Consider the following 56,181-nt stretch of genomic DNA (forward strand, 5'->3'; position numbering starts at 1 on the left):
CGTTCCCATACCGAACACGGAAGTTAAGCTCTCTAGCGCCGATGGTAGTTGGGACCTTGTCCCTGTGAGAGTAGGACGTCGCCAAGCAACTAAACACGAGTCAAATGACTCGTGTTTTTTCGTATTTTCTTTTATAATCCATAGTAATTAAAAAAATGTGCTTAAATAATTACTATTTTGATTAAATGCAGGGGAATGTGGCTAGGATAGTGAATAAGCAAAAGAGTTGCAAATTTTATTAATACGTATATAATTAAAGTCAAAGATAGTCAAAGTCAATAAAGGTGGCGGATAAATGAGAAATATATCTGATATCATTGAGCAATATCTAAAGCAAGTTATTGACTTAAGTAATAATAATGTGATTGAAATCAAAAGAAATGAGATTGCGGATCGCTTCGAGTGCGTACCATCTCAAATCAATTATGTAATCAATACCCGTTTTACATTAGAAAGAGGATTTGTAGTAGAAAGTAAACGTGGTGGAGGAGGTTACATTCGCATTATAAAAGTCAAACTGCATGATGATATAGACATTATTGATCAAATGCTTCATATGATTGATCATAGCGTTGCACAAGGGAATGCAGAGAGTATGATTATACGTTTATTAGAAGAGGGAATTATAACAGGCCGTGAAGCAAAACTAATGTTAAGTGTACTAGATCGTTCTGTATTATCAATGGATATTCCTTCTCGAGATGAACTTAGGGCTCGAATATTATGCGCAATGTTAAGAACACTGAAATATAAATAAATACAGCTTTTGTAAAAGAATGATAATTAAGATAGGGCAGTTAAATATTGTAGAAGTTTTGAAAAAGAGCATGTACTTTTATCTAAATGGATTAAGGAAAGAGGACAATCTAGTAATGTATGAAAAGTATCATGAGGTAGATCGTTCCTGTTGTAAAGGTGGGGATATTGATGACTTGTCAAAACTGTAATATAAGACCAGCAACTTTACATTATACAAAAGTAATCAACGAGAAGAAGGCGGAAGTTCATCTTTGTGAGCAATGTGCAGAGCAAAGTGGCTATACGTCTTTCTTTCAATCATCACAGTCTAACTTTTCATTTCATGATGTATTTGCTGGTTTATTACACGGTGAATCAACAATGTTTGGAGAAGGAAAAAACGGGTTTTCAAATACAAATACAGTAAGATGTCCAGGTTGTAAGATGACATATGAACATTTTACAAAGGTGGGACGCTTTGGTTGTGCTTCTTGTTACGATACATTTAAAGGACACTTAAACCCATTGTTAAAGCGACTTCATGGTGGACATACAGAACATTGTGGAAAAATTCCGGAACGAATGGAAGGAAATATCCACTTAAAGAAAGAATTAGATGAACTAAAACTTATTCTGAAACAATATGTACAGAATGAGGAGTTTGAGAAAGCTGCTGAGGTAAGAGATGAAATTCGAGGGCTTGAAACTCAGCTTAGTGAGCATAGAGAGGGGGAGTAGTTCTATGTCACTGGACAAAATTATGAATGAAGCGATTAGTCCATGGATGAAGGGGGATGGCCCTGATTCTGATATTGTTTTAAGTAGTCGAATTCGTTTGGCTCGTAATTTTAAGCAATATCAATTTTCTACTATGCAAAACGAAGAGGAAGCTCAAAAGGTTCAAGAATTATTTAAAAAGAAATTTATAAATAAAGCGGTAGAGCCCTTTGGGAAGTTTGGACTATTAAAAATGAATGAATTAACTCCTCTTCAAAGGAGAGTTTTAGTTGAAAAGCATTTAATTAGTCCAAATCTAGCAGGGACTGAATATGGAGCATGTCTGTTATCAGAAAGCGAACACATTAGTGTGATGCTTAATGAGGAAGACCACATTAGGATTCAGTGCCTATTTCCAGGACTACAGTTATCAAAGGCGCTTCAAAGCGCCAATCAAATAGATAATTGGATTGAAAAAGAGGTTGAATATGCTTTTGATGAATCACTTGGATATATTACGAGTTGTCCTACTAACGTTGGTACAGGATTAAGAGCTTCTGTAATGATTCATTTACCAGGGCTGGTTTTAACAAAAAGAATTAGCCGTATTATACAAGTAATTCAAAAATTAGGTTTAGTAGTAAGAGGAATATACGGTGAAGGTAGCGAAGCGTTAGGTAATATATTTCAAGTATCAAATCAAATGACGCTAGGGAAATCCGAAGAAGATATTATTGCAGATTTAAAGAGTGTCATGCAGCAAATCATACAACAAGAAAAATTGGCCAGAGAATTAATTGTACAAAATTCGAGTATTGAGCTTGAAGATAAGGTTTATCGTTCTTACGGTATACTAGCAAACAGTCGTTTAATTCAATCTGCAGAAGCGGCAACTTGCTTATCGGATGTACGACTCGGTATTGATCTAGGATATATAAAAGGTATATCGAGAAATATTTTGACTGAGCTAATGGTTCTTACGCAACCTGGTATTTTACAACAATATGCAGGAGGACCTTTAGGACCAGAAGAAAGAGATTATCGAAGAGCAACCTTAATCCGTGAGCGATTACGTATTGAAAAAAACTAAGCGCAAGTAGGAGGCGATTTCTATGATGTTTGGAAGATTTACAGAAAGAGCACAGAAAGTATTAGCTTTATCTCAAGAGGAAGCAATTCGCATTGGGCATAATAACATTGGAACAGAACATATTTTACTTGGGCTTGTACGCGAAGGTGAAGGAATTGCAGCAAAAGCGTTAATTGCTCTTGGATTGAGCCCGGAGAAAGTGCAAAAAGAGGTAGAAGCGTTAATTGGACGTGGAACAGAAGCTTCTCAAACTGTACATTATACACCTCGTGCTAAAAAAGTTATTGAATTGTCTATGGATGAAGCGCGTAAGCTAGGACATTCTTACGTTGGAACAGAACATATTTTACTTGGCTTAATCCGTGAAGGTGAAGGTGTAGCGGCACGTGTATTAAATAATTTAGGTGTAAGCCTCAATAAAGCAAGACAACAAGTGTTACAACTTCTTGGAAGTAACGAAGCAAGTTCAGGTCACCAAGGTGGTTCATCGACAAATGCAAATACACCGACACTAGACAGTTTAGCGCGCGACTTAACAGTTGTTGCACGTGAGAATCGTTTGGATCCTGTTATTGGACGTAGTAAAGAAATTCAACGTGTAATTGAAGTGTTAAGCCGTAGAACAAAAAACAATCCAGTGTTAATTGGAGAGCCTGGTGTAGGTAAAACAGCAATTGCTGAAGGGTTAGCACAGCAAATCGTAAATAATGAAGTTCCTGAAACGTTAAGAGATAAGCGTGTTATGACACTAGATATGGGAACAGTGGTAGCTGGGACGAAATATCGTGGTGAGTTTGAAGATCGTTTAAAGAAAGTAATGGATGAAATACGTCAAGCAGGGAATATTATTCTATTTATTGATGAACTTCATACATTAATCGGTGCAGGTGGAGCAGAAGGTGCAATCGATGCATCAAATATTTTAAAACCATCTTTAGCACGCGGAGAATTACAATGTATTGGTGCGACAACTTTAGATGAGTATCGTAAATATATTGAAAAGGATGCAGCTTTAGAGAGACGTTTCCAGCCAATTCATGTTGATGAGCCGAGTCTAGAAGAATCAACTCAAATCTTGAAAGGTTTACGCGATCGTTATGAGGCCCATCACCGTGTGTCTATTACAGATGATGCAATTGATGCAGCTGTGAAACTTTCCGATCGTTATATTACGGATCGTTTCTTACCAGATAAAGCAATTGATTTAATTGATGAAGCTGCTTCAAAGGTTCGCTTACGTTCTTATACAACACCACCAAACTTAAAAGAGCTTGAAGTGAAGCTTGAGGAAATTCGAAAAGAAAAAGATGCGGCTGTACAAAGTCAAGAGTTTGAAAAGGCTGCTTCCTTACGTGATATGGAACAACGCTTACGTGAGAAATTGGAAGATACAAAGCGTCAGTGGAAAGAACAACAAGGAAAAGAAAATTCAGAGGTTACGGTAGAAGATATTGCAAATGTCGTTTCTACATGGACACGTATCCCTGTTTCTAAACTTGCACAAACAGAGACTGATAAATTATTAAACTTAGAATCCATTCTTCATGATCGTGTCATCGGCCAGGATGAAGCGGTAGTGGCTGTAGCGAAAGCTGTTCGTCGTGCAAGAGCAGGACTGAAAGATCCGAAACGTCCAATTGGTTCATTTATTTTCTTAGGACCAACAGGTGTAGGTAAAACAGAATTAGCAAGAGCATTGGCAGAATCTATGTTCGGTGATGAGGATGCAATGATTCGCATTGATATGTCTGAGTATATGGAGAAACATTCAACTTCTCGCTTAGTTGGTTCTCCTCCAGGATATGTTGGGTATGAAGAAGGCGGACAATTAACAGAGAAGGTTCGTCGTAAGCCGTATTCAGTTGTCCTATTAGATGAAGTAGAGAAGGCGCATCCTGATGTATTTAATATTTTACTACAGGTATTGGAAGATGGTCGTTTAACTGATTCTAAAGGACGTACAGTTGACTTCCGTAATACGATTGTTATTATGACGTCTAACGTTGGTGCTGAGGCGTTAAAACGTAACAAACATCTTGGATTTAACGTACAAGATGAAAGCCGTGATTATTCGGATATGAAAGGTAAAGTAATGGATGAGCTGAAAAAGGCATTTCGTCCAGAATTCTTAAACCGTATTGATGAAATTATCGTATTCCATATGCTTGAGAAAAAACATATTCAAGAAATTGTGACTCTTATGGTAAATCAGTTAGTGAATCGCTTAAAAGAACAAGAAATTGAATTGCAATTAACAGAAGGGGCGATTGCAGCTATTGCTGATAAAGGGTTTGATCGTGAATATGGTGCTCGTCCACTACGTAGAGCAATTCAGAAGCATGTAGAGGATAGACTATCGGAAGAACTTTTAAAAGGTGCTATTGAGAAAGGACAAAAAGTTATCTTTGATGTAGAAGGGGAAACATTTGTCATTCATAGTGCTGAAAAGGTAAAATAAGTATAGACAAACTAAGAGGGCTACGAGATAGCCCTCTTTCTTGTACGAGAAGGTCAAATGTTTATAGATGAAAGCGAAGTGAAATATAAAAAGATATGGCTAAAAAGAAAACAAAATTCACATGTCAAGAGTGTGGTTATCAATCACCAAAATATATGGGTAAATGTCCAGGGTGTGGTCAATGGAATTCGCTTGTTGAAGAGATGGAACCAGTTGTATCATCCAGACGCCTAAATTATGCAAATGCAATTCAAACAGAAGTAACAAAACCAAGACGTCTTACAGAAGTAGAAACAAAGTCTGAGGCACGTATTGAAACAAAATTTCAGGAGTTTAACCGTGTACTAGGTGGCGGAATTGTAGATGGATCTTTAGTACTTATTGGTGGGGACCCTGGGATTGGAAAATCAACGTTATTATTACAGATTTCCTCGCAATTAGCAGATGCTTCATATGATGTATTGTATATATCAGGTGAGGAGTCAGCAAAGCAGATTAAACTTCGTGCAGATCGTTTACATGTAAATGGTAGTAATCTATTTGTTGTATCAGAGACAGATTTACAGCGTATTGCAGCACATATTGAAGAGATGAATCCTGCTTTTGTTGTTATTGATTCTATTCAAACGATACATTTACCTGAGGTGACATCAGCTCCTGGTAGTGTGGCGCAAGTACGTGAATGTACAGCAGAATTAATGAAACTTGCAAAAACAAAGGGAATCCCAATTTTCATCGTAGGGCATGTGACAAAAGAAGGTGCAATTGCGGGACCGCGTATGCTAGAACATATGGTCGATGCAGTTCTTTACTTTGAAGGAGATCGACACCATACATATCGTATTTTACGAGCTGTAAAGAATCGTTTTGGTTCTACGAATGAAATGGGTATCTTTGAAATGAAAGAACTTGGCCTTGCAGAAGTCTTAAATCCTTCTGAGATTTTCCTTGAGGAAAGACCAGTTGGAGTTGCAGGTTCAACAGTAGTTGCCTCAATGGAAGGAACAAGACCAGTTTTAGTAGAAATACAGGCATTAATTTCCCCTACTAGTTTTGGAAACCCTCGAAGAATGGCGACAGGAATTGATCATAATCGTGTCTCGCTTATTATGGCGGTACTAGAGAAAAGAACAGGTTTACTATTACAAAATCAAGATGCGTATTTAAAAGTAGCAGGTGGTTTGAAATTAGACGAACCGGCAATTGATTTAGCTGTTGCCTTAAGTATAGCTTCAAGTTTTAGAGATAAATCTACGGCACCAACTGATGCGGTAATAGGAGAAGTTGGATTAACTGGAGAAATAAGAAGAGTATCAAGAATCGAACAACGTGTACAAGAAGCAGCTAAATTAGGATTTCAACGTGCTATCATTCCTAGAAAAAATTTAGGGGGGTGGACAATTCCAGAGGGGATTGAGGTTGTAGGTGTTTCTAATTTAGGAGAAGCGCTTCGTTTGACATTAGGAGGCTAGGCTATGGAAGAAAACAAGCAACGTGTCAAAAGTATAATTAATATTTTACAGCTCGTGGCCCCGGGAACACCACTGCGCGAAGGGATAGATAATGTACTTCGCGCACAAACAGGGGGACTAATTGTTCTTGGGTATAATGAGCAGATTAAAAGCATTGTTGATGGTGGTTTTCATATTAATTGCGCATTCTCTCCTGCTAGTTTATATGAATTAGCAAAAATGGATGGAGCACTTATTTTAAATGAAACTGGAAGTAAAATTTTAATTGCAAACGCACAGTTAGTTCCGGATTCATCTATTGATTCTATTGAAACAGGTATGCGTCACCGAACAGCAGAGCGTGTAGCAAAGCAGACGGGCAGCCTTGTTGTGGCCATTTCACAAAGACGTAATGTAATTACGCTATATCAAGGGAACTTACGTTATACATTAAAAGATATAGGTGTCATTTTAACAAAAGCAAATCAAGCAATTCAAACGCTAGAAAAATATAAGGCTGTATGGAATGACGGCATTACGAATTTGGGTATTCTAGAATTTGAAGAGGTCGTTACAATGTCCGAGGTGGTTCACGTTTTACATAGTGTTGAAATGGTGCTGCGTATAAAAAATGAAATATTGAGCTATATTCATGAGTTAGGAACAGAAGGTAGGTTAATTCGTTTACAGCTTACAGAATTACTAGCTGATTTAGAGGCAGAGGCAGCATTGTTAATTAAAGATTATCACCAGGAGAAAACACAAGACCATCATCAAATCTTGAAAAAGTTACAAGATCTTGCAAATACACAACTTTTAGAGGATAGTGATTTAGTTAAATTACTTGGCTATCCAGGACAAACAAGTTTAGAAGAAAGTGTGACACCTAGAGGGTATCGAATTACAAGCAAGATTTCTCGTGTTCCGCCACTTATTATAGAGAATTTAATTAATCGATTTAAAACATTGCAAGGTGTTTGCCGAGCAACTATTAATGAATTGGATGATGTGGAAGGAATTGGAGAAGTGAGAGCGAAGAAAATACGAGAAGGTCTAAAAAGAATTCAAGAGCATCTCTATATGAGTAGACACAATTAAGAATATTACATTGATTCTATAATATAACGACACTAGAACATTTTTGGTATATGATATGATATATTGGTAAATAAAACTATTTACAAAAAAACACGTCCGCTTTTGCATTCGGCGTTTTGATTAGCGAAACAATGGTTAATAATGAGTAGGAGGTGGTTGGATGTTAAAACGGATTGTACAGCTCTTCTTTTTAGTAATCGGGGGAGCGTTAGGGATTTACTTAATCCCAAAAATTATTAATGTATTAGATATCGGTGCGGTTCCTTTGTTGGAAGGATCGTATGTTCGTGCAATTATTGGTGCAATTATTTTATTTTTAACAACATTTTGGCTTGTAGATTATATTGTTCAACTTATTAAGCATATTGAAGAGGCTCTTGTAAAGGCGCCTGTAGCAGATGTTTTATTTGGTACATTAGGATTAATCTCTGGTCTTATTGTTGCATATTTAATTTTGATACCAATTCGTGAATTTACAATTCCAGTTATTAGTACGGTGTTGCAAGTGTTCTTCACCCTTTTACTTGGATATTTAGGATTCCAAGTAGGATTTAAAAAGAGGAATGAATTGCTAGGATTATTTACATTACCCCAACGCGGAGGTAAGAAGAAAAACAATAGTGAGAATGAAGAGGTAGAGGTCGAAGCGGAAAAATCTACGACTCATTGGAAAATTCTCGATACGAGTGTAATTATTGACGGACGTATTGCAGATATTTGCCAAACAAAGTTTTTAGAAGGAACAATTGTCATTCCGCAATTCGTATTAGAAGAGCTTCAGCATATTGCCGATTCTTCAGATGCTTTAAAGCGTAATCGTGGCCGCAGAGGACTAGACATTTTAAATCGTATTCAAAAGGAGATGCCAATTCCGGTAGAAATTTATGAAGGCGATTTCGATGATATCCAAGAAGTAGATAGCAAGCTTGTAAAGTTGGCAAAAATCACTGGTGGAACTGTAGTAACAAACGATTTCAATTTAAACAAAGTTTCTGAATTACAAGGGGTTACGGTGTTAAACATTAATGATTTAGCTAATGCGATTAAACCAGTCGTACTCCCTGGTGAAGAATTAAGTGTTTATGTTGTGAAAGATGGTAAAGAACAAAATCAAGGTGTTGCATACTTAGATGATGGTACGATGATTGTAGTAGAAGATGGTAGAGAGTATGTGGGTTCACAACTTGACGTACTTGTTACTAGCGTATTACAAACATCGGCTGGTCGTATGATTTTCGCAAAACGTAAATTGCTAGAAAAAGCATTATAAGTAGAGGATTATTAATATGTATACATTAATTATTCCGGCAGCGGGCCAAGGAAAACGAATGGGTGCTGGTAAAAATAAGTTATTTTTACTTATAGATGAAGTACCAATTATTGTGCACACATTGCGTGCTTTTGAAAAAGATAAAGCGTGCAAAAGTATTATTATGGCAATTAACGAAGAGGAACGCCCGTATTTTGAAGAGTTAATGCAGAAGTACCAGATTGAAAAGCACGTACAATTTATTCAGGGTGGAGCCGAAAGACAAGATAGCGTATATAACGCACTTCAGTATGCGAGTGGTGTCGAATATGTTCTTGTGCATGACGGGGCGCGCCCGTTCGTAACGAATAAAGTGATTCGCGATGTATTAACTGCAGCAGAAAAATATGGAGCTTCCATTTGTGCAGTGCCAGTAAAAGATACTGTTAAGAAAGTAGAGCGGGGTGTTGTTGTAGAAACGGTAGAGCGATCTCAACTTAACGCTGTACAAACACCACAAGGATTCTCTGTTTCTCTTTTGCTAGAAGCTCATAGAAGCGCAAAGCAAAGTTGTTTTCTTGGCACAGATGATGCAAGTCTCGTAGAACGTGTTGGGAAGCAAGTAGGTGTAGTAGAGGGGAGTTACTATAATATTAAAGTGACGACTCCGGAAGATCTATTAATTGCTGAAAGTTTCCTACGTGTTCAGAAGAAATAACGTTGATGATGTGTTAATAAAGAAAAGCTCGGCAACAGCCGGGCTTTTCTTTATAAGGATAGCGATATAATATAGAGTCATAAAGCTCAGTAGTTTAGCTTAAGGAGGAAGTAAGGATGTTTCGAATTGGACAAGGTTTTGATGTACATGAATTTGCGGAAGGGCGCCCGTTGATTATCGGTGGAATTACAATTCCACACGAGAAAGGATTAATCGGTCATTCAGATGCAGATGTATTGTTACATACGATTGCTGATGCATGTTTAGGTGCGATTGCAGCAGGAGATATCGGAAAGCATTTTCCTGATACAGACCCAGCTTTTAAAGATGCAGATTCAGCTGTATTGTTACAAAAAGTTTGGGAATTTGTACGTGAACAAGGTTATGAGTTAGGAAATTTAGATTGTACAATTATTGCTCAAAAACCAAAAATGGCACCACATATTGAGAGCATGCGTAAGCGCATTAGTGAACTGTTAGAAACGTCTATCGATAACATTAATGTAAAGGCAACAACAACAGAAAAATTAGGATTTACAGGTAGAGAAGAAGGGATTGCTTCTCAAGCAGTTGTTTTATTACAGAAAAAATAATGGTTTTTAATTCGTAAGATGGATAATCACATTTTTTTGGTGTACAATTATAGAATGTGTTGACATTAAGAATGGAAGGTGTACCAATTATGGAAAAGCAAGTGAGAGTACGCTACGCGCCAAGTCCAACAGGACACTTACATATCGGAAATGCGCGTACGGCATTATTTAATTATTTATTTGCTCGTCATTTAGATGGCAAGTTTATTATTCGTATTGAAGATACTGATGTAAAACGTAACGTGGCTGGTGGAGAAGAAAGCCAATTAAAATACTTGAAATGGCTCGGTATGGACTGGGATGAAGGTGTTGATGTTGGTGGTGAATTTGGACCATATCGCCAAACAGAGCGTTTAGATATTTATAAAAAATTATATGAAGATTTATTAGAGCGTGGTTTAGCTTATAAATGTTATATGACAGAAGAAGAGCTTGAAGCAGAGCGTGAAGGACAAATCGCTCGCGGTGAAACACCTCGTTACGCAGGTAACCACCGTGAATTAACTGCAGAACAAGTGAAAGAATTTGAAGCTGAGGGACGTATTCCAAGTATTCGCTTCCGTGTACCAGCTGATCGTGACTACACATTCAAAGATATTGTAAAAGATGAAGTTGCGTTCCATTCAAATGATTTCGGTGATTTTGTTATTGTGAAAAAAGATGGAATTCCAACTTATAACTTTGCAGTAGCAGTAGATGATCATCTAATGGAAATTACACATGTACTTCGTGGTGATGATCATATTTCAAATACACCGAAACAAATGATGATTTATGAAGCTTTCGGCTGGGATATTCCACAATTCGGTCATATGACTCTAATTGTTAATGAAAGTCGTAAAAAGTTAAGTAAGCGTGATGAATCTATTATTCAATTTATTGAGCAATATAAAGAGCTTGGGTATCTTCCAGAAGCAATCTTTAACTTTATTGCACTACTAGGTTGGTCTCCGGTAGGAGAAGAAGAAATCTTCTCTAAAGATGAGTTTATCAAAATGTTCGATGCAGCTCGTTTATCAAAATCACCTGCATTATTTGATTCTCAAAAACTAAAATGGATGAACAACCAGTATATGAAAAAGCAAGATTTAGATACGGTTGTAGAGTTAAGCTTACCGCATTTAGTGAAAGCTGGACGTGTGGGAGAAACTTTAAGCGAACAAGACCAAGCTTGGATTCGTGATGTAATTGCTTTATACCATGAACAAATGAGTTTTGGAGCTGAAATTGTAGAGCTTTCTGAAATGTTCTTTAAAGATCATGTTGATTATGAAGAAGAAGGACAAGAAGTATTAAATGGTGAACAAGTACCTGAAGTACTTCGTGCATTTGCTGGTCAAATAGAAGCTCTAGAAGCAATGGAGCCAGCAGCAATTAAGGCAGCGATTAAAGCAGTTCAAAAGGAAACAGGACATAAAGGTAAAAATTTATTTATGCCAATCCGTGTTGCAACTACAGGACAAACGCATGGTCCAGAGCTTCCGAATGCTATTGCACTTCTTGGAAAAGAAAAAGTTTTAAATCGTCTTCAAAAAGTAATTGGTTAACATTTTCTAGATTTAGAAATATAATAAGTATACCTAAAACCTAATAAGGAAAAGCGACGAGAAGGAGAAGTAGAAAATCAGGCTTTTTACAGAGAGAACCACCTTTAGGCTGGGAGTGGTTTATAAGCGGATTTTTGAAATGCCCCTTCGAGTCTTCTGCTGAACAGCGAATTGCTTCGTGGGATGTCTTAGGCCGCAAAGTAAGCAGAAGCGGTGTACACCGTTATCATGGATGAGTTTGAGGCTTTTTTAAGCCTAAACAGAGTGGAACCGCGCTTAAAAGGCGTCTCTGTCAATATGACAGAGACGCCTTTTTTTTATACCGTGTAAATAGGTATGAATATAGAATTTATCTCCTTATATAAAGAATTAGAGGAGAAGTGATGAGTTAGGGGAGTTAGTTCGTTCGACAAAAAAGCAGCCCATAAAGGGGAGGGAACACCGATGTTTAAGAGGCTTCGGGAAGATATTGAAGTCGTTTTTGAACAGGATCCAGCGGCAAGAGGTTATTTCGAAGTCATTTTAACTTACTCTGGATTACATGCAGTTTGGGCCCATCGAATTGCACATGCTTTTTATAAAAGAAATTTTTTCTTTCTTGCACGTTTTGTTTCACAAGTGAGCCGCTTTTTTACTGGCATTGAGATCCATCCAGGAGCAACTATTGGTCGACGCTTTTTCATAGATCATGGAATGGGAGTTGTAATTGGAGAAACTTGTGAAATTGGTGATAATGTAACGATTTATCAAGGGGTTACATTAGGTGGTACAGGAAAAGAAAAAGGGAAGAGGCACCCAACAATTCAGGATAATGTATTAATTGCGACGGGTGCTAAAGTTCTTGGGTCTATTACTGTGGGAGAGAATTCTAAAATCGGAGCAGGGTCTGTCGTATTAAAAGAAGTTCCTGCACATTCTACAGTTGTAGGTATACCTGGCCGTGTCGTTATTCAAAATGGAGTAAAGATTGGTCAAGAATTAAATCACTCTGACCTTCCAGATCCGATTTTTGATAAATTAAAGGCTATGGAAGTAGAAATTGATAAATTGAAGAAACAATTGGAATTAAAGGTAGAAAGGAAGGATAAAAATGACTATTCACATTTATAATACGTTAACACGTCAAAAAGAAGAGTTTATTCCATTAGAAGAAAATAAGGTAAAGATGTATGTATGTGGACCTACAGTTTATAACTACATTCATATTGGGAATGCAAGACCTCCTATGGTATTCGATACAGTGCGTCGTTATTTAGAATACAAAGGATACGATGTGCAATATGTATCTAACTTTACGGATGTAGATGATAAATTAATTAAAGCGGCAAATGAATTAGGTGAAGATGTACCGACAATTGCTGATCGTTTTGTTGAAGCGTACTTTGAAGATGTAACAGCACTAGGTTGCAAACACGCAACAGTTCATCCTCGTGTAACAGAAAATATGGATATCATTATTGAATTTATTCAAGAACTTGTGAATAAAGGGTATGCATATGAATCAGAGGGTGATGTGTACTTTAAGACGAAGGAATTCGAAGGTTACGGTAAATTATCACATCAACCAATCGCAGATTTACGTCACGGTGCTCGTATTGAGGTAGGGGAAAAGAAACAAGACCCTCTTGATTTTGCTTTATGGAAAGCTGCGAAAGAAGGAGAAATCTTCTGGGAAAGCCCTTGGGGGCAAGGACGTCCAGGATGGCATATTGAATGCTCAGCAATGGCGCGTAAGTACTTAGGGGATACAATTGACATTCATGCTGGTGGTCAAGACTTGGCGTTCCCACATCATGAAAATGAAATTGCGCAGTCAGAGGCATTGACTGGAAAAACGTTTGCACGTTACTGGATGCATAATGGATATATTAATATTAACAATGAGAAGATGTCTAAATCGCTTGGTAACTTTATTTTAGTTCACGATATTATTAAGCAATACGACCCGCAGTTAATTAGATTCTTTATGTTATCAGTACACTATCGTCACCCGATTAACTTTAGTGAAGAGTTATTACAAAGTACGAATAATGGACTGGAAAGAATTAAAACAGCTTATGGAAACTTAAAGCATCGTATGGAGAGTAGTACGGATTTAACGGACCATAATGAGAAATGGTTAGCTGAAATAGAGAAATTCCAGACTGCATTTGAAGAGGCAATGAATGATGACTTTAACACTGCAAATGCAATTACCGAATTATACAACGTAGCAAATCATGCAAATCAATATTTACTTGAAGAGCATACATCTAAAGTTGTAATTGAAGCATACGTAAAACAACTGGAAACGTTATTTGATATTTTAGGATTAGAATTATCAAAAGAAGAATTACTGGATGAAGAAATTGAAGAGCTTATCCAAAAGCGCATTGAAGCTCGTAAAAATCGCGATTTCGCATTGTCTGATCAAATTCGTGACGATTTAAAAGAACGTAATATTATTTTAGAAGATACCGCTCAAGGTACAAGATGGAAAAGAGGATAAGGATGATTGATGCAAAGCAATTAAACAGCTTGGCGTTAGCGTATATGGGTGATGCGGTATATGAACAATATATCCGCTATCACCTCCTTCAAAAAGGAAAAGTTCGCCCTAATCAATTACATCGCTTAGGGACGAGCTTTGTTTCAGCAAAAGCACAGGCGAAAGTTGTTTATCATTTATTAGAGACGGCATTTTTGACAGAGGAAGAAGAGGCGGTATTAAGAAGAGGGCGTAATGCAAATTCAGGTACAGTTCCGAAAAATACGGATGTACAAACATATCGACATAGTACAGCCTTTGAAGCACTAATTGGTTATCATCATTTATTAAATAATCGTGAAAGATTAGATGAAATTGTATATAAGGCAATTGCAGTTTTAGAAGAAAAGGAAGGGGGCACATCATCATGACTAGTGAATATATTATCGGACGTAACCCTGTAATTGAAGCGTTAAGATCAGGGAGAGATATTAATAAAATTTGGATCGCAGAAGGTGCTGCCAAAGGACAAGTACAAATTGTACTAGCGTTAGCGAAAGAAAATAAGATTATTTTACAACATGCACCAAAGAAAAAGTTAGATCAATTAGTTGAGGGTAATCATCAAGGTGTAATTGCTCAAGTAGCTGCATATCAGTATGCAGAGTTAGAAGATTTATTCAAAGTGGCAGAAAAACGTAATGAAGATCCATTCTTCTTAATTTTAGATGAGATTGAAGATCCGCATAACCTAGGTTCTATTATGCGTACTGCTGATGCAACAGGAGCTCATGGAATTATTATTCCGAAGAGAAGAGCTGTGGGACTTACAGCATCAGTTGCGAAAGCATCAACAGGAGCGATTGAATACATTCCTGTTGCGCGCGTAACAAACTTATCTCGTACAATTGATGAATTAAAAGAGCGTGGACTTTGGATTGCTGGTACAGATGCCAAAGGGAAAACGGATTACCGTAATTTAGATGGTACAATGCCGATTGGATTAGTAATTGGTAGTGAAGGAAAAGGTATGAGTCGTATTATTGGTGAAAAATGTGATTTCCTAATCACTCTACCGATGGTGGGGAAAGTTACATCCTTAAATGCTTCAGTAGCCGCAAGTTTGTTAATGTATGAGGTATATCGTAAACGTCACGAAATTGGTAAATAAAAAATGAACGATATTTTAATCGTTGACGGTTACAACATTATCGGAGCTTGGGGAGATTTGAAGAAACTGCGGGATGTAGATTTACAATCATCAAGAGATGCGCTTATTGATAAGATGGCGGATTATCAAGGGTATACAGGCACAAAAGTGATGATAGTCTTTGATGCCTATACAGTCCATGGTATTGAAAAAAAGATGAAACAATCTCGTGTAGAAGTCATATTCACACGAAAGAATCAAACTGCAGACGAAAAGATAGAGCAACTTGCAATAGAGCTTAGAAATATAAATACACAAATATATGTTGCGACTTCTGATTATACAGAACAATGGGTTATATTTGGGCAAGGTGCCCTTCGAAAATCTGCGCGTGAATTAGAGTTGGAAGTACAAGCGATGGAACAACAAGTAAGAAGGCGTACAAAAGACACGAAAGAACAGCAGCCCGCCATGCGAAAGATATTTAGTAAAGATATTACAGAAAAATTAGAAAAATTAAGAAGAGGAGAGCGTTGAAGCATTGACGCTCTTTATCTTTTTACTGTATAATATTGCTAAATAAATAGCGGTCGGAGGGATCAAGGTGGAAGCAGGCTTCGTAAGTATAGGCGACGTTACATTTCGTGATTTAGAGGATGAGGCAATCGTTGAGTTAGTTCGAAAAGGTAATACTGACGCTCTAGAATATTTAATTCACAAGTATAAGAACTTTGTTCGTGCGAAATCAAGATCTTACTTTTTAGTGGGTGCCGATCGAGAAGACATTGTTCAAGAAGGTATGATAGGGTTGTTTAAAGCAATTCGTGATTATAAAGAGGACAAGCTGTCTTCATTCAAAGCATTTGCTGAACTATGTATCACTCGACAAATTATTACCGCTATTAAAACGGCAACAAGACAAAAACATATTCCTTTAAATTCGTATGTGTCTTTAGATAAGCCGATTTACGATGAGGAATCTGATCGAACATTATTGGATGTTATTTCTGAAGCAAAGGTGACTGATCCTGAAGAGATGATCATTAGCCAGGAAGAATATACAGACATAGAATCAAAAATATCTGAATTATTAAGCGATTTAGAAAGGAAAGTGCTTTCTTTATATTTAGATGGTCGTTCTTATCAAGAGATTTCAGAACAGTTAAACAGGCATGTGAAATCTATTGATAACGCTTTACAACGAGTAAAGAGGAAATTGGAACGATATATGGAAATGAGAGAAAGTACAACTTTAAATTCATAAGAAGTAACAAGTGCTACAGGTGTAAAATAAATCACCTGTTTTCTTTTGTAGAGAGTACAAATGCATGTCATTGACATTGTCTTTTATTGTATGATACATTTTTAGGGACATAATGTTACAAGGTTGGTGTAACTAATGAGGAAAAAAGTTGTACTCTCATGTGAAGAGTGTAAAAATCGAAACTACTCTACTATGAAAGATACGAGCTCAATAGAGCGACTTGAAATAAAAAAGTTTTGTAAAACATGCAATCAGCATACAGTTCACAAGGAAACAAAATAAATAATTGAAATAATACACTGGAGGTCCCGCAGATGCGTTTAACGAACTTTTTCGGCGATGTAGGTCGCGAAATGAAAAAAGTAAGTTGGCCTAAAAAAGATGAATTACTCCGCTCAACAGCGACTGTTGTTGCTACAGTTGTGTTCTTTGCGATTTTCTTCGCAGTAGTTGATATGGGCATTTCTTCTTTAATTCGGTTAATTCTTGGTTAATTCTTGAATAAGAAGCACTTATCCATGATATAATGTTATTTATAAGAACTGTGTAAAAGCCCGGTGAACGGGTTTTTTCATTTGCGCAAAAAAATGTACGTCAGGGAGGGAAGGACGCTCGTCCTAAATGAATGGAAAAAAGTTGGTATGTTGTCCATACTTATTCTGGATATGAAAATAAAGTAAAAGCAAACCTAGAGAAACGTGTAGAATCAATGGGTATGCAAGATAAAATTTTCCGTGTTGTTGTCCCGGAAGAAGTAGAAGTAGAAATGAAAAACGGAAAAGAAAAATTAATGAAAAGAAAAGTGTTCCCAGGTTATGTATTAGTAGAATTAATCATGACTGATGACTCTTGGTATGTTGTACGTAACACGCCAGGTGTAACTGGGTTCGTTGGTTCTTCTGGTTCTGGATCTAAACCATCACCTCTATTAGAAGAGGAAGTTGTTACCATTATGAAACATATGGGCATGGATAACGAAGTGGTTGATTTCGACTTTGAACTTCATGAGACAGTACGTGTAAATGAGGGGCCATTCGCAGATTATACAGGTGCTATTGAAGAAATTGATGTGGAGAAGAAAAAGGTTAGCGTACTTGTGGACATGTTTGGTCGCGAGACTCCAGTTGAACTTGACTTCCATCAAATTGAAAAATTATAAAATGAAACTTGAAATGAATTGTAAAAAGTGATAATATCTTTTAAGTCAGTACGTCTTCGTTATCGGAGACGTTTTTTGAAAGATTTTATCCTTACAGATAAAATATGACGTGGGAGGGCAAATCACTGTCCAATTGACCACATCACGGACTTAAGGAGGTGTGTCTCGTGGCTAAAAAGGTAATTAAAATGGTAAAGCTTCAAATTCCTGCAGGTAAAGCTAACCCAGCTCCACCAGTTGGTCCAGCATTAGGACAAGCAGGTGTTAACATCATGGGCTTCTGTAAAGAGTTTAACGCTCGTACAGCAGATCAAGCTGGTCTTATCATCCCTGTTGAAATTACGGTATTTGAGGACCGTTCATTCACTTTCATTACTAAAACTCCTCCTGCTGCTGTTCTTCTTAAGAAAGTAGCTGGTATTGAGTCTGGTTCTGGTGAACCAAACCGTAATAAAGTGGCAACTGTTAAGCGTGATAAAGTACGCGAAATCGCTGAAACTAAAATGCCTGACCTAAACGCTGCTAGCGTAGAAGCTGCAATGCGTATGGTTGAAGGTACTGCACGCAGTATGGGCATCGTTATCGAAGACTAATTCGATTTGTTTTTAAAAAAGGTTGCGGGTCTGGAATTCCAATTCGCAACCTTTATTATCGTAAATGATTATCGTTTTTAAATAAATGGATGGCGCTCATCCTCAGGTTATACCTGAAAACAGGCGTAAACGTGGGAGGTTATTCCGCTAAAACCACATTCGAGGAGGAAATAAAAATGGCTAAAAGAGGTAAAAAGTACGTAGAAGCTGCAAAGCTTGTTGATCGTGCAGCTGCTTACTCTGCAACAGAAGCAGTAGAATTAGTAAAGAAAACAAACACAGCTAAATTTGATGCAACTGTAGAAGCTGCATTCCGTTTAGGTGTTGACCCTAAGAAAGCTGACCAACAAATCCGTGGTGCAGTTGTTCTTCCACATGGTACTGGTAAAGTACAACGTGTATTAGTATTTGCTAAAGGTGAAAAAGCTAAAGAAGCTGAAGCTGCTGGAGCTGACTTCGTAGGCGATACTGATTACATCGGTAAAATCCAACAAGGTTGGTTCGATTTCGATGTAGTAGTAGCAACTCCTGACATGATGGGTGAAGTTGGTAAACTTGGTCGCGTATTAGGACCTAAAGGTTTAATGCCAAACCCTAAAACTGGAACAGTTACTTTCGATGTAACTAAAGCTGTTAACGAAATCAAAGCTGGTAAAGTTGAATACCGCGTTGATAAAGCTGGTAACATCCACGTTCCAATCGGTAAAGTATCTTTCGAAGATGCTAAATTAGTAGAAAACTTCAAAACAATTGCTGACACTTTACAAAAAGTTAAGCCAGCTGCTGCAAAAGGTACTTACATGAAGAACGTAACAGTTGCTTCTACAATGGGACCTGGCGTACGTGTGGACGTTTCTACATTAGCGTAAATTTTGGAAGTTGACTTCATAAAGAAGTTTTAATATAATCATTTATGTTGTGAATTTAATTAGTGTACCGTAGACAGTAGGTGTCAATAGACTTAATTTCCTACCTAGGTGTTAATATACGAAGCGGAATCTTTTTTCTGTGACTATATGCCTCCATGTCTACAAGTTGGGCATGGAGGTTTTTAGTGCACTTTCGGTACATCTTCTATATAATCTACAGGAGGTGTAATAACATGAGCAAAGTAATCGAAACTAAACAACAAGTTGTAACTGAAATCGCGGACAAACTTCGCGCTAGTAAATCTACAATCGTTGTTGACTACCGTGGTTTAACAGTTTCTGAAGCAACAGAATTACGTAAGCAATTACGTGAAGCTGGCGTTGAGTTCAAAGTTTACAAAAACTCTCTAACTCGTCGTGCTGCAGAATCTGCTGAAATGGCTGAGTTAAATGAATTCTTAACAGGACCAAACGCAATCGCGTTCAGTAACGAGGATGTAGTTGCTCCTGCGAAAGTATTAAACGACTTCGCTAAAGATCATGAAGCTTTAGAAATTAAAGCGGGCGTAATCGAAGGTAAACTTGTAACACTTGATGAGGTTAAAGCAATCGCTACTCTTCCATCACGTGAAGGCTTACTTTCTATGCTTCTTAGCGTTCTTCAAGCTCCAATCCGTAACCTTGCACTTGCTACTAAAGCAGTTGCAGACCAAAAGGAAGAGCAAGGCGCTTAATTTTTTAAAAGATAATTACGTATTATCGATAAAACAATACAAACCTATTTAAGGGAGGATATTTACAATGACTAAAGAACAAATCATTGAAGCAGTTAAATCTATGACTGTATTAGAACTTAACGACTTAGTAAAAGCTATCGAGGAAGAATTCGGCGTAACTGCTGCTGCTCCTGTAGCTGTTGCTGGTGGCGCTGGAGAAGCTGCTGCTGAGAAAACTGAATTTGATGTGGAACTAACTAGCGCTGGTGCACAAAAAATCAAAGTTATCAAAGTTGTTCGTGAAATCACTGGTCTTGGCTTAAAAGAAGCTAAAGAATTAGTTGACAACACTCCAAAAGTAATCAAAGAAGCTGCTGCTAAAGAAGAAGCTGAAGAAATCAAAGCTAAACTTGAAGAAGTTGGCGCTGCTGTAGAAGTTAAGTAATTAACTTTTGATGCTTTAAAAAAAGCTCGCTCTCATGCGAGCTTTTTTTTTAACTGTAAAGAAAAGAGGTGGCCATATGGCAGACCATTATTTTTCTAACGACCCTTCTAGTAAAAGTGATCGCAAGCGATGGGAGTTTGTCCTTCGTGGATCTCGATTTACTTTCTTATCTGACCATGGGGTGTTCTCGAAAAACGAAGTGGACTTTGGTTCCCGTCTTTTAATTGAAGCGTTTCAAATGCCAGATATTAAAGGTAATATATTAGACGTAGGTTGCGGATACGGTCCTATTGGTTTGTCGTTAGCGAAAGAGTTTCAAGGTCGTGAAGTTCACATGGTGGATGTGAATGAGAGGGCACTTGGGCTTGCGAAAGAAAACGCCGCTAATAACAAAATCGAGAATATACGTATTTTTCAAAGTAGCGTCTATGAAAATGTAGATGGTAAGTATGCTGCTATTCTATCTAACCCTCCGATTCGTGCGGGTAAAGATATCGTACATGAGATTTTAGAAAAAGCTGTGGAGTATTTAGTTCCAGGTGGAGAACTTTGGATTGTTATTCAAAAGAAACAAGGTGCACCGTCTGCGCTAAAAAAACTAGAAGAAGTATTTTCTGAAGTTGAGGTTGTAGAAAAGAAAAAAGGATATTATATCATAAAATCAAAAAAACGTTGACGGTTATTTTTGGCTATGTTAACATTATACAATGCCAATATATGATTTTCTGCGTTGAGAAAGATGTATATTTTTGTTTCTCTTGGAAAAGATAGTAAAATCAGCAGATTATGAAACAGAATGATGGTTTTCTTATAGAAGCCATTTTTCTTTTTTGAGCAGGTAGAAAGACTCAACGTATTTATCTTTAAGAGAAAGAGACTACGCTAATAGCAGTAGTTGTATTTATTTGTGATTTTGCACAAATTTTTTTGTGCATTTATAATACTCATGATTTGAGGGGTGAAGCAGTTGACAGGTCAACTAGTTCAATACGGACGCCACCGCCAACGAAGAAGTTATGCCCGTATTAGTGAAGTATTAGAGTTACCAAATCTTATCGAAATTCAAACCTCTTCTTATCAGTGGTTTCTTGATGAGGGTTTGCGAGAAATGTTCCAAGACATTTCTCCGATTGAAGACTTTACGGGAAATCTATCGCTTGAATTTATCGACTACAGCTTAGGTGAACCTAAATACTCTGTAGACGAATGCAAAGAGCGTGATGTGACGTATGCAGCACCACTTCGTGTAAAAGTGCGTCTAATCAACAAGGAAACTGGTGAAGTAAAAGAACAAGATGTGTTCATGGGAGATTTCCCACTCATGACAGAGACTGGAACATTCGTAATTAACGGTGCAGAACGTGTTATCGTTTCCCAGTTAGTTCGCTCTCCAAGCGTATACTATAGTGGCAAAGTGGATAAAAACGGAAAACGTGGTTTTACTGCTACTGTAATTCCAAACCGCGGAGCTTGGTTAGAGTATGAGACAGATGCTAAGGATGTTGTATATGTGCGTATTGACCGTACGCGTAAACTTCCTGTAACTGTTTTGTTACGCGCATTAGGGTTTGGCTCTGATCAAGAAATCACCGAGCTTTTAGGTGATAACGAATACTTAAGCAACACATTAGAAAAAGACAACACAGATAGCACAGAAAAAGCATTGCTTGAAATTTATGAGCGTCTACGTCCTGGTGAACCACCAACAGTAGAAAATGCTAAGAGCTTACTTGTGTCTCGTTTCTTCGATCCAAAGCGCTACGATTTAGCAAATGTAGGTCGCTATAAGATCAACAAGAAGTTACACATTAAAAACAGATTGTTTAATCAACGTTTAGCTGAAACATTAGTGGATCCAGAAACTGGTGAAATTTTAGCGGCAGAAGGAACAATCTTAGATCGTCGTACACTTGATCGCATTTTACCTTACTTAGAGAAAAACATTGGATTCAAAACAGCGAAACCAATGGGTGGAGTGGTAGAAGGCGATGTTGAGCTGCAATCTATTAAGATTTATGCTCCTGAGTCGGAAGGCGAACGCGTAATTAATGTAATTGGTAATGCAAACATTACTCGTGATGTGAAACACATCACACCAGGTGATATCCTTGCTTCTATCAGTTACTTCTTCAACCTACTATACAAAGTAGGGGATACAGATGATATTGACCATTTAGGAAACCGTCGTCTGCGTTCTGTTGGAGAACTATTACAAAATCAATTCCGTATCGGTCTTTCTCGTATGGAACGTGTTGTTCGTGAGAGAATGTCGATCCAAGATACAAATGCAATTACACCACAGGCACTAATTAATATTCGTCCTGTTATTGCATCTATTAAAGAGTTCTTCGGAAGTTCTCAGTTATCTCAGTTTATGGACCAAACAAACCCATTAGCAGAGTTAACTCACAAACGAAGACTATCTGCATTAGGACCTGGTGGTTTAACACGTGAGCGCGCAGGCTTTGAAGTGCGTGACGTTCATTACTCTCACTACGGTCGTATGTGTCCGATTGAAACACCAGAGGGACCAAACATCGGTTTGATTAACTCGTTATCTTCGTTCGCGAAAGTAAATGAGTTTGGTTTCATTGAAACACCATACCGTCGTGTTGACCCAGAAACTGGTCTTGTAACAGGGCATGTTGATTACTTAACAGCAGATGAAGAAGATAACTATGTTGTAGCCCAAGCGAATATGAAATTATCTGACGAAGGTGAATTCCTAAGTGAAGATATCGTAGCTCGTTTCCGTGGTGAAAACATTGTCACAAATAGAGAACGCATCGACTACATGGATGTATCTCCAAAACAAGTAGTGTCGGCAGCGACAGCTTGTATTCCGTTCTTAGAAAACGATGACTCTAACCGCGCACTTATGGGAGCGAACATGCAACGTCAGGCGGTTCCGTTAATGAATCCGGAATCTCCGATTGTAGGTACAGGTATGGAGTACGTATCAGCAAAAGACTCAGGTGCTGCAGTAATCTGTAAACATCCTGGTGTTGTTGAGCGCGTAGAAGCACGTGAAGTTTGGGTACGTCGCTATGTAGAAGTTGACGGTCAAACAGTAAAAGGCGACTTAGATCGCTATAAAATGCAAAAATTCATTCGTTCTAACCAAGGAACTTGTTACAACCAACGTCCAATCGTAAGTGTTGGAAATGAAGTTGTAAAAGGTGAAATCCTTGCGGATGGTCCTTCTATGGAATTAGGTGAACTAGCACTTGGACGTAACGTGCTTGTTGGCTTCATGACTTGGGACGGTTATAACTACGAGGATGCGATCATCATGAGTGAGCGCCTTGTAAAAGATGATGTGTACACTTCTATTCATATTGAAGAATATGAATCAGAAGCTCGTGATACGAAGCTTGGACCAGAAGAAATTACACGTGACATTCCAAACGTTGGGGAAGACGCATTACGTAACCTTGACGAGCGCGGTATCATTCGCGTTGGTGCTGAAGTAAAAGATGGAGATTTACTTGTTGGTAAAGTAACACCTAAAGGTGTAACAGAATTAACAGCTGAAGAACGTCTATTACATGCTATCTTTGGAGAAAAAGCGCGTGAAGTACGTGATACATCACTACGTGTACCACACGGTGGTGGCGGTATTATCTTAGACGTAAAAGTATTCAACCGTGAAGATGGCGATGAATTGCCACCAGGCGTGAATCAACTTGTACGTGCATATATCGTTCAAAAACGTAAAATTTCTGAAGGTGACAAGATGGCCGGACGTCACGGTAACAAAGGTGTTATTTCTCGTATTTTACCAGAAGAAGATATGCCTTACTTACCAGACGGTACGCCAATCGATATCATGTTAAACCCATTAGGGGTACCATCTCGTATGAATATCGGTCAGGTATTAGAGCTTCATCTTGGTATGGCAGCAAGATACCTTGGCATTCACATTGCAACACCAGTATTCGATGGTGCTCGTGAGGAAGATGTTTGGGGCACAATTGAAGAAGCTGGTATGGCAAATGACGCGAAAACAATCCTGTATGACGGACGTACTGGTGAACCATTCGATAACCGCGTATCTGTTGGTGTCATGTATATGATCAAACTTGCGCACATGGTTGACGATAAACTTCATGCTCGTTCTACTGGACCATACTCACTTGTAACGCAGCAACCTCTTGGAGGTAAAGCTCAGTTCGGTGGACAGCGTTTCGGTGAGATGGAGGTTTGGGCACTTGAAGCGTACGGTGCTGCTTATACTCTTCAAGAAATCTTAACAGTGAAGTCTGATGATGTTGTTGGACGTGTTAAGACTTATGAAGCAATTGTTAAAGGCGAAAATGTTCCAGAACCAGGCGTTCCTGAATCATTCAAAGTATTGATTAAAGAGCTGCAAAGTTTAGGTATGGACGTTAAAATGATGTCTAGCGACGATACAGAAATTGAAATGCGTGATACAGAAGATGACGATGATCATCAATCAGCAGATAAATTGAATGTCGAAGTTGAGACAACTAAGGAATAATTGGGATAACCTGTAGACTAAAAGGGAGGTAGGCCCCTTGATAGATGTAAATAACTTTGAATATATGAAGATTGGACTTGCTTCACCTGACAAGATTCGTTCTTGGTCATACGGTGAAGTTAAGAAACCAGAAACTATTAACTATCGTACGTTAAAGCCTGAAAAAGATGGCTTGTTCTGTGAGCGTATTTTCGGACCACAAAAGGACTGGGAATGTCATTGCGGAAAATACAAACGTGTACGTTATAAAGGTGTAGTTTGTGATCGATGTGGCGTTGAAGTAACGCGTGCAAAAGTACGTCGTGAACGCATGGGTCATATCGAATTAGCTGCTCCTGTATCTCATATTTGGTATTTCAAAGGTATCCCGAGCCGCATGGGACTTGTCTTAGACATGTCCCCTCGCGCGCTTGAAGAAGTAATTTATTTCGCTTCTTATGTTGTAACAGAAAGTGGAGATACACCACTTGATAAGAAGCAATTACTTTCTGAAAAAGAATACCGTGCATATCGTGATCGATATGGTAGCACATTCCAAGCTGCTATGGGTGCAGAAGCGATTAAAAAGCTACTACAAGACATCGATTTAGATAAAGAAGTAGACTTCTTAAAAGAAGAATTAAAAACAGCACAAGGACAACGCCGTACTCGTGCTATTAAACGTCTAGAAGTATTAGAAGCATTCCGTAACTCTGGAAATGAACCATCTTGGATGATCTTAGATGTTCTACCAGTAATCCCACCAGAACTACGCCCAATGGTACAGTTAGATGGTGGACGTTTTGCTACTTCTGACTTAAACGACTTATACCGTCGTGTAATTAACCGTAACAATCGTTTAAAACGTCTATTGGACTTAGGTGCACCAAGCATCATCGTTCAAAACGAAAAACGTATGTTACAAGAAGCTGTAGACGCATTAATCGATAATGGTCGTCGTGGCCGTCCAGTTACTGGACCAGGTAACCGTCCATTAAAATCACTATCTCACATGCTTAAAGGTAAACAAGGACGTTTCCGTCAAAACTTATTAGGTAAACGTGTTGACTACTCTGGTCGTTCTGTAATTGTTGTAGGACCGAACTTAAAGATGTATCAATGTGGATTACCAAAAGAAATGGCGCTTGAACTGTTCAAACCTTTCGTAATGAAAGAGTTAGTTGAAAAAGGATTAGCACATAACATTAAGAGTGCGAAACGTAAAATCGAGCGTGTACAACCTGAAGTTTGGGACGTTTTAGAGTCTGTGATTAAAGAACATCCAGTACTTCTAAACCGCGCACCAACACTTCACCGTCTTGGTATCCAGGCGTTTGAACCTACATTAGTAGAAGGTCGCGCAATCCGTCTTCACCCACTTGTATGTACTGCATACAACGCGGACTTTGACGGTGACCAAATGGCCGTTCACGTACCTTTATCATCAGAAGCTCAAGCTGAAGCTCGTCTTCTTATGTTAGCGGCACAAAACATCTTGAACCCGAAAGACGGTAAACCAGTTGTTACTCCATCTCAGGATATGGTATTAGGTAACTATTACTTAACACTTGAGCGTGAAGGTGCAATCGGTGAAGGTATGGTCTTCAAAGATGCAAACGAAGCATTGCTTGCATATCAAAATGGATATGTTCATCTTCATACACGTGTTGCAGTAGCTGCAAGTGCAGTAAACAACGCAACATTTACTGAAGAGCAAAAGAGTATGCTTCTATTAACAACAGTTGGTAAATTAATATTTAACGAAATCTTACCAGAGTCGTTCCCTTATATTAATGAACCAACAAATTCAAACCTTGAAAAAGAAACACCAGCGAAATACTTCGTTGAAAAAGGTGCGAACATTAAAGAAATTATTGCTAGTCGCGAAGAAGTGGCGCCATTTAGCAAGAAAATCCTTGGTAACATCATTGCGGAAGTGTTCAAACGTTTCCAAATTACAGAAACGTCTCGCATGCTTGATCGTATGAAAAACTTAGGATTCAAGTACTCTACAAAAGCTGGTATTACAGTTGGGGTATCTGACATTCTTGTATTAGGCGAAAAAGATGAAATTCTCCACGAAGCACAAGCAAAAGTAGATAATGTAATTAAACAATTCCGTCGCGGTTTAATCACGGAAGAAGAACGTTACGATCGTGTTATCTCTATTTGGAGTAATGCAAAAGATGTTATCCAAGGAAAACTGATGAAATCCTTGAATAAACGCAACCCAATCTTCATGATGAGTGACTCAGGTGCCCGTGGTAACGCATCTAACTTTACTCAGCTTGCTGGTATGCGTGGTCTTATGGCCAATCCATCTGGTCGTATCATCGAACTTCCAATCAAATCGAGTTTCCGTGAAGGTTTAACAGTACTTGAGTACTTCATCTCTACGCATGGTGCGCGTAAAGGTCTTGCCGATACAGCACTTAAAACTGCCGATTCTGGTTACTTAACACGTCGTCTTGTTGACGTTGCACAAGATGTAATCGTTCGTGAAGATGATTGTGGAACAGATCGCGGTTTATTAATTGGTGCGATTAAAGAGGGTAATGAAGTTATCGAGTCATTATATGATCGTCTTGTTGGACGTTTTGCAAGAAAAACTGTAAAACATCCTGAAACAGGTGAAGTATTAGTTGCTGAAAATCAATTAATTACTGAAGATATCGCTCATATCGTTGAAAATTCGGGTGTTGAAACTGTAAACATTCGTTCAGCGTTTACGTGTAACACTCGCCACGGTGTATGTAAGAAGTGTTACGGTCGTAACTTAGCAACTGGAACAGACGTAGAAGTAGGAGAAGCGGTAGGTATCATCGCAGCTCAATCTATCGGTGAGCCAGGTACACAGTTAACGATGCGTACATTCCATACAGGTGGGGTTGCCGGAGATGATATCACTCAAGGTTTACCTCGTATCCAAGAGATCTTCGAAGCTCGTAATCCGAAAGGTCAGGCAGTTATCAGTGAAATCGACGGTGTTATCGCAGCGATCAACGACGTTAAAGATCGCCAAGAAGTAGTTGTACAGGGTGAAGTTGAAGCTCGTACGTATGCTATTCCTTACGGTGCTCGTCTGAAAGTAACTCCAGGACAGCCAATTAGCCACGGTAAAGAGTTAACAGAAGGTTCTATTGATCCGAAAGAATTACTAAAAGTAACGGACATTACGGCGGTTCAAGAATACTTATTACGTGAAGTTCAAAAAGTATACCGTATGCAAGGGGTAGAAATTGGTGACAAACACGTAGAAGTAATGGTACGTCAAATGTTACGTAAAGTTCGTGTAAGTGATGCAGGTGAAACAGATGTATTACCAGGAACATTACTAGATATCCATCAGTTTACTGATGCGAATGCTAAGGTCTTACTGCAAGGTAAGCAACCAGCAACAGCTAGACCTGTTCTGCTTGGTATTACAAAAGCTTCACTTGAAACAGATTCATTCTTATCTGCAGCATCGTTCCAAGAAACAACTCGTGTCTTAACTGATGCAGCAATTAAGGGTAAACGCGATGAACTTCTAGGATTAAAAGAAAATGTTATTATCGGTAAACTTGTTCCTGCTGGAACAGGTATGAATCGTTATCGCAAAGTGGATCTTGTAAAAACAACACAAGATGACATGAATGTAGAAAACGATGAGGTTTATGTGGAACAGTAAAATTTTCCGGCATAAATTTTGTATAAAAACAATTAATCTTAGTTGACATTGTATGAGTCAAAATGTTACTATAATCAAGGTTGCTCCTGAACGATGCTTTGGAGGATATTTATATGTCTTATCAAAAAGTATCAACTGCTGAAAATGTAGTCGTTGGTCATAAACGCACATTGGAGGCAATCAAAAATGGTACAGTTAAAGAAGTTGTCATCGCAGAGGATGCTGACATGCGGTTAACCCATGCTATCATTCGTGTTGCAATGCAATATAACGTGCCCATAACAAAAGTTGAATCAGTTCGTAAGCTTGGTAAAGCTTCGGGGATTCAAGTGGGAGCTTCAGCAATAGGAATAATAAGTTAAAACTGTTTTTGTGAGGAGAGAGCATTTGCTCTTCCTTGCAAAAACTTTGTTTTCAACTAATAATGAACCACCTGGATATGTGGTCATACAAACATGCGAAGGGAGGATAATCAAATGCCTACTATTAACCAATTAGTGAGAAATGGTCGTACTGATAAAGTATGGAAATCTAAATCACCTGCGTTAAACAAAGGTTTTAACTCTTTAAAGAAAAAATCAACTGATATCTCTGCACCTCAAAAACGTGGTGTATGTACTCGTGTTGGTACAATGACTCCAAAGAAACCTAACTCAGCGTTACGTAAATACGCTCGTGTACGTTTAACAAACGGTATCGAGGTTACAGCTTACATCCCAGGTATCGGTCATAACCTACAAGAGCATAGCGTAGTATTAATTCGCGGTGGTCGTGTAAAGGATTTACCGGGGGTACGTTACCACATCGTTCGTGGTGCGCTTGACACAGCTGGTGTTGACAAACGTATGCAAGGACGTTCTAAATATGGTACTAAGAGACCAAAACCTGCTAAAAAATAATAACTTTAAAATGAAAGGAGGAACTCAATATGCCTCGTAAAGGACCTGTTGCGAAACGTGACGTGTTACCAGATCCAATGTACAATTCGAAGCTAGTAACACGCCTTATCAACAAAATGATGGTTGACGGTAAAAAAGGTAAATCTCAAACAATTCTTTATAATGCGTTCGATATCGTAAACGAACGTACTGGTAAAGAGCCAATGGAAGTATTCGAGCAAGCTCTTAAGAACATCATGCCTGTTCTTGAAGTACGTGCTCGTCGTGTTGGTGGTGCTAACTACCAAGTTCCAGTTGAGGTTCGTCCAGAACGCCGTACAACTTTAGGTCTTCGTTGGTTAGTAAACTACGCTCGTCTTCGTGGTGAAAAAACTATGGAAGAGCGTCTTGCTAACGAAATCTTAGATGCAGCTAACAACGCTGGTGCATCTGTTAAGAAACGTGAAGACACTCATAAAATGGCAGAAGCTAACAAAGCATTTGCTCATTACCGTTGGTAGGATTCAACGTAAAATAAATGTAAGCATAAACCGCTTTATTTGTCGCTTATGGAAGTGTGGAGAGGGAGAATGCCTCTCCCTTTCATCGGGCGCTCGTTTTACATAATGAGAGTACTGGACATACTGACATGTGTAACAATATAAAGTGGCTTTTTTGCTACTTAAAATAAAAAAATCCAATCCATATATGGAAGGAGCAAGACACCAAATGGCAAGAGAGTTCTCTTTAGAAAACACTCGTAATATTGGTATCATGGCTCACATCGATGCTGGTAAAACAACAGCAACTGAGCGTATTCTGTACTACACAGGACGTATTCATAAAATCGGTGAAACTCACGAAGGTGCATCTCAGATGGACTGGATGGAGCAAGAGCAAGAGCGTGGTATCACAATTACTTCTGCTGCAACTACAGCACAATGGAAAGGTCATCGTGTAAACATCATTGATACTCCAGGACACGTAGATTTCACAGTAGAAGTAGAACGTTCTTTACGCGTACTTGATGGTGCTGTAGCAGTACTTGATGCGCAATCTGGTGTAGAACCACAAACAGAAACTGTTTGGCGTCAGGCTACTACTTACGGCGTACCTCGTATCGTATTCGTTAACAAAATGGATAAGATCGGTGCAGATTTCTTATACTCTGTAGGAACAATCCACGATCGTTTACAAGCAAACGCACATCCAATTCAGTTACCAATCGGTGCTGAAGATGAGTTCAATGGTATCATTGACCTTGTTGAAGAGTGTGCTTACATGTACGGTAACGATTTAGGAACAGACATTCAACGTGTTGAAATTCCTGAAGAGCACAAAGAATTAGCTGAAGAATACCGTGGAAAACTTATTGAAGCGGTAGCTGAGCTTGATGAAGAAATGATGATGAAGTACCTAGAAGGTGAAGAAATCACTGTAGAAGAGCTTAAAGCTGGTATTCGTAAGGCTACAACTTCTGTAGAATTCTTCCCAGTAATCTGTGGTTCTGCATTCAAAAACAAAGGTGTTCAAATTCTGTTAGACGCAGTTATCGACTACCTTCCATCTCCACTAGATGTACCTGCTATTAAAGGTACTCTACCGGATACAGATGAAGAAGTAGAACGTAAGTCTAGCGATGAAGAACCATTCGCAGCTTTAGCATTCAAAATCATGACTGACCCTTATGTTGGTAAGTTAACGTTCTTCCGTGTGTACTCTGGTGTGTTAAACTCTGGATCATACGTGAAAAACTCAACTAAAGGTAAGCGTGAGCGTGTAGGTCGTATCCTACAAATGCACGCTAACAGCCGTGAAGAGATTTCAACAGTTTACGCTGGTGATATCGCTGCTGCTGTAGGTTTAAAAGATACTACTACTGGTGATACTCTTTGTGACGAGAAGAGCCTTGTTATCCTTGAGTCTATGGAATTCCCAGAGCCAGTTATCTCTGTAGCTATCGAACCAAAATCTAAAGCTGACCAAGATAAAATGGGTACAGCATTATCTAAGCTTTCTGAAGAAGATCCAACATTCCGTGCTCACACTGACCAAGAAACTGGCCAAACTATCATCGCTGGTATGGGTGAACTTCACCTTGATATCATCGTTGACCGTATGCGTCGTGAATTCAAAGTGGAAGCAAACGTTGGTGCTCCTCAGGTAGCATACCGTGAGACTTTCCGCGCTGCTGCGAAAGTTGAAGGTAAGTTCGCTCGTCAATCTGGTGGTCGTGGACAATTCGGTCACGTTTGGATTGAGTTTGAACCTAACGAAGAAGGTAAAGGATTCGAATTCGAAAACAAGATCGTCGGTGGTGTAGTTCCTCGTGAATACATCCCAGCTGTTGGAGCAGGTCTTGAAGATGCACTTAAAAATGGTGTACTAGCTGGTTATCCACTAGTTGACATTAAAGCTGCATTAGTTGACGGATCTTACCATGATGTCGATTCATCTGAGATGGCGTTCAAAATCGCTGCATCTATGGCACTTAAAGCTGCGGTTTCTAAATGTAGCCCAGTAATTCTTGAGCCAATGATGAAAGTTGAAGTTGTAATTCCTGAAGAGTACATGGGTGACATTATGGGTGACGTAACATCTCGTCGTGGACGTGTAGAAGGTATGGAAGCTCGCGGTAACGCACAAGTTGTTCGCGCTATGGTTCCACTTTCTGAAATGTTCGGTTATGCAACGTCATTACGTTCTAACACTCAAGGACGCGGAACATTCTCTATGGTGTTTGACCACTATGAAGAAGTACCAAAGTCTGTTTCTGAAGAAATTATCAAAAAAAATAAAGGTGAATAATTGATTTTTATCGATTGTTCAAGTATAACTACTTATGTAAGCTTAGAAAGTGGGACGTAAGTTTCACTTTCTAGTCTAAATATAAAATAACCTATATAAACTAAGGAGGAATTTAGAATGGCTAAAGCTAAATTCGAACGTTCTAAACCCCATGTTAACATCGGTACAATCGGCCACGTTGACCATGGTAAAACTACATTAACTGCTGCGATCACTACAGTTCTTGCAAAAGCTGGTGGTGCTGAAGCACGCGGATACGATCAAATCGATGCTGCTCCAGAAGAAAGAGAGCGCGGTATCACAATCTCAACTGCACACGTTGAGTACGAAACTGAAACTCGTCACTATGCACACGTTGACTGCCCAGGTCACGCTGACTATGTTAAAAACATGATCACTGGTGCTGCTCAAATGGACGGCGGTATCTTAGTAGTATCTGCTGCTGATGGCCCAATGCCTCAAACACGTGAGCACATCCTTCTTTCTCGTCAAGTAGGTGTTCCTTACATCGTTGTATTCTTAAACAAATGCGACATGGTAGATGACGAAGAATTATTAGAATTAGTAGAAATGGAAGTTCGCGACCTATTATCTGAATACGGATTCCCAGGCGACGACATTCCTGTAATCAAAGGTTCTGCTCTTAAAGCTCTTCAAGGAGAAGCTGATTGGGAAGCAAAAATCATTGAATTAATGGCTGAAGTTGATGCTTACATCCCAACTCCAGAACGTGAAACTGACAAACCATTCTTAATGCCTGTAGAGGACGTATTCTCTATCACAGGTCGTGGTACAGTTGCTACTGGTCGTGTTGAGCGCGGTATCGTTAAAGTTGGTGACGTAGTAGAAATCATCGGTCTTGCTGAAGAAAATGCTTCTACAACTGTAACTGGTGTAGAGATGTTCCGTAAACTTCTTGACCAAGCTCAAGCTGGAGACAACATCGGTGCTTTACTTCGTGGGGTTGCTCGTGAAGACATCCAACGTGGACAAGTACTTGCAAAAAGCGGTTCTGTAAAAGCTCACGCTAAATTCAAAGCTGAAGTTTTCGTATTATCTAAAGAAGAAGGTGGACGTCACACTCCATTCTTCGCTAACTACCGTCCTCAGTTCTACTTCCGTACAACTGACGTAACTGGTATCATCCAATTACCAGAAGGTACTGAAATGGTAATGCCTGGTGACAACATCGAAATGACTATCGAACTTATCGCTCCAATCGCTATCGAAGAGGGAACTAAATTCTCTATTCGTGAAGGTGGACGTACAGTAGGTTACGGTGTAGTTGCTACTATCGTTGAGTAATCTTAACTGATATAAAAAAACCTAAGGGATTTTCCCTTAGGTTTTTTGTTTGCGTTTATATAAGGGAGAAGAGAGTGTTTTTTTGTTTTGACGAGTTTCTTCTATAGTATATAAAAACAACAAAAGATAATCCAGAAACTGTAAAATGAATTCTGTTAGATGAAAACTTGAAATTCTTTAAAGTGCCATGTATAATAGCAAAAGTAGAGAAAAGCGGATGCAAACAAAAAGATGCTTGCATCTAGACGAATAACATTGTATAATAGACAATGTTGGTCTTTGACTGCGATGAAGTGGAAGGTTGCTGACACACCCGGCCGCTTTGCCATGGCATGGTGTGGGGAAATTTCCATGGAGAAGGTCTATTTTAGAAATAGGCGAACGAAGGAGGGAAAATAATGGCAAAAGAAAAAATTCGTATCCGTTTAAAAGCTTACGATCACCGTATTCTTGATCAGTCAGCTGAGAAAATTGTAGAAACAGCTAAGCGTTCTGGGGCAACAGTTTCTGGTCCGATCCCATTACCAACTGAAAAAACTGTTTACACAATTCTTCGTGCTGTTCATAAGTACAAAGATTCTCGTGAGCAATTCGAAATGCGCACGCACAAACGTCTAATCGACATCGTGAGTCCTACTCCACAAACAGTAGATTCATTAATGCGTTTAGACTTACCATCTGGTGTAGATATCGAAATCAAACTATAATTTATATAACTTAAAAATGTAGGAGGTGTAACTCATGACCAAAGGAATCTTAGGAAGAAAGATCGGTATGACTCAAGTATTTGCTGAGAACGGTGAGTTAATCCCAGTAACAGTTATCGCTGCTAATCCAAACGTTGTTCTTCAAAAGAAAACAACTGAAACTGATGGCTACAATGCAATCCAGTTAGGATTTGAAGATAAACGTGAAAAGTTAACTAACAAACCTGAACAAGGCCACACTGCTAAAGCATCTACAACTCCTAAGCGCTTCATTCGCGAAATCCGCGATGCAGACGTGGACGGATTAGAGGTTGGTCAAGAGGTAAAAGTTGACGTATTCGCTACAGGTGAAATCGTTGATGTAACAGGAATTTCTAAAGGTAAAGGTTTCCAAGGTGTTATCAAACGCCACGGACAATCTCGCGGACCTATGTCTCATGGTTCTCGCTATCACCGTCGTCCAGGTTCAATGGGCCCAGTTGCTCCGAACCGTGTATTCAAAGGCAAAAAACTTGCTGGACGTATGGGTGGAGACCAAGTTACTATCCAAAACTTAGAAATCGTTCAAGTTGACACTGAGCGCAACTTATTACTAGTAAAAGGTAACGTTCCAGGTGCTAAGAAATCTCTTGTAGTTGTTCAAGGCGCTGTGAAGGTTAGCAAATAATTCACAATAGGAAGGAGGAATTCCAATGCCAAAAGTTACTGTATATAACCAAACTGGTTCACAGGTTGGTGAAATCGAATTAGCTGAAGCTATTTTCGGTATCGAACCAAATGAAGCTGTACTTTTCGAAGCTGTAATGATGCAACGTGCATCATTACGTCAAGGTACACACAAAGTAAAAACTCGCTCTGAAGTTCGCGGTGGTGGTCGTAAACCATGGCGTCAAAAAGGAACTGGACGTGCTCGTCAAGGGTCTATCCGCTCTCCTCAATGGCGTGGTGGTGGTACGGTATTCGGACCTACACCAAGAAGCTATGCGTACAAACTTCCTAAGAAAGTTCGTCGTTTAGCAATCAAATCTGCATTAGCTACTAAAGTAGTTGAGAACAACATTGTAGTTCTTGAAGACCTAGTGTTAAATGCACCAAAAACAAAAGATATGCTAGCAGTACTTAAAGGATTAACTGTTGAGAAGAAAGCTCTTATCGTAACTGCTGATGCAAACGAATCTGTAGAGTTATCTGCTCGCAATATCCCTGGAGTAACAGTAATCACTGCTGATGGCGTAAACGTTTTAGACGTGCTTCATCATGATAAGCTAATCATGACAAAAGCGGCAGTGGAAAAAGTAGAGGAGGTGCTTGCATAATGAGAGATCCTCGTGATATCATTAAGCGCCCAGTTATCACTGAACGTTCTATGGAAATGATGGCTGAAAAAAAATACACGTTCGATGTGGACGTTAAATCTAATAAAACAGAAGTTAAAGATGCTCTTGAAGCGATCTTTGGTGTTAAAGTAGAAAAAGTGAACATCATGAACTACAAGCCGAAAGCAAAACGCGTTGGTCGTCACGCTGGTTTTACTAGCCGTCGTCGTAAAGCAATCGTTAAGCTAACTGCTGACAGCAAAGAAATCGAAATCTTCCAAGGCGTTTAATTCTTACTAAAGAAGGAGGGAAATTGAGATGGGAATCAAAAAGTATAATCCAACTACTAACGGTCGTCGTAATATGACTACGAATGATTTCGCTGAAATCACGACTGATAGACCCGAAAAGTCATTACTTGCTCCTTTAAGCAAGAAGGCTGGTCGTAATAACCAAGGTAAAATCACTGTACGTCATCAAGGTGGCGGACATAAGCGTCAATACCGTATCATCGACTTTAAGCGTAACAAAGATGGAATTCCAGGACGCGTTGCTACGATCGAATACGATCCAAACCGCTCTGCGAATATCGCATTAATTAACTACGTTGACGGTGAAAAACGTTACATTCTTGCTCCTAAATCTTTAGAAGTAGGTATGGAAGTTATGTCTGGCCCAGAAGCTGACATTAAAATCGGTAACGCATTACCATTAATCAACATTCCAGTAGGTACTGTTGTTCATAACATCGAGCTTAAGCCTGGTCGTGGCGGACAATTAGTTCGTTCTGCTGGTACATCTGCTCAAGTACTTGGTAAAGAAGGTAAATACGTACTTGTACGTTTAACTTCTGGTGAAGTACGTCTTGTATTATCTGCTTGTCGCGCTTCAATCGGTCAAGTAGGTAACGAACAACACGAACTTATCAAAATCGGTAAAGCAGGTCGCTCTCGCTGGTTAGGTAAACGCCCAACAGTTCGTGGTTCTGTAATGAACCCGGTTGATCACCCACACGGTGGTGGTGAAGGACGTTCTCCAATCGGACGTAAGTCTCCAATGTCTCCATGGGGTAAACCAACTCTTGGATTCAAGACTCGTAAGAAAAACAAAGCGTCTGACAAATTCATCGTTCGTCGTCGTAAAAAATAATGGGATTGTAGTACGGTTCATTTCTAGAACCGTACGCCAATCACGAAGGGAGGCACCAAAATGGCTCGTAGCTTAAAAAAAGGACCATTTGTCGATGATCACTTAATGAGCAAAATGGAAAAATTAGTTGCATCTGAGCAAAAACAAGTTGTTAAAACTTGGTCTCGCCGTTCAACAATCTTCCCTCAGTTCATCGGACACACAATCGCTGTATATGATGGTCGTAAACACGTACCTGTGTACATCACTGAGGATATGGTTGGCCATAAGTTAGGTGAATTCGCACCAACTCGTACGTACAAAGGTCACCTTGCTGACGATAAGAAAACTAGAAGATAATGAGAGGAGGCACTTCAATGCAAGCTAAAGCAGTAGCGAGAACAGTTCGTATTGCTCCTCGTAAAGTTCGTTTAGTAGTAGACTTAATCCGAGGTAAGCAAGTGGGTGAAGCGATTGCTATCCTTAACCACACACCAAAAACTGCTTCTCCAGTTGTAGAAAAAGTTTTAAAATCTGCAATCGCAAATGCAGAGCACAATTATGAGATGGACATTAACAACCTAGTTGTTGAAAAAGTTTTCGTTGACGAAGGTCCAACGTTAAAACGTTTCCGTCCACGTGCAATGGGTCGTGCAAGCCAAATTAACAAACGCACAAGCCACATCACAGTTGTGGTATCAGAAAAGAAGGAGGGATAATCGATGGGTCAAAAGGTTAATCCAATTGGTCTTCGTGTCGGCGTTATCCGTGACTGGGAATCTCGTTGGTTCGCTGAGAAAGATTACGCTACATTATTACATGAAGACATCAAAATCCGTGAGTACATTAATGTACGCTTAAAAGATTCTGCTGTTGCTAAAGTAGAAATCGAACGTGCAGCAAATCGTGTAAATGTTACAATTCACACTGCAAAACCTGGTATGGTAATTGGTAAAGGTGGTACTGAAGTTGAAGCACTTCGTAAAGCTCTTAACCAATTAACAGGCAAGCGTGTACACATCAACATTTTAGAAGTTAAGAGAGCTGATCTTAACGCTAAATTAGTAGGCGAAAACATCGCTCGTCAATTAGAAAACCGTGTATCATTCCGTCGTGCACAAAAGCAAGTTATTCAACGTGCTATGCGTGCAGGTGCTAAAGGTATTAAAACACAGGTTTCTGGTCGTCTTGGCGGAGCTGATATCGCTCGTGCAGAATCTTACAGTGAAGGAACTGTTCCACTTCATACACTTCGCGCTGATATTGACTATGCAGCAGTTGAAGCTGATACAACATACGGTAAATTAGGCGTAAAAGTATGGATCTACCGTGGAGAAGTCCTTCCTACAAAAAAGAAAGCTTCTGAGGAAGGAGGAAAATAATATGTTAATGCCAAAACGCGTAAAATATCGTAGAGAGCATCGTGGTAAAATGCGTGGTCGTGCTAAAGGTGGAACTGAAATTGCTTTCGGTGAATTCGGTTTACAAGCACAAGCTGCTTCATGGATTACAAACCGTCAAATCGAAGCTGCTCGTCGTGCAATGACTCGTTACATGAAACGTGGCGGTAAAGTATGGATTAAAATTTTCCCTTCTAAACCTTACACTGCAAAACCTCTAGAAGTACGTATGGGTTCCGGTAAAGGGGCACCAGAAGGCTGGGTAGCAGTAGTAAAACCTGGGAAAATTATGTTCGAAATCGCGGGTGTATCTGAAGAGGTAGCACGCGAAGCATTACGTCTTGCAGCTCACAAGTTACCTGTGAAATGTAAATTCGTAAAACGTGAAGAAAATGGTGGTGAATCTAATGAAAACTAATGATATTCGTGAATTAACCACTGCCGAAATCGAAACAAAAGTTAAAGCTTTAAAGGAAGAGTTGTTTAATCTTCGCTTCCAACTTGCTACAGGACAATTAGAGAATCCAACTCGCATTCGTGAAGTGCGTAAAGCAATTGCTCGTATGAAAACTGTAGTTCGTGAAAGAGAGATCGGAATTAATCGATAAATTGAGGGGAGGTTTGCATAGTGAGCGAACGTAACCAACGCAAAGTTTATACTGGTCGTGTAGTGTCTGACAAAATGGACAAAACGATTACAGTTTTAGTTGAAACTTACAAAACTCATTCCTTGTACGGAAAACGTGTTAAGTATTCTAAGAAGTACAAAGCCCATGATGAGCAAAACCAAGCGAAACTTGGCGATATCGTTAAAATCATGGAAACTCGCCCGCTTTCTGCTACTAAGCGTTTCCGTTTAGTTGAAATCGTTGAAGAAGCGGTTATTATCTAAATAGACGAATCGGAATTTTTAGTCCGAAGGGAGGTTTCATAACATGATCCAACAAGAATCTCGTTTGAAAGTTGCTGACAACTCTGGTGCACGTGAACTTTTAACAATTAAAGTATTAGGCGGCTCTGGTCGTAAATATGCTAACATTGGTGACATTATCGTTGCTACGGTAAAACAAGCAACACCAGGTGGCGTTGTTAAAAAAGGTGACGTTGTTAAAGCAGTAGTGGTACGTACGAAGAGCGGAGCTCGTCGTCCGGACGGTTCTTACATCAAATTTGATGAAAACGCAGCGGTTATCATTAAAGACGATAAGAGCCCACGTGGTACTCGTATCTTCGGACCAGTAGCTCGTGAATTACGTGATAGCAACTTCATGAAGATCGTTTCTTTAGCTCCAGAAGTTCTATAATTTAAGGTATTGCCTTGCTAAGGAGGTGCAGAATTAAGATGCATGTAAAAAAAGGTGATAAAGTACAGGTAATCACTGGTAAAGACAAAGGAAAACAAGGCGTTATCCTTGTGGCTTTCCCAAAGCAAAACCGTGTTATCGTTGAGGGTGTCAATATCGTTAAGAAGCACTCTAAGCCATCTCAATTAAATCCACAAGGTGGAATTATTACTAAAGAAGCACCTATTCACGTTTCTAACGTTATGATTTTAGATCCGAAAACAGGTGAACCTACTCGTGTAGGCTTCAAAGTAGAAGATGGTAAAAAAGTTCGTATTGCAAAAAAATCTGGTGAATTATTAGATAAATAATTTTCTTAAGAAAGGAGGTCACTTCATTGAATCGCCTTAAAGAGAAGTTCCAAAAGGAAATTACTCCTGCTCTAGTGAGCAAGTTTAACTATAAATCTGTAATGCAGGTACCAAAAATCGAAAAGATCGTAATCAACACTGGTGTTGGTGACGCGGTATCTAACTCAAAAGCGTTAGACAACGCAGTAGAAGAATTAACACAAATCACAGGTCAAAAACCTGTTGTAACTCGTGCTAAAAAATCAATCGCTGGTTTCCGTCTTCGTGAAGGTATGCCAATCGGTGCGAAAGTAACTTTACGCGGCGAGCAAATGTATGAGTTCTTCGACAAATTAGTATCAGTTTCTTTACCACGTGTACGTGATTTCCGTGGTGTTTCTAAGAAATCATTCGATGGTCGTGGAAACTATACATTAGGTGTTAAAGAGCAACTTATTTTCCCTGAGATTGATTATGATAAAGTAAGCAAAGTCCGCGGTATGGACATCGTAATCGTTACTACAGCGAAAACTGATGAAGAAGCTCGTGAACTTTTAACACAATTCGGTATGCCATTCCAAAAATAATGGAAGCCAACGCTAAGTAGAGGAGGCGAAAACGTGGCTAAAAAATCTATGATAGCGAAACAAAAGCGTACTCCTAAGTTTAAAGTACAAGAGTATACACGTTGCGAACGCTGCGGTCGTCCGCATTCTGTATACCGCAAATTTAAACTTTGCCGTATTTGTTTCCGTGAACTTGCATATAAAGGTCAAATTCCTGGTGTTAAAAAAGCTAGTTGGTAAAACCCACAAATGGGAAGGAGGTAAAACACATGGTGATGACAGATCCAATTGCAGACATGCTTACTCGCATCCGTAATGCGAACATGGTACGTCATGAGAAATTAGAGGTTCCTGCTTCTAAAATCAAAAAAGAGATCGCTGAACTTTTAAAACGTGAAGGTTTCATTCGTGATGTAGAATACATCGAGGATAACAAACAAGGTATCCTTCGTATTTTCCTGAAATATGGTGCAAACAATGAACGTGTAATCACTGGATTAAAACGTATCAGTAAACCTGGCTTACGCGTTTACGCTAAAGCTGACGAAGTACCACGTGTACTTAACGGATTAGGTATCGCTCTTGTTTCTACATCTAAGGGAGTAATGACAGACAAAGACGCTCGTCAATTACAAACTGGTGGAGAAGTAGTAGCATACGTTTGGTAATATATATTTAAAACGAACGGAGGTGTGACCACATGTCTCGTATTGGTAAAAAGATTCTTGAAATCCCTGCAGGTGTTACTATTACAGTTGCAGAAGACAATACTGTAACAGTAAAAGGCCCTAAAGGTGAATTAACTCGTACTTTCAATGCTGATATGCTTATCAAAATTGAAGAGAATACATTAACAGTTGAGCGTCCATCTGAACAGAAGGAACACCGTGCATTACACGGTACAACTCGTGCTTTAATCGGAAACATGGTTGAAGGTGTAACTGAAGGTTTCGCACGCGGACTTGAATTAGTCGGTGTTGGTTACCGTGCTCAAAAACAAGGTGATAAACTTGTATTAAGCGTAGGTTATTCTCATCCAGTAGAAATGACTCCGGAAGCAGGTCTTGAAGTTGAAGTACCTGCACCAACTAAGATCGTAATTAAAGGTATCGACAAGCAACGTGTTGGCGAATTCGCTGCTAACATCCGTGCTGTACGTGCTCCTGAGCCTTACAAAGGTAAAGGTATTCGTTACGAAGGCGAAGTTGTTCGTCGTAAAGAAGGTAAAACTGCTAAGTAAACCCGTTAGGTGAGAGAAAGGAGTGACAAGAATGATCACTAAAGCTGATAAAAATGCGACTCGTAAGAAAAGACATGCACGTGTACGTGCTAAACTTACTGGTACTGCAGAGCGTCCACGTTTAAACGTGTTCCGTTCTAACCAACATATTTACGCTCAAGTTATTGATGATGTGAATGGTGTAACGTTAGTAAGTGCATCTACTCTTGATAAAGACCTTGCTCTTAACGGTACTAGCAATATTGAAGCTGCTACGAAAGTTGGAGAATCAGTTGCTAAGCGTGCTGTAGAGAAAGGCGTTAAAGAAGTAGTATTTGATCGCGGTGGTTACTTATACCATGGCCGTGTTAAAGCTCTAGCTGAAGCTGCTCGTGAGGCTGGATTACAATTTTAATGGTCAAAGGAGGGAAAATTGATGCATCGCATTGACCCAAGTAAATTAGAACTTGAAGAACGTGTAGTTACGATAAATCGTGTCGCGAAAGTTGTTAAGGGTGGTCGTCGTTTCCGCTTTGCTGCACTAGTTGTAGTTGGCGATAAAAACGGTCATGTTGGATTCGGTACTGGTAAAGCACAAGAGGTACCAGACGCAATCCGTAAAGCTATCGAAGACGCTAAGAAAAACTTAATCGCTGTACCATTAGTTGGTACAACAATTCCACACACAATCAACGGTCATTTTGGCGCTGGTGAAGTATTCTTAAAACCTGCTGCTGAGGGTACTGGTGTTATTGCTGGTGGACCTGTTCGTGCGGTCCTTGAATTAGCTGGTGTACAAGATATTCTTTCGAAATCTCTTGGTTCTAACACACCAATCAACATGATTCGCGCTACTGTGAACGGATTAAGCGAACTTAAGCGCGCTGAAGATGTTGCAAAATTACGCGGTAAATCTGTAGAAGAGCTACTAGGTTAAGGAGGGAAAACAAATGGCGAAAAAGTTAGAAATTACCCTCACTCGTAGTGTAATTGGTCGTCCACAAGATCAACGTGCGACGGTAGAAGCTTTAGGTCTTAAAAAGTTGAATTCAACTGTAGTTAAGGAAGAAACTCCTGCTATTCTTGGTATGATCAACAAAGTTTCTCACCTTGTAACTGTAAAAGAAGCTTAAGGATAACTCATTAATATAAGGAGGTGCCTGGGAATGAAACTTCATGAATTAAAACCTGCAGAAGGTTCTCGTAAAGTACGTAACCGTGTCGGTCGTGGTATCGGTTCTGGTAACGGTAAAACTGCTGGTAAAGGTCATAAAGGACAAAACGCACGTTCTGGCGGCGGTGTTCGTCTTGGCTTCGAAGGTGGTCAAACTCCATTATTCCGTCGTTTACCAAAACGCGGCTTCACAAACATTAACCGTAAAGAGTTTGCTATTGTAAACTTATCAACGTTAAATCGTTTTGAAGATGGTACAGAAGTAACACCTGAATTATTGCTGGAAACTGGCGTTATCAGCAAGTTAAACGACGGTGTTAAAGTTCTTGCAAGCGGAGCAGTAGAGAAAAAACTAACTGTTAAAGCGCACAAGTTCTCTTCAAGTGCTAAAGAAGCAATTGAAGCAGCTGGCGGATCAGTTGAGGTGATCTAATGTTTCGTACAATCTCCAACTTTATGCGCGTTGCTGAGATAAGACGTAAAATATTATTCACTTTAGCGATGTTAATCGTATTCAGGATTGGCACGTTTATCCCCGTGCCATTTACAAATGGAGACGTACTGAAGGCACAAGATCAATTAAATGCTTTAGGCATTCTAAATACATTTGGCGGTGGAGCCTTGAAAAACTTCTCCATCTTTGCGATGGGAATCATGCCGTATATTACAGCATCCATCATCGTGCAATTATTGCAGATGGATGTTGTTCCTAAATTTTCGGAATGGTCGAAGCAAGGTGAAATGGGCCGTCGTAAATTAACGCAATTCACGCGTTACTTTACAATTGTTCTTGCGTTTATTCAGGGGTTTGGTATGTCAATCGGTTTTAACGGTATGGTAGGTGGACAATTAATTTTGAATCCAGGTTGGAGCACTTATTTATACATTGCTACGGTACTGACTGCTGGTACTGCATTTTTAATGTGGTTAGGTGAACAGATTACAGCTAAAGGTGTAGGTAATGGTATTTCCATCCTTATCTTTGGCGGTATTGCCGCGGCGATCCCAAGTGTTATATCTCAAGTGTATCAGCAACAGTTTCAAAATATCGGAGATCAATTGTTCATGAGTATCGTTAAAGTTGCATTGATTTTACTAGCTGTGCTAGCAGTTATTGTGGGTGTTATTTTCATTCAACAGGCTGTTAGAAAGATCCCAATTCAATATGCGAAGCGTGTAACAGGAGGAAATGGTGGTTATGCTGGAGCACAAAACACACATTTACCGCTTAAGGTAAATAGTGCTGGTGTTATTCCAGTAATTTTTGCTGTTTCATTCTTAATTACGCCTCCGACTATTGCACAGTTCTTCCCGAAACATGATGTATCGCAGTGGATTATTGCAAACTTTAACTATTCTCACCCAGTGGGAATGATCATATATGTTGCGCTCATTGTAGCCTTCACATATTTCTATGCATTTGTTCAGGTTAATCCAGAGCAAATGTCAGAGAATCTAAACAAGCAAGGTGGATATGTTCCAGGTATTCGTCCGGGTAAGAATACGGAACAATATCTAACAAAAATCTTGTATCGTTTGACCTTTGTAGGATCAATTTTCCTAGCAGCGATTGCAATCTTACCAGTTATCTTTACGAAATTGGGAAATCTTCCTCCATCTGCACAGATCGGTGGAACGAGTATGTTAATCGTTGTCGGCGTTGCTTTAGAAACAATGAAGCAGCTAGAAAGCCAACTGGTAAAACGCCATTACAAAGGGTTTATCAAGCAGTGAGTAAGTGGGAAGAATTGTCTTCCCTACATGCTCATGTACTCTGAGGGGGAACAAGGATGAACTTAATTTTAATGGGGCTTCCTGGTGCTGGTAAAGGTACACAAGCCGAACAGATTGTTGCCAAGTATAACATCCCTCACATTTCAACAGGAGACATGTTCCGTGCAGCTATGAAGGCTGAAACTGAAATGGGTCTACAAGCAAAATCTTTTATTGATAAAGGTGCACTTGTTCCAGATGAAGTTACAATCGGAATCGTTCGTGAACGTTTAAGTCAAGACGACTGCGTAAGAGGTTTCTTACTAGACGGTTTCCCACGAACTGTTGCACAAGCATCAGCTCTTGAAGAAATTATGAAAGATCTTGGCAAAAAAATCGACTATGTTTTAAACATTAATGTGGATTCAGGGTTGTTATTAAAACGCCTTACAGGCCGTCGCATTTGTAAAGAGTGCGGTGCGACTTACCACTTAGAATTCAATCCACCAGCAAAAGCTGATGTGTGCGATAAATGTGGTGGCGAATTATATCAACGCTCTGATGACAATGAAGAAACTGTAGCAAATCGTTTAGATGTAAATATTAAGCAAACAAAACCTTTGCTTGATTTCTACGAAGAGCTTGGTTACTTACAAAGCATTAATGGTGAGCAAGATATCAATAAAGTATTTGCTGATATCGATGTTCTCATCGGAGGCTTAGCGTAATGATAATCTGCAAAACTCCTCGCGAGATAGAAATCATGCGAGAAGCTGGCAGGATCGTTGCTTTGACTCATCAAGAGTTGAAACAACACATTACTCCAGGAATTACAACGAAAGAGCTCGATCAAATAGCGGAAAAGACGATTCAAAAATATGGTGCTACGCCATCTTTTAAAGGATACAACGGATTTCCGGGGAGCATATGTGCTTCTGTAAATGAAGAGCTTGTACACGGAATTCCAGGGAAGCGCAAGCTCAAAGAGGGCGATATCATCAGTATCGATATTGGTGCGAAATACAATGGGTACCATGGAGATTCTGCATGGACGTATCCAGTTGGAAACATTTCTGAATCTGTTCAAAAGCTACTTGATGTCACAGAAAAATCGTTGTATCTTGGTCTAGAACAAGTAAAACCAGGCGAGAGATTATCAAATATCTCACATGCGGTTCAAACCCATGCTGAAGAGAATGGATTCTCGATCGTTAGGGAGTATGTTGGTCACGGAATCGGGCAAGACTTACATGAGGACCCTCAAATCCCGCACTATGGTCCACCAAATAGAGGCCCTAGATTAAAGCCGGGAATGGTCATCTGTGTTGAGCCGATGGTGAATCAAGGAAGACGATATGTAAAAACACTATCTGATGACTGGACAGTGGTAACGGTAGATGGTAAATGGTGTGCCCATTTTGAGCACACGATTGCTCTTACAGAAGCAGGATACGAAATCCTTACCACTTTATAAGTAGCTGGCTCTCCGGGATTTCAGAGCAGTGTAAAATGTTACTGATTTGAAGAAGGGAGAACTATTGAATGGCTAAAGATGATGTAATTGAAGTCGAAGGTACCGTTCTTGAAACGTTGCCAAATGCTATGTTCAAAGTAGAATTAGAGAATGGGCATGTCGTATTGGCTCACGTTTCTGGTAAAATCCGTATGAACTTCATTCGTATTTTACCAGGAGACAAAGTTACGGTAGAATTATCTCCGTACGATTTAAATCGTGGTCGTATTACGTACCGTTTTAAATAATATAGCACTCCGTAATCTTTAAGGAGGTTCGAGACATGAAAGTAAGACCGTCAGTTAAACCAATCTGCGAAAAATGTAAAGTTATTCGTAGACGTGGAAAAGTAATGGTTATTTGTGAAAACCCTAAACATAAACAAAAACAAGGTTAATCAGAAGGAGGTGCATTCGTAATGGCACGTATCGCAGGTGTAGATATTCCTCGAGACAAACGCGTTGTTATTTCTTTAACTTACGTATTCGGCATTGGTCGCACAACTGCTGAAAAAATTCTTGCTGAAGCAGGTATTTCTGAAGAAACACGAGTTCGTGATTTAACGGAAGACGAATTAGGACGTATCCGTGATATCATCGATCGTATTAAAGTTGAGGGAGACCTTCGTCGTGAAGTATCTCTTAACATTAAACGTCTAATGGAGATCGGTTCTTACCGTGGTCTTCGTCACCGTCGTGGCTTACCAGTTCGTGGTCAAAATTCTAAAAACAATGCTCGTACACGTAAAGGTCCACGTCGTACAGTAGCAAATAAAAAGAAATAATAAGTAAAGGAGGTTGAACTAACAATGGCACGTAAAACAAACACTCGTAAAAAACGTGTGAAAAAGAATATTGAAGCTGGTATAGCTCATATTCGTTCTACTTTCAACAACACAATCGTAACTCTTACAGATACTCACGGTAACGCACTTTCTTGGTCTAGTGCTGGTGCACTTGGTTTCCGTGGATCTCGTAAATCTACTCCATTCGCTGCGCAAATGGCTGCTGAAACTGCTGCTAAAGCTGCAATGGAACACGGTTTAAAAACTTTAGAGGTTACTGTTAAAGGTCCTGGTGCTGGTCGTGAAGCTGCAATTCGTGCTCTTCAAGCTGCAGGTCTAGAAGTAACAGCAATTAGAGATGTTACTCCAGTTCCTCATAATGGATGTCGTCCACCAAAACGTCGTCGTGTGTAATTTTTCTGTATAGAATTTTCCCTTTTGTCTATAATGGATATGATGCATTATCGAGAAATTTCGTACAGAAACATCGCTTGTTGTGCACAATCGGGAACTGCCTAAGGGGGACTTTCGGTTAGACAGGGGTTGTACCTTTGTTTAACCGGGGTTTCGACGTTTTGAAGGAGGGTTTAGTTAATGATTGAAATCGAAAAGCCGAAAATCGAAACGGTTGAACTTAACGAAGATGCTAAATATGGTAAATTCGTAATTGAACCGCTTGAGCGTGGATATGGTACTACGTTGGGTAACTCCTTACGTCGTATTCTTTTATCTTCACTCCCTGGTGCCGCTGTTACTGCTATCCAAATCGATGGCGTATTACATGAATTTTCAACAGTTGAGGGCGTAGTAGAAGACGTTACAACGATCATCTTAAACTTGAAAAAGTTAGCTCTTAAAATCTACTCTGAAGAAGAGAAGACGTTGGAAATTGATGTGCAGGGCGAAGGTATTGTCACAGCTGCTGATATTACTCACGATAGTGATGTAGAAATCTTAAATCCAGATTTACACATTGCAACGTTAGCAAAAGATGCGCATTTCCGCGTGCGTTTAACTGCAAAGCGTGGCCGTGGGTATACGCCAGCTGATGCAAATAAAAGCGAAGATCAACCAATAGGAGTAATTCCTATTGATTCTATTTATACTCCAGTATCACGTGTGACTTACCAAGTGGAAAAGACACGTGTCGGACAAGTGGCTAATTATGATAAGCTTACGCTTGATGTATGGACGGATGGAAGCATCGGGCCAAAAGAAGCTATCTCTTTAGGTGCCAAAATCTTAACTGAGCATTTAAATATCTTTGTTGGTTTAACTGATGAAGCACAAAATGCTGAGATTATGGTTGAGAAGGAAGAAGATCAAAAAGAGAAAGTTCTTGAGATGACTATCGAGGAACTAGATCTTTCTGTTCGTTCTTATAATTGCCTTAAACGTGCAGGAATTAATACTGTACAAGAGCTTGCGAACAAAACAGAAGAAGATATGATGAAAGTTCGTAACTTAGGACGTAAATCCTTAGAAGAAGTTAAACATAAACTTGAAGAATTAGGTTTAGGTTTACGTAAAGACGACTGAGGATTTAAACCCATCAACAAAGGAGGGAACTACGAATGGCATACAGAAAATTAGGCCGTACAAGTGCGCAACGTAAAGCTATGTTACGTGACTTAGCTACTGATTTAATTATCAACGAGCGCATCCAAACGACAGAAACTCGTGCAAAAGAACTTCGTTCTGTAGTGGAAAAAATGATCACTTTAGGTAAACGCGGAGATCTTCATGCTCGTCGTCAAGCAGCAGCTTTCATTCGCAATGAAGTAGCTAACGCTGAGACTGGTCAAGATGCACTTCAAAAATTATTCGCTGATGTAGCTCCACGCTATGCTGAGCGCCAAGGCGGATACACTCGTATTGCAAAAATTGGTCCACGTCGCGGAGACGCAGCACCAATGGTAATTATCGAGTTAGTATAATGATAATTAAAAGGGCAGGACAGTTCTTTTCAAGAAACTGGTCATGGCCCTTTTTTTTAAATATAAAAATAGGCTAACTTGGCGAAGGAAAGGGTGCCTTGTATTGAAAAAAGAGAAACTTCGGACAGAAAATATATCCTTTCAATATCCTGGGGCAGCCACTTATGCATTAAAAGATGTTTCATTTTCCTTATATGAGGGAGAATGGGTATCTGTTATTGGACAAAACGGTTCAGGGAAGTCTACACTTGCAAAATTATTGAATGGTTTGTTTTTGCCAGAAGCAGGAACTATTACAGTAAATGATACAATGGTTTTATCAGAGGAAACGGTATGGGATGTTCGAAAACAAATTGGGATGGTATTTCAAAACCCAGATAATCAATTTGTTGGAACGACAGTGCAAGACGACGTTGTTTTTGGCTTAGAGAATATCGGAATGCCAAGAGAACAGATGGTAGAAAGATTAGATCAGGCTCTCAAACTTGTCCGTATGGAAGATTTTCTTAATGATGAGCCTCATTCGTTATCTGGTGGGCAAAAACAGCGAGTGGCAATAGCAGGCGTTTTAGCACTTCAGCCATCTATTTTAATATTAGATGAAGCAACGTCAATGCTAGACCCCCAAGGGAGACGTGAAGTAGTAGAAACGGTTAGACAACTTGTTAATCAAAAAGGTATTACCGTGTTATCAATTACGCACGATTTAGAAGAAGCGGCACAATCAGACCGTGTCATTATTTTAAATAAGGGAGAGATATTAGAGGAAGGGACTCCAGAACAAATTTTCAAATCCTCTCATATGCTCCAAGAAATTGGATTAGATGTACCATTTTCAGTGAAAATAGCAGAATTATTAAAAAGAAATGAAATTCTCTTGCAAAATACGCATCTTACAATGGAAAGCTTGGTGAACGAACTTTGGAGATTACATTCCAAAAAGTAGAACATCGTTATCAATATAAAACTCCATTTGAAAGACGCGCACTTTATGATGTAGACGTGTCGTTTCCAAGTGGGGGTTATTATGCCATTATCGGTCATACTGGTTCAGGTAAGTCGACGATGATTCAACATTTAAATGGTTTATTGCAGCCGACAAATGGTACAGTTCAAATTGGTGAACATTTGATTTCGGCAGGAAAGAAAGAAAAAAAGCTAAAGCCACTACGTAAAAAAGTAGGGGTTGTCTTTCAATTCCCAGAACATCAGTTGTTTGAAGAGACTGTGGAGAAAGATATTTGTTTCGGCCCTACTAATTTTGGAGTATCTGTAGACGAAGCAAGGCAAAAGGCTAGAAAGGCAATTGAACTTGTAGGGCTAGAACCGGAACTGTTAACACGTTCTCCGTTCGAATTAAGTGGTGGACAAATGAGACGTGTTGCTATAGCGGGTGTACTGGCGATGGAACCTGAAGTGCTTGTATTAGATGAACCTACAGCAGGACTAGATCCAAAAGGGCAGAACGAACTTATGGAGATGTTTTATAAGCTGCACAAGGAGAAGGGTCTTACAGTTATCCTTGTAACGCATAATATGGAGGATGCTGCTCAGTATGCGGAGCAGATTGTAGTTATGCATAAAGGAACGGTCTTTTTGCAAGGAAGTGCAGAGGAAGTATTTTCACATGCTGATGAACTAGAGAAAATTGGTGTGGATCTTCCTATGTCATTAAAGTATAAACGTGCAATTGAAGAGAAGTTTGGTATTTCAATTCCAAAGGCTACCTTATCTTTAGAGGATCTTACTCATGAAGTTGTGCAGGTGTTACGAAAAGGTGGTCATGAATCATGCAGCAGTTGATTATTGGGAGATATATCCCGGGGAATTCACTTATTCATCAACTTGATCCACGTACGAAGCTGCTGATTGTCTTTTTATATGTATTTGTTGTTTTCTTAGCAAATAATGCGATTTCATATGGATTTTTATTTTTATATGCACTCATTGCTTTATTTTTTGCAAAAGTGCCGATTCGTTATGTACTTTCGGGCTTAAAACCAATTTTATGGATTTTTCTTTTTACATTTTTCCTGCATATTTTTACAAATAAAGAGGGGGATGTACTATTCCAGCTTGGTTGGTTTTCGATATATGAAAAAGGATTAGAGCAAGGGATATACATTTCTGTACGATTCTTCGTTATTATTTTAATGACGACATTATTAACGTTAACGACGACACCTATTGAAATTACAGATGGTTTGGAGACGTTATTAAAGCCGTTGAAGCGTATAAAGGTTCCTGTTCATGAAATCGCATTAATGATGTCAATTTCTCTTCGTTTTATCCCGACATTAATGGATGAAACGAGTAAAATAATGAAAGCACAAGCGTCACGTGGTATTGATTTTGCCGGGGGACCGATAAAAGATAGAATGAAAGCTATTATTTCACTGCTCGTTCCTCTGTTTATCAGTGCTTTTAAGCGTGCAGAGGACTTAGCCATTGCGATGGAAGCTCGTGGATATCAAAGTGGTGAAGGACGTACTAAATTTAGGCAACTACGCTGGAAAACAAGCGATACAGTAACGATTGTCAGTTTATTTTGTTTAGCTTGTATTTTGGCATGGGTGCGATCGTAATGGAGAATAGAGAAATGGATAGAATAAAATGTACGGTTGCATATGATGGCATGCATTTTTGTGGTTATCAAATTCAGCCGAACCATCGTACTGTTCAACAGGAGATAGAAAAAGCATTGCAGAAATTGCATAAGGGAGAACTTGTTCGTGTTCAGGCATCTGGTAGAACAGATTCTACAGTTCATGCAAAAGGACAAGTAATACACTTTGATACCCCTTTGTCTCTTGAAGAGTGGCAATGGAGTAATGCTTTAAACACAATGTTGCCAGATGATATTGTTATAAGGCAAGTAGAGAAAAAAACAGAAGAATTTCATGCACGTTACGGTGTTGAGAAAAAAGAATATCGTTATCGTGTATTATTATCAAAGACTGCGGATGTATTCCGTAGAAATTACGTATATCAATATCCATACCCGCTCGAAATCAACTCTATAAGAAAAGCAATTCCTTATTTTATTGGAACGCATGATTTCACTTCTTTTTGTTCGGCAAAAACTGACAAAAAAGATAAAGTGCGAACAATTTATGAAATCGAGTTAATTGAACAAGATGATGAAATAATTTTTCGTTTTGTAGGTAATGGATTTTTATATAATATGGTCAGAATTATTGTTGGTACGTTACTTAGCATAGGACAAGGAAAGCTTGATCCTGATAGCATTCCAGAGATTTTAGCGAAACAAAATCGTCAGTTTGCTGGAAAGATGGCTCCAGGTCATGGGCTTTACTTATGGGAGGTAAACTATAACAACTAATCCTGGTGTAACATTTGCTTGACATTAGAAACTCAAAAGTATATCATAACATATGGTATTGTTTCTAAAACCACGATTAGCCCCGGAAGGAAATCGTGTTTAAGATAAACAATAGATTTTTTCTATGGAAAAGATAACGAGGAGGGAAACACATGCGTACGACTTTTATGGCAAAAGCTAACGAAGTTGAGCGTAAATGGTATGTGGTTGATGCTGAAGGTCAAACTTTAGGTCGCCTTGCTAGTGAAGTAGCATCCATTTTACGTGGTAAAAACAAACCTACATTTACACCACACGTTGACACGGGTGATCATGTAATTATTATTAACGCTGAGAAAATTCATTTAACAGGTAATAAATTAAACGATAAAATTTACTACCGTCACACTAACCACCCAGGTGGACTTAAGCAAAGAACAGCTCTTGAAATGCGTACAAACTACCCTGTACAAATGTTAGAGCTTGCAATTAAAGGCATGCTTCCAAAAGGACGCTTAGGCCGTCAAGTTTCTAAGAAACTTAACGTGTATGCTGGAGCAGAGCATCCACACCAAGCACAAAAACCAGAAGTTTACGAACTTCGCGGATAATTAATTAAAGGAGGGCTTACTTTGGCACAGGTTCAATACTATGGTACTGGACGTCGTAAGAGTTCAGTAGCGCGCGTACGCCTAGTTCCAGGCGAAGGACGCGTTATCATTAACGGTCGTGATTTTGAAAACTATATCCCATTTGCTGCATTACGTGAAGTAGTGAAACAACCTCTAGTTGCAACAGAAACTTTAGGTAACTACGATGTACTTGTAAACGTAAATGGTGGTGGATACACTGGTCAAGCTGGTGCTATTCGTCACGGTATTTCTCGCGCTTTATTAAAAGCTGATCCAGAATACCGTCTAACACTAAAACGTGCAGGTCTATTAACTCGTGACGCACGTATGAAAGAGCGTAAAAAATACGGTCTTAAAGGCGCACGTCGTGCACCTCAGTTCTCAAAACGTTAATTTTTGCGAACTACAAACCCCAACCATTTTGGTTGGGGTTTTTTTATGTTTCATTCCTCTTTTGCAATTTTTATAGCTTGGAATATTTTAGTGCTACCGCCGCGCGTATGCTTCTTCTTTAGAAGTTTAGACTAATACGTATTAGGGAGGTTTATAAGTACTATGAATGTCATTGTCAGCTTACAAGAAAAACAAAAAGAAAAGCAGTTAAAATACGAGCGGAAGATGTTGCGGGAATTATCATTAAAAACATTGCGTTCAAATATTCGTGATGCATTTCAAATGCAAGAGCTTCATCGTCAGTATGAAGATTACTGTATTGAATTAGGGATAGAATCTTATTTATTAGGAGCGAGATACAGTAAATTTGGTTATTATGGTGAATCATTTTTTGATGTGAAATATAGAGCTTTAGAAGAAGAACAACAATTAACTGAAACGCTATTTCAATTTTTAACGAGTATGACTATGCGAGAAATAAAGTTGAAAGATGAGGAATTACTTTTTGAATCTTGTCAGCAGTTTATAGGATTGTGGTGGCAAGAAGGGTATGAAAAAGGTGAAAGAAGATATCGATTAAAGCTTCATTAAGACAAGCATAAACTTTCCTCTTGTCCCATATAAGTAATTAGAGGGACTAGCTGGAGGAGGAAAGGTATGAAGAGAATTCGAATTATCTCTTTTGCACTCGCTGCGGTTGTATTGTTTTTTTTAGTCAAACAAGAATTTCAAATTACAAAATCGTGGCGTGCTTGGAATTTACCCTTATCAGGGAAAGTAATCGTATTAGATGCTGGGCATGGTGGACCAGATGGAGGGGCTGTTGGTGGAAAGGATATTATAGAAAAGGATATTACGCTTGAAATTACAAAAAAGGTACAAGACTATTTACAAGAACAAGGTGCACTAGTTATTTTAACGCGTGAGGGAGATTATGATTTAGCTAACAAAGATACAAAGTCATATAGCAGACGTAAAGCAGAGGATTTAAAAAAACGTGTAGAAATCATCAATAAACCTGATGTAGACTTTTTTGCAAGTATTCATTTAAATGCTTTAACTAGTAGTGGATCGAAAGGCGCACAAACGTTCTATTACCGTTCTTCAATTGAAAATGAACGTGCTGCAAAATTTATACAGGCTGAATTGAGAACAAGTTTAGAGAACACGAATCGTTCTGCTAAGACTATTTCGCATGTGTATTTATTAAAGTATTCTAAAACACCAGGTGCTTTAATTGAAGCTGGCTTTTTATCGAATGTGAACGAAAGGTATATGTTAAATTCGGAGAAATATCAGCAAAAGTTAGCAGCTGCAATATACCGTGGTATATTACGTTATTTCACGGAAAAAGGAAATCCTCCAGAATAAGGAGGATTTTTTTGAGCTTCTCTCGTTAACGAAGTTTTCGGAAAATATGTTATACTGGAAATGTAAACGCATTTATTTCAAGAATAAGCAGAGATAAATTCAATTAACATTACGTTATTTTTCATACAGGGGGCTGGGCTAATTATGGTAACGAAAGAGCAAGTGGTTGAAGCGTTAGAAGGGATTGTGGATCCGTTTTTACATAAAACATTAAAAGAAACAAATGCAATTAAAGAGGTAACAGTCAAGCCAGAGAAGGAACATGTGAGTGTCAAAATTGCAATCGTAAAAACCGGTACAGCGGAACAAATGCAGTTGCAGTCTGGAATTGTAAAGTTAGTAAAAGAACTTGGGGCAGCAACAGTTGGACTTCGTTTTGCAGAATTTACAGAAGAGGAATTAGCTCAGTTTGCACCGGAACAACAAGAAGAGCAAAGGGAATCTTTATTGTCACCTAATTCAAAAACAACATTCTTAGCAGTAGCGAGTGGAAAAGGTGGCGTGGGAAAATCAACTGTTTCCGTTAACCTTGCAGTTGCTTTAGCTCGTTTAGGAAAAAAAGTTGGTATTATCGATGCGGATATTTACGGTTTTAGTGTGCCAGACATGATGGGGATAGAAAAACGTCCTATCGTAAGAGGTGACAAAATAATTCCGGTGGAACGTTTAGGTGTAAAGGTAATCTCAATGGGCTTCTTTGTAGAGGATAATGCACCAGTTATTTGGAGAGGACCTATGCTTGGGAAAATGTTAAACCACTTCTTCACAGAAGTAGAATGGGGCGATCTAGATTATTTAGTACTAGATTTGCCACCAGGCACAGGTGATGTTGCGTTAGATGTGCACTCAATGTTGCCATCTTGCAAAGAGATTATTGTAACGACGCCTCATCCAACAGCTGCGTTTGTAGCAGCACGTGCTGGAGCGATGGCATTGCGCACTGAACATAGTATTCTTGGTGTTGTTGAGAATATGGCATATTTTGAAAGTAAGGTAACTGGTGAGAAAGAATATGTATTTGGAAAAGGCGGGGGAGATAAGTTAGCTACCGAATTGCAAACGAATGTTCTTGGTCGCATTCCGCTACAACAACCCGATTGGAATAAAGAAGACTTTGCTCCTTCAGTATATGAAGATACACATACAACGGGCATTATTTATAGTAAAATAGCTGAAACAGTAATTGATAAAACAGCTGTTACACAAAAATAAAGTGAAACTTTAATCAGTGGGGTTCACCTGTTACTGACAACAATAAGGCTTTTGTTGTTAGTAAACCTTTCGCTTAACTAGAGGGGGCCATTTTGTCTGTTAATAGTAAGATAAAGTAATAACGAGTGAACAATGTATACATTGTCCACTCGTTATTATAGTTATTATTTTTTACTGTTCTTCCTTCTTTTCGCCTTGAGAACCACCGTCACCGCCTGCTTCTTTCTTACCAGATCCGCCTTTTTCAGCTTTTTGCACACCTTTACTAATGATATCAATCATCTTGGCTTGGAAGAGTGGACTTTCAGCAGTTTCTGTTAGTACTTGTTGTAGATATTGACGGTATTCTTTACTCTTCATTGTTTGTAACATTATTTTTTCTACTTCAGGATTTTTCATAATTTCTATAACGCCTGCTTGGTATTCAGGGTCTTTTAGTAAGGTTTTCATTAATTGAGTTTGTTCTTTCCCCATACTTTTAGCAAACTTTGATGAGAACTCAGGATCTTTAAAGAGCTTTTCCCAGAATTGTTGCCCTTTATCGGATACCATGGCATCTTCAATCGTTTTCTTTACTACTGTTTCATCTAGTATGAGTGCTTGTTTCATTTTTTCATCAGTTAATACATCTTGAATAGCTTTCTTACCTTGATCTGTTTTTAAAATATCAACAATCATTTTCTTTGTTTGATCGTAAT

At 39.0% G+C, this 56,181-nt stretch carries 71 protein-coding genes, 1 rRNA gene and 2 other annotated features (1 of these 74 only partly in view); of the genes, 71 read left to right on the plus strand and 1 reads right to left on the minus strand.

Annotated elements, in window-relative coordinates:
• The 71 genes from rrf to F3I02_RS04645 form a co-directional block, all read left to right on the plus strand.
• Positions 1–87: ribosomal RNA gene (gene rrf / locus F3I02_RS04295) — 5S ribosomal RNA — on the plus strand; the annotation flags it as partial.
• A 208-nt stretch (positions 88–295) separates the two neighbouring features.
• Positions 296–757 carry a transcriptional regulator CtsR gene (gene ctsR / locus F3I02_RS04300; protein WP_001244565.1) on the plus strand — a complete coding sequence of 154 codons (462 nt, stop codon included), beginning with the start codon at positions 296–298 and terminating at the stop codon, positions 755–757.
• A 170-nt stretch (positions 758–927) separates the two neighbouring features.
• Positions 928–1,476, plus strand: a complete 549-nt coding sequence (mcsA, locus tag F3I02_RS04305) for a protein-arginine kinase activator protein McsA (protein ID WP_000128402.1) — start codon at positions 928–930, stop codon at positions 1,474–1,476.
• A gap of 4 nt (positions 1,477–1,480) precedes the next feature.
• The gene (mcsB, locus tag F3I02_RS04310; protein ID WP_000050842.1) at positions 1,481–2,545 is read left to right on the plus strand and encodes a protein-arginine kinase McsB; all 1,065 of its coding nucleotides are present in this window, start codon (positions 1,481–1,483) and stop codon (positions 2,543–2,545) included.
• A 22-nt stretch (positions 2,546–2,567) separates the two neighbouring features.
• Entirely contained in the window at positions 2,568–5,003 is a 2,436-nt protein-coding gene (gene clpC / locus F3I02_RS04315) for an ATP-dependent protease ATP-binding subunit ClpC (protein ID WP_000971184.1), read from the plus strand.
• A gap of 95 nt (positions 5,004–5,098) precedes the next feature.
• Positions 5,099–6,475, plus strand: a complete 1,377-nt coding sequence (radA, locus tag F3I02_RS04320) for a DNA repair protein RadA (RefSeq protein WP_001085202.1) — start codon at positions 5,099–5,101, stop codon at positions 6,473–6,475.
• A 3-nt stretch (positions 6,476–6,478) separates the two neighbouring features.
• Positions 6,479–7,552: a DNA integrity scanning diadenylate cyclase DisA gene (gene disA / locus F3I02_RS04325; RefSeq protein ID WP_000392158.1), complete on the plus strand. Its 1,074-nt coding sequence runs from the start codon at positions 6,479–6,481 to the stop codon at positions 7,550–7,552.
• 160 nt (positions 7,553–7,712) lie between these two features.
• Entirely contained in the window at positions 7,713–8,822 is a 1,110-nt protein-coding gene (locus F3I02_RS04330; RefSeq protein ID WP_000919677.1) for a PIN/TRAM domain-containing protein, read from the plus strand.
• Positions 8,823–8,838: 16 nt separating this feature from the next.
• Positions 8,839–9,519 (plus strand): 2-C-methyl-D-erythritol 4-phosphate cytidylyltransferase, encoded by a 681-nt coding sequence (gene ispD / locus F3I02_RS04335; protein ID WP_000288285.1) that lies wholly within the window; start codon positions 8,839–8,841, stop codon positions 9,517–9,519.
• 116 nt (positions 9,520–9,635) lie between these two features.
• Positions 9,636–10,112, plus strand: coding sequence for a 2-C-methyl-D-erythritol 2,4-cyclodiphosphate synthase (ispF, locus tag F3I02_RS04340; protein ID WP_000488386.1), 477 nt, complete (start codon positions 9,636–9,638; stop codon positions 10,110–10,112).
• 89 nt (positions 10,113–10,201) lie between these two features.
• Positions 10,202–11,659 (plus strand): glutamate--tRNA ligase, encoded by a 1,458-nt coding sequence (gene gltX, locus F3I02_RS04345; protein WP_000415142.1) that lies wholly within the window; start codon positions 10,202–10,204, stop codon positions 11,657–11,659.
• Between the two features lie 47 nt (positions 11,660–11,706).
• Positions 11,707–11,953 (plus strand) — a binding site (T-box leader).
• A 150-nt stretch (positions 11,954–12,103) separates the two neighbouring features.
• Entirely contained in the window at positions 12,104–12,769 is a 666-nt protein-coding gene (gene cysE / locus F3I02_RS04350; protein WP_000476496.1) for a serine O-acetyltransferase, read from the plus strand.
• On the plus strand, positions 12,750–14,147 hold the full coding sequence (gene cysS / locus F3I02_RS04355) for a cysteine--tRNA ligase (protein WP_000152251.1): 1,398 nt from the start codon (positions 12,750–12,752) through the stop codon (positions 14,145–14,147). Before cysE ends, cysS begins: the two co-directional genes overlap by 20 nt.
• Positions 14,148–14,149: 2 nt before the next feature.
• Positions 14,150–14,557 (plus strand): Mini-ribonuclease 3, encoded by a 408-nt coding sequence (locus F3I02_RS04360; RefSeq protein ID WP_000564261.1) that lies wholly within the window; start codon positions 14,150–14,152, stop codon positions 14,555–14,557.
• On the plus strand, positions 14,554–15,297 hold the full coding sequence (gene rlmB, locus F3I02_RS04365; protein ID WP_000200237.1) for a 23S rRNA (guanosine(2251)-2'-O)-methyltransferase RlmB: 744 nt from the start codon (positions 14,554–14,556) through the stop codon (positions 15,295–15,297). Before F3I02_RS04360 ends, rlmB begins: the two co-directional genes overlap by 4 nt.
• Positions 15,298–15,300: 3 nt before the next feature.
• On the plus strand, positions 15,301–15,813 hold the full coding sequence (locus tag F3I02_RS04370; RefSeq protein ID WP_000997886.1) for an NYN domain-containing protein: 513 nt from the start codon (positions 15,301–15,303) through the stop codon (positions 15,811–15,813).
• 67 nt (positions 15,814–15,880) lie between these two features.
• Entirely contained in the window at positions 15,881–16,540 is a 660-nt protein-coding gene (locus F3I02_RS04375; protein ID WP_000387193.1) for an RNA polymerase factor sigma-70, read from the plus strand.
• Positions 16,541–16,675: 135 nt separating this feature from the next.
• Entirely contained in the window at positions 16,676–16,822 is a 147-nt protein-coding gene (rpmG, locus tag F3I02_RS04380; RefSeq protein ID WP_014481927.1) for a 50S ribosomal protein L33, read from the plus strand.
• Between the two features lie 32 nt (positions 16,823–16,854).
• Positions 16,855–17,034 (plus strand): preprotein translocase subunit SecE, encoded by a 180-nt coding sequence (secE, locus tag F3I02_RS04385; RefSeq protein WP_001241323.1) that lies wholly within the window; start codon positions 16,855–16,857, stop codon positions 17,032–17,034.
• Between the two features lie 131 nt (positions 17,035–17,165).
• Positions 17,166–17,699 (plus strand): transcription termination/antitermination protein NusG, encoded by a 534-nt coding sequence (gene nusG, locus F3I02_RS04390; RefSeq protein WP_000415794.1) that lies wholly within the window; start codon positions 17,166–17,168, stop codon positions 17,697–17,699.
• 167 nt (positions 17,700–17,866) lie between these two features.
• The gene (rplK, locus tag F3I02_RS04395) at positions 17,867–18,292 is read left to right on the plus strand and encodes a 50S ribosomal protein L11 (protein ID WP_001085872.1); all 426 of its coding nucleotides are present in this window, start codon (positions 17,867–17,869) and stop codon (positions 18,290–18,292) included.
• Positions 18,293–18,468: 176 nt separating this feature from the next.
• On the plus strand, positions 18,469–19,161 hold the full coding sequence (gene rplA, locus F3I02_RS04400) for a 50S ribosomal protein L1 (RefSeq protein ID WP_001987630.1): 693 nt from the start codon (positions 18,469–18,471) through the stop codon (positions 19,159–19,161).
• 49 nt (positions 19,162–19,210) lie between these two features.
• Positions 19,211–19,355, plus strand: a sequence feature (ribosomal protein L10 leader region).
• 39 nt (positions 19,356–19,394) lie between these two features.
• Positions 19,395–19,895: a 50S ribosomal protein L10 gene (gene rplJ, locus F3I02_RS04405; protein ID WP_000048716.1), complete on the plus strand. Its 501-nt coding sequence runs from the start codon at positions 19,395–19,397 to the stop codon at positions 19,893–19,895.
• 67 nt (positions 19,896–19,962) lie between these two features.
• Positions 19,963–20,322 carry a 50S ribosomal protein L7/L12 gene (gene rplL, locus F3I02_RS04410; protein WP_000159736.1) on the plus strand — a complete coding sequence of 120 codons (360 nt, stop codon included), beginning with the start codon at positions 19,963–19,965 and terminating at the stop codon, positions 20,320–20,322.
• Positions 20,323–20,398: 76 nt separating this feature from the next.
• Positions 20,399–20,998: a class I SAM-dependent methyltransferase gene (locus tag F3I02_RS04415; protein ID WP_000763289.1), complete on the plus strand. Its 600-nt coding sequence runs from the start codon at positions 20,399–20,401 to the stop codon at positions 20,996–20,998.
• A gap of 291 nt (positions 20,999–21,289) precedes the next feature.
• Positions 21,290–24,823: a DNA-directed RNA polymerase subunit beta gene (rpoB, locus tag F3I02_RS04420; protein ID WP_000147553.1), complete on the plus strand. Its 3,534-nt coding sequence runs from the start codon at positions 21,290–21,292 to the stop codon at positions 24,821–24,823.
• A 37-nt stretch (positions 24,824–24,860) separates the two neighbouring features.
• Positions 24,861–28,472 (plus strand): DNA-directed RNA polymerase subunit beta', encoded by a 3,612-nt coding sequence (gene rpoC / locus F3I02_RS04425; RefSeq protein WP_000567939.1) that lies wholly within the window; start codon positions 24,861–24,863, stop codon positions 28,470–28,472.
• Between the two features lie 113 nt (positions 28,473–28,585).
• Complete coding sequence (locus F3I02_RS04430) at positions 28,586–28,834, plus strand: 50S ribosomal protein L7ae-like protein (RefSeq protein WP_000121837.1); 249 nt, start codon at positions 28,586–28,588, stop codon at positions 28,832–28,834.
• A gap of 114 nt (positions 28,835–28,948) precedes the next feature.
• Positions 28,949–29,371, plus strand: a complete 423-nt coding sequence (rpsL, locus tag F3I02_RS04435; RefSeq protein ID WP_001142341.1) for a 30S ribosomal protein S12 — start codon at positions 28,949–28,951, stop codon at positions 29,369–29,371.
• A 29-nt stretch (positions 29,372–29,400) separates the two neighbouring features.
• Complete coding sequence (rpsG, locus tag F3I02_RS04440) at positions 29,401–29,871, plus strand: 30S ribosomal protein S7 (protein ID WP_001137491.1); 471 nt, start codon at positions 29,401–29,403, stop codon at positions 29,869–29,871.
• A gap of 208 nt (positions 29,872–30,079) precedes the next feature.
• Complete coding sequence (fusA, locus tag F3I02_RS04445; RefSeq protein ID WP_000090370.1) at positions 30,080–32,158, plus strand: elongation factor G; 2,079 nt, start codon at positions 30,080–30,082, stop codon at positions 32,156–32,158.
• Between the two features lie 117 nt (positions 32,159–32,275).
• Positions 32,276–33,463: an elongation factor Tu gene (gene tuf / locus F3I02_RS04450; protein WP_001029614.1), complete on the plus strand. Its 1,188-nt coding sequence runs from the start codon at positions 32,276–32,278 to the stop codon at positions 33,461–33,463.
• Positions 33,464–33,861: 398 nt separating this feature from the next.
• Positions 33,862–34,170, plus strand: a complete 309-nt coding sequence (gene rpsJ / locus F3I02_RS04455; protein ID WP_001040596.1) for a 30S ribosomal protein S10 — start codon at positions 33,862–33,864, stop codon at positions 34,168–34,170.
• Between the two features lie 34 nt (positions 34,171–34,204).
• Complete coding sequence (gene rplC / locus F3I02_RS04460) at positions 34,205–34,837, plus strand: 50S ribosomal protein L3 (protein WP_000160207.1); 633 nt, start codon at positions 34,205–34,207, stop codon at positions 34,835–34,837.
• A gap of 25 nt (positions 34,838–34,862) precedes the next feature.
• Positions 34,863–35,486, plus strand: coding sequence for a 50S ribosomal protein L4 (rplD, locus tag F3I02_RS04465; RefSeq protein ID WP_001127258.1), 624 nt, complete (start codon positions 34,863–34,865; stop codon positions 35,484–35,486).
• A complete protein-coding gene (rplW, locus tag F3I02_RS04470) occupies positions 35,486–35,776 on the plus strand; it encodes a 50S ribosomal protein L23 (protein WP_001205558.1) in 291 nt (96 codons plus the stop codon). Before rplD ends, rplW begins: the two co-directional genes overlap by 1 nt.
• 28 nt (positions 35,777–35,804) lie before the next feature.
• A complete protein-coding gene (gene rplB / locus F3I02_RS04475; RefSeq protein ID WP_000511583.1) occupies positions 35,805–36,635 on the plus strand; it encodes a 50S ribosomal protein L2 in 831 nt (276 codons plus the stop codon).
• Between the two features lie 60 nt (positions 36,636–36,695).
• Positions 36,696–36,974 carry a 30S ribosomal protein S19 gene (gene rpsS, locus F3I02_RS04480; protein ID WP_000124454.1) on the plus strand — a complete coding sequence of 93 codons (279 nt, stop codon included), beginning with the start codon at positions 36,696–36,698 and terminating at the stop codon, positions 36,972–36,974.
• A gap of 17 nt (positions 36,975–36,991) precedes the next feature.
• Entirely contained in the window at positions 36,992–37,333 is a 342-nt protein-coding gene (gene rplV, locus F3I02_RS04485; RefSeq protein ID WP_001148024.1) for a 50S ribosomal protein L22, read from the plus strand.
• A 3-nt stretch (positions 37,334–37,336) separates the two neighbouring features.
• Positions 37,337–37,996, plus strand: a complete 660-nt coding sequence (gene rpsC / locus F3I02_RS04490) for a 30S ribosomal protein S3 (protein WP_000529956.1) — start codon at positions 37,337–37,339, stop codon at positions 37,994–37,996.
• A gap of 1 nt (position 37,997) precedes the next feature.
• Entirely contained in the window at positions 37,998–38,432 is a 435-nt protein-coding gene (gene rplP / locus F3I02_RS04495; RefSeq protein WP_000928969.1) for a 50S ribosomal protein L16, read from the plus strand.
• Complete coding sequence (rpmC, locus tag F3I02_RS04500) at positions 38,422–38,622, plus strand: 50S ribosomal protein L29 (protein ID WP_000855718.1); 201 nt, start codon at positions 38,422–38,424, stop codon at positions 38,620–38,622. The genes rplP and rpmC overlap by 11 nt, the downstream gene beginning before the upstream one ends.
• A 20-nt stretch (positions 38,623–38,642) precedes the next feature.
• Positions 38,643–38,906: a 30S ribosomal protein S17 gene (gene rpsQ, locus F3I02_RS04505; RefSeq protein WP_000004106.1), complete on the plus strand. Its 264-nt coding sequence runs from the start codon at positions 38,643–38,645 to the stop codon at positions 38,904–38,906.
• Positions 38,907–38,949: 43 nt separating this feature from the next.
• Complete coding sequence (rplN, locus tag F3I02_RS04510) at positions 38,950–39,318, plus strand: 50S ribosomal protein L14 (protein WP_000615912.1); 369 nt, start codon at positions 38,950–38,952, stop codon at positions 39,316–39,318.
• Positions 39,319–39,356: 38 nt separating this feature from the next.
• The gene (rplX, locus tag F3I02_RS04515) at positions 39,357–39,668 is read left to right on the plus strand and encodes a 50S ribosomal protein L24 (protein WP_000558200.1); all 312 of its coding nucleotides are present in this window, start codon (positions 39,357–39,359) and stop codon (positions 39,666–39,668) included.
• 26 nt (positions 39,669–39,694) lie between these two features.
• Positions 39,695–40,234, plus strand: a complete 540-nt coding sequence (rplE, locus tag F3I02_RS04520; RefSeq protein ID WP_001080831.1) for a 50S ribosomal protein L5 — start codon at positions 39,695–39,697, stop codon at positions 40,232–40,234.
• 33 nt (positions 40,235–40,267) lie between these two features.
• The gene (gene rpsN, locus F3I02_RS04525; protein ID WP_001085700.1) at positions 40,268–40,453 is read left to right on the plus strand and encodes a 30S ribosomal protein S14; all 186 of its coding nucleotides are present in this window, start codon (positions 40,268–40,270) and stop codon (positions 40,451–40,453) included.
• Positions 40,454–40,482: 29 nt separating this feature from the next.
• Positions 40,483–40,881, plus strand: a complete 399-nt coding sequence (gene rpsH, locus F3I02_RS04530) for a 30S ribosomal protein S8 (protein ID WP_000245511.1) — start codon at positions 40,483–40,485, stop codon at positions 40,879–40,881.
• Between the two features lie 32 nt (positions 40,882–40,913).
• A complete protein-coding gene (gene rplF / locus F3I02_RS04535) occupies positions 40,914–41,453 on the plus strand; it encodes a 50S ribosomal protein L6 (RefSeq protein ID WP_000086558.1) in 540 nt (179 codons plus the stop codon).
• A gap of 31 nt (positions 41,454–41,484) precedes the next feature.
• Positions 41,485–41,847 (plus strand): 50S ribosomal protein L18, encoded by a 363-nt coding sequence (gene rplR / locus F3I02_RS04540; RefSeq protein WP_000628816.1) that lies wholly within the window; start codon positions 41,485–41,487, stop codon positions 41,845–41,847.
• A 21-nt stretch (positions 41,848–41,868) separates the two neighbouring features.
• On the plus strand, positions 41,869–42,369 hold the full coding sequence (gene rpsE, locus F3I02_RS04545) for a 30S ribosomal protein S5 (RefSeq protein WP_000554646.1): 501 nt from the start codon (positions 41,869–41,871) through the stop codon (positions 42,367–42,369).
• 13 nt (positions 42,370–42,382) lie between these two features.
• Complete coding sequence (rpmD, locus tag F3I02_RS04550) at positions 42,383–42,565, plus strand: 50S ribosomal protein L30 (protein ID WP_001085234.1); 183 nt, start codon at positions 42,383–42,385, stop codon at positions 42,563–42,565.
• 33 nt (positions 42,566–42,598) lie between these two features.
• Positions 42,599–43,039, plus strand: coding sequence for a 50S ribosomal protein L15 (gene rplO, locus F3I02_RS04555; protein WP_000766081.1), 441 nt, complete (start codon positions 42,599–42,601; stop codon positions 43,037–43,039).
• Positions 43,039–44,340: a preprotein translocase subunit SecY gene (secY, locus tag F3I02_RS04560; RefSeq protein ID WP_000490117.1), complete on the plus strand. Its 1,302-nt coding sequence runs from the start codon at positions 43,039–43,041 to the stop codon at positions 44,338–44,340. The genes rplO and secY overlap by 1 nt, the downstream gene beginning before the upstream one ends.
• Before the next feature lie 56 nt (positions 44,341–44,396).
• Positions 44,397–45,047: an adenylate kinase gene (locus F3I02_RS04565; RefSeq protein ID WP_001048989.1), complete on the plus strand. Its 651-nt coding sequence runs from the start codon at positions 44,397–44,399 to the stop codon at positions 45,045–45,047.
• Positions 45,047–45,793 (plus strand): type I methionyl aminopeptidase, encoded by a 747-nt coding sequence (gene map / locus F3I02_RS04570; protein WP_000582539.1) that lies wholly within the window; start codon positions 45,047–45,049, stop codon positions 45,791–45,793. The genes F3I02_RS04565 and map overlap by 1 nt, the downstream gene beginning before the upstream one ends.
• 68 nt (positions 45,794–45,861) lie before the next feature.
• Positions 45,862–46,080 (plus strand): translation initiation factor IF-1, encoded by a 219-nt coding sequence (infA, locus tag F3I02_RS04575; protein WP_001029884.1) that lies wholly within the window; start codon positions 45,862–45,864, stop codon positions 46,078–46,080.
• Between the two features lie 35 nt (positions 46,081–46,115).
• Positions 46,116–46,229, plus strand: coding sequence for a 50S ribosomal protein L36 (gene rpmJ / locus F3I02_RS04580; protein WP_000868344.1), 114 nt, complete (start codon positions 46,116–46,118; stop codon positions 46,227–46,229).
• A 21-nt stretch (positions 46,230–46,250) separates the two neighbouring features.
• On the plus strand, positions 46,251–46,616 hold the full coding sequence (gene rpsM / locus F3I02_RS04585) for a 30S ribosomal protein S13 (protein WP_000090788.1): 366 nt from the start codon (positions 46,251–46,253) through the stop codon (positions 46,614–46,616).
• 24 nt (positions 46,617–46,640) lie between these two features.
• Positions 46,641–47,030 carry a 30S ribosomal protein S11 gene (gene rpsK / locus F3I02_RS04590; RefSeq protein ID WP_000101798.1) on the plus strand — a complete coding sequence of 130 codons (390 nt, stop codon included), beginning with the start codon at positions 46,641–46,643 and terminating at the stop codon, positions 47,028–47,030.
• A gap of 180 nt (positions 47,031–47,210) precedes the next feature.
• Positions 47,211–48,155, plus strand: coding sequence for a DNA-directed RNA polymerase subunit alpha (locus F3I02_RS04595; protein WP_000569643.1), 945 nt, complete (start codon positions 47,211–47,213; stop codon positions 48,153–48,155).
• A 35-nt stretch (positions 48,156–48,190) separates the two neighbouring features.
• Positions 48,191–48,553, plus strand: coding sequence for a 50S ribosomal protein L17 (gene rplQ, locus F3I02_RS04600; protein ID WP_000331490.1), 363 nt, complete (start codon positions 48,191–48,193; stop codon positions 48,551–48,553).
• Between the two features lie 103 nt (positions 48,554–48,656).
• Positions 48,657–49,499, plus strand: coding sequence for an energy-coupling factor ABC transporter ATP-binding protein (locus F3I02_RS04605; protein ID WP_000711782.1), 843 nt, complete (start codon positions 48,657–48,659; stop codon positions 49,497–49,499).
• On the plus strand, positions 49,475–50,356 hold the full coding sequence (locus F3I02_RS04610; protein ID WP_000406535.1) for an energy-coupling factor ABC transporter ATP-binding protein: 882 nt from the start codon (positions 49,475–49,477) through the stop codon (positions 50,354–50,356). The genes F3I02_RS04605 and F3I02_RS04610 overlap by 25 nt, the downstream gene beginning before the upstream one ends.
• Positions 50,344–51,138: an energy-coupling factor transporter transmembrane component T family protein gene (locus tag F3I02_RS04615; RefSeq protein ID WP_001186526.1), complete on the plus strand. Its 795-nt coding sequence runs from the start codon at positions 50,344–50,346 to the stop codon at positions 51,136–51,138. Before F3I02_RS04610 ends, F3I02_RS04615 begins: the two co-directional genes overlap by 13 nt.
• A 14-nt stretch (positions 51,139–51,152) precedes the next feature.
• Positions 51,153–51,896, plus strand: a complete 744-nt coding sequence (gene truA / locus F3I02_RS04620; RefSeq protein WP_002163816.1) for a tRNA pseudouridine(38-40) synthase TruA — start codon at positions 51,153–51,155, stop codon at positions 51,894–51,896.
• A 152-nt stretch (positions 51,897–52,048) separates the two neighbouring features.
• Complete coding sequence (gene rplM / locus F3I02_RS04625) at positions 52,049–52,486, plus strand: 50S ribosomal protein L13 (protein WP_001260793.1); 438 nt, start codon at positions 52,049–52,051, stop codon at positions 52,484–52,486.
• Positions 52,487–52,507: 21 nt separating this feature from the next.
• Positions 52,508–52,900 carry a 30S ribosomal protein S9 gene (rpsI, locus tag F3I02_RS04630; protein WP_000079986.1) on the plus strand — a complete coding sequence of 131 codons (393 nt, stop codon included), beginning with the start codon at positions 52,508–52,510 and terminating at the stop codon, positions 52,898–52,900.
• A gap of 162 nt (positions 52,901–53,062) precedes the next feature.
• Entirely contained in the window at positions 53,063–53,491 is a 429-nt protein-coding gene (locus tag F3I02_RS04635; RefSeq protein ID WP_001101005.1) for a DUF2521 family protein, read from the plus strand.
• A 66-nt stretch (positions 53,492–53,557) separates the two neighbouring features.
• The gene (gene cwlD / locus F3I02_RS04640; RefSeq protein WP_000822438.1) at positions 53,558–54,271 is read left to right on the plus strand and encodes an N-acetylmuramoyl-L-alanine amidase CwlD; all 714 of its coding nucleotides are present in this window, start codon (positions 53,558–53,560) and stop codon (positions 54,269–54,271) included.
• 144 nt (positions 54,272–54,415) lie between these two features.
• The gene (locus F3I02_RS04645) at positions 54,416–55,483 is read left to right on the plus strand and encodes an Mrp/NBP35 family ATP-binding protein (RefSeq protein WP_196477700.1); all 1,068 of its coding nucleotides are present in this window, start codon (positions 54,416–54,418) and stop codon (positions 55,481–55,483) included.
• 171 nt (positions 55,484–55,654) lie between these two features.
• On the opposite strand, the gene gerD is transcribed toward F3I02_RS04645, so the two are convergent.
• A protein-coding gene (gene gerD / locus F3I02_RS04650) for a spore germination lipoprotein GerD (RefSeq protein ID WP_000827292.1) crosses the window boundary here: on the minus strand, positions 55,655–56,181 show its 3' portion. Its footprint extends 91 nt past the window's final position; the window shows 527 of its 618 coding nt (coding positions 92–618); its start codon lies off the right edge, out of view; it ends in the stop codon at positions 55,655–55,657.

Source organism: Bacillus sp. SRB3LM, assembly GCF_015712745.1.
Lineage (GTDB): Bacteria > Bacillota > Bacilli > Bacillales > Bacillaceae_G > Bacillus_A > Bacillus_A thuringiensis_K.

Excerpts from the sequence above, each read along its gene's own strand:
- ctsR (WP_001244565.1), top strand. The coding sequence starts at position 296 with ATGAGAAATATATCTGATATCATTGAGCAATATCTAAAGCAAGTTATT.
- mcsA (WP_000128402.1), top strand. The coding sequence starts at position 928 with ATGACTTGTCAAAACTGTAATATAAGACCAGCAACTTTACATTATACA.
- mcsB (WP_000050842.1), top strand. The coding sequence starts at position 1,481 with ATGTCACTGGACAAAATTATGAATGAAGCGATTAGTCCATGGATGAAG.
- clpC (WP_000971184.1), top strand. The coding sequence starts at position 2,568 with ATGATGTTTGGAAGATTTACAGAAAGAGCACAGAAAGTATTAGCTTTA.
- radA (WP_001085202.1), top strand. The coding sequence starts at position 5,099 with ATGGCTAAAAAGAAAACAAAATTCACATGTCAAGAGTGTGGTTATCAA.
- disA (WP_000392158.1), top strand. The coding sequence starts at position 6,479 with ATGGAAGAAAACAAGCAACGTGTCAAAAGTATAATTAATATTTTACAG.
- F3I02_RS04330 (WP_000919677.1), top strand. The coding sequence starts at position 7,713 with ATGTTAAAACGGATTGTACAGCTCTTCTTTTTAGTAATCGGGGGAGCG.
- ispD (WP_000288285.1), top strand. The coding sequence starts at position 8,839 with ATGTATACATTAATTATTCCGGCAGCGGGCCAAGGAAAACGAATGGGT.
- ispF (WP_000488386.1), top strand. The coding sequence starts at position 9,636 with ATGTTTCGAATTGGACAAGGTTTTGATGTACATGAATTTGCGGAAGGG.
- gltX (WP_000415142.1), top strand. The coding sequence starts at position 10,202 with ATGGAAAAGCAAGTGAGAGTACGCTACGCGCCAAGTCCAACAGGACAC.
- cysE (WP_000476496.1), top strand. The coding sequence starts at position 12,104 with ATGTTTAAGAGGCTTCGGGAAGATATTGAAGTCGTTTTTGAACAGGAT.
- cysS (WP_000152251.1), top strand. The coding sequence starts at position 12,750 with ATGACTATTCACATTTATAATACGTTAACACGTCAAAAAGAAGAGTTT.
- F3I02_RS04360 (WP_000564261.1), top strand. The coding sequence starts at position 14,150 with ATGATTGATGCAAAGCAATTAAACAGCTTGGCGTTAGCGTATATGGGT.
- rlmB (WP_000200237.1), top strand. The coding sequence starts at position 14,554 with ATGACTAGTGAATATATTATCGGACGTAACCCTGTAATTGAAGCGTTA.
- F3I02_RS04370 (WP_000997886.1), top strand. The coding sequence starts at position 15,301 with ATGAACGATATTTTAATCGTTGACGGTTACAACATTATCGGAGCTTGG.
- rpmG (WP_014481927.1), top strand. The coding sequence starts at position 16,676 with ATGAGGAAAAAAGTTGTACTCTCATGTGAAGAGTGTAAAAATCGAAAC.
- secE (WP_001241323.1), top strand. The coding sequence starts at position 16,855 with ATGCGTTTAACGAACTTTTTCGGCGATGTAGGTCGCGAAATGAAAAAA.
- nusG (WP_000415794.1), top strand. The coding sequence starts at position 17,166 with ATGGAAAAAAGTTGGTATGTTGTCCATACTTATTCTGGATATGAAAAT.
- rplA (WP_001987630.1), top strand. The coding sequence starts at position 18,469 with ATGGCTAAAAGAGGTAAAAAGTACGTAGAAGCTGCAAAGCTTGTTGAT.
- rplJ (WP_000048716.1), top strand. The coding sequence starts at position 19,395 with ATGAGCAAAGTAATCGAAACTAAACAACAAGTTGTAACTGAAATCGCG.
- rplL (WP_000159736.1), top strand. The coding sequence starts at position 19,963 with ATGACTAAAGAACAAATCATTGAAGCAGTTAAATCTATGACTGTATTA.
- F3I02_RS04415 (WP_000763289.1), top strand. The coding sequence starts at position 20,399 with ATGGCAGACCATTATTTTTCTAACGACCCTTCTAGTAAAAGTGATCGC.
- F3I02_RS04430 (WP_000121837.1), top strand. The coding sequence starts at position 28,586 with ATGTCTTATCAAAAAGTATCAACTGCTGAAAATGTAGTCGTTGGTCAT.
- rpsL (WP_001142341.1), top strand. The coding sequence starts at position 28,949 with ATGCCTACTATTAACCAATTAGTGAGAAATGGTCGTACTGATAAAGTA.
- rpsG (WP_001137491.1), top strand. The coding sequence starts at position 29,401 with ATGCCTCGTAAAGGACCTGTTGCGAAACGTGACGTGTTACCAGATCCA.
- fusA (WP_000090370.1), top strand. The coding sequence starts at position 30,080 with ATGGCAAGAGAGTTCTCTTTAGAAAACACTCGTAATATTGGTATCATG.
- tuf (WP_001029614.1), top strand. The coding sequence starts at position 32,276 with ATGGCTAAAGCTAAATTCGAACGTTCTAAACCCCATGTTAACATCGGT.
- rpsJ (WP_001040596.1), top strand. The coding sequence starts at position 33,862 with ATGGCAAAAGAAAAAATTCGTATCCGTTTAAAAGCTTACGATCACCGT.
- rplC (WP_000160207.1), top strand. The coding sequence starts at position 34,205 with ATGACCAAAGGAATCTTAGGAAGAAAGATCGGTATGACTCAAGTATTT.
- rplD (WP_001127258.1), top strand. The coding sequence starts at position 34,863 with ATGCCAAAAGTTACTGTATATAACCAAACTGGTTCACAGGTTGGTGAA.
- rplW (WP_001205558.1), top strand. The coding sequence starts at position 35,486 with ATGAGAGATCCTCGTGATATCATTAAGCGCCCAGTTATCACTGAACGT.
- rplB (WP_000511583.1), top strand. The coding sequence starts at position 35,805 with ATGGGAATCAAAAAGTATAATCCAACTACTAACGGTCGTCGTAATATG.
- rpsS (WP_000124454.1), top strand. The coding sequence starts at position 36,696 with ATGGCTCGTAGCTTAAAAAAAGGACCATTTGTCGATGATCACTTAATG.
- rplV (WP_001148024.1), top strand. The coding sequence starts at position 36,992 with ATGCAAGCTAAAGCAGTAGCGAGAACAGTTCGTATTGCTCCTCGTAAA.
- rpsC (WP_000529956.1), top strand. The coding sequence starts at position 37,337 with ATGGGTCAAAAGGTTAATCCAATTGGTCTTCGTGTCGGCGTTATCCGT.
- rplP (WP_000928969.1), top strand. The coding sequence starts at position 37,998 with ATGTTAATGCCAAAACGCGTAAAATATCGTAGAGAGCATCGTGGTAAA.
- rpmC (WP_000855718.1), top strand. The coding sequence starts at position 38,422 with ATGAAAACTAATGATATTCGTGAATTAACCACTGCCGAAATCGAAACA.
- rplN (WP_000615912.1), top strand. The coding sequence starts at position 38,950 with ATGATCCAACAAGAATCTCGTTTGAAAGTTGCTGACAACTCTGGTGCA.
- rplX (WP_000558200.1), top strand. The coding sequence starts at position 39,357 with ATGCATGTAAAAAAAGGTGATAAAGTACAGGTAATCACTGGTAAAGAC.
- rpsH (WP_000245511.1), top strand. The coding sequence starts at position 40,483 with ATGGTGATGACAGATCCAATTGCAGACATGCTTACTCGCATCCGTAAT.
- rplF (WP_000086558.1), top strand. The coding sequence starts at position 40,914 with ATGTCTCGTATTGGTAAAAAGATTCTTGAAATCCCTGCAGGTGTTACT.
- rplR (WP_000628816.1), top strand. The coding sequence starts at position 41,485 with ATGATCACTAAAGCTGATAAAAATGCGACTCGTAAGAAAAGACATGCA.
- rpsE (WP_000554646.1), top strand. The coding sequence starts at position 41,869 with ATGCATCGCATTGACCCAAGTAAATTAGAACTTGAAGAACGTGTAGTT.
- rpmD (WP_001085234.1), top strand. The coding sequence starts at position 42,383 with ATGGCGAAAAAGTTAGAAATTACCCTCACTCGTAGTGTAATTGGTCGT.
- rplO (WP_000766081.1), top strand. The coding sequence starts at position 42,599 with ATGAAACTTCATGAATTAAAACCTGCAGAAGGTTCTCGTAAAGTACGT.
- secY (WP_000490117.1), top strand. The coding sequence starts at position 43,039 with ATGTTTCGTACAATCTCCAACTTTATGCGCGTTGCTGAGATAAGACGT.
- F3I02_RS04565 (WP_001048989.1), top strand. The coding sequence starts at position 44,397 with ATGAACTTAATTTTAATGGGGCTTCCTGGTGCTGGTAAAGGTACACAA.
- map (WP_000582539.1), top strand. The coding sequence starts at position 45,047 with ATGATAATCTGCAAAACTCCTCGCGAGATAGAAATCATGCGAGAAGCT.
- infA (WP_001029884.1), top strand. The coding sequence starts at position 45,862 with ATGGCTAAAGATGATGTAATTGAAGTCGAAGGTACCGTTCTTGAAACG.
- rpmJ (WP_000868344.1), top strand. The coding sequence starts at position 46,116 with ATGAAAGTAAGACCGTCAGTTAAACCAATCTGCGAAAAATGTAAAGTT.
- rpsM (WP_000090788.1), top strand. The coding sequence starts at position 46,251 with ATGGCACGTATCGCAGGTGTAGATATTCCTCGAGACAAACGCGTTGTT.
- rpsK (WP_000101798.1), top strand. The coding sequence starts at position 46,641 with ATGGCACGTAAAACAAACACTCGTAAAAAACGTGTGAAAAAGAATATT.
- F3I02_RS04595 (WP_000569643.1), top strand. The coding sequence starts at position 47,211 with ATGATTGAAATCGAAAAGCCGAAAATCGAAACGGTTGAACTTAACGAA.
- rplQ (WP_000331490.1), top strand. The coding sequence starts at position 48,191 with ATGGCATACAGAAAATTAGGCCGTACAAGTGCGCAACGTAAAGCTATG.
- F3I02_RS04615 (WP_001186526.1), top strand. The coding sequence starts at position 50,344 with ATGCAGCAGTTGATTATTGGGAGATATATCCCGGGGAATTCACTTATT.
- truA (WP_002163816.1), top strand. The coding sequence starts at position 51,153 with ATGGATAGAATAAAATGTACGGTTGCATATGATGGCATGCATTTTTGT.
- rplM (WP_001260793.1), top strand. The coding sequence starts at position 52,049 with ATGCGTACGACTTTTATGGCAAAAGCTAACGAAGTTGAGCGTAAATGG.
- F3I02_RS04635 (WP_001101005.1), top strand. The coding sequence starts at position 53,063 with ATGAATGTCATTGTCAGCTTACAAGAAAAACAAAAAGAAAAGCAGTTA.
- cwlD (WP_000822438.1), top strand. The coding sequence starts at position 53,558 with ATGAAGAGAATTCGAATTATCTCTTTTGCACTCGCTGCGGTTGTATTG.
- F3I02_RS04645 (WP_196477700.1), top strand. The coding sequence starts at position 54,416 with ATGGTAACGAAAGAGCAAGTGGTTGAAGCGTTAGAAGGGATTGTGGAT.